The 54,124-nt window shown below is 68.6% G+C and carries 59 protein-coding genes and 6 pseudogenes; 15 read left to right on the top strand and 50 right to left on the bottom strand.

Annotated elements, in window-relative coordinates; genetic code table 11:
• Nucleotides 1-42: 42 nt before the first annotated feature.
• The 4 genes from ACFYO0_RS45210 to ACFYO0_RS45195 all read right to left on the bottom strand — a co-directional run bounded on the left by ACFYO0_RS45210 (nt 43) and on the right by ACFYO0_RS45195 (nt 3,081).
• Nucleotides 43-1,062, bottom strand: a complete 1,020-nt coding sequence (locus ACFYO0_RS45210; RefSeq protein WP_388687935.1) for a Gfo/Idh/MocA family protein — start codon at nt 1,060-1,062, stop codon at nt 43-45.
• Between the two features lie 94 nt (nt 1,063-1,156).
• On the bottom strand, nt 1,157-2,176 hold the full coding sequence (locus ACFYO0_RS45205; protein WP_388687933.1) for a sugar ABC transporter substrate-binding protein: 1,020 nt from the start codon (nt 2,174-2,176) through the stop codon (nt 1,157-1,159).
• Nucleotides 2,177-2,296: 120 nt separating this feature from the next.
• Nucleotides 2,297-2,665 carry a TIM barrel protein gene (locus ACFYO0_RS45200; protein WP_388687972.1) on the bottom strand — a complete coding sequence of 123 codons (369 nt, stop codon included), beginning with the start codon at nt 2,663-2,665 and terminating at the stop codon, nt 2,297-2,299.
• Complete coding sequence (locus ACFYO0_RS45195; protein ID WP_388687978.1) at nt 2,560-3,081, bottom strand: hypothetical protein; 522 nt, start codon at nt 3,079-3,081, stop codon at nt 2,560-2,562. The genes ACFYO0_RS45200 and ACFYO0_RS45195 overlap by 106 nt, the downstream gene beginning before the upstream one ends.
• Nucleotides 3,082-3,262: 181 nt before the next feature.
• On the opposite strand from ACFYO0_RS45195, the gene ACFYO0_RS45190 reads away from it, so the two are divergent.
• Both ACFYO0_RS45190 and ACFYO0_RS45185 read left to right on the top strand, forming a co-directional pair.
• A complete protein-coding gene (locus ACFYO0_RS45190) occupies nt 3,263-4,297 on the top strand; it encodes a LacI family DNA-binding transcriptional regulator (protein WP_388687930.1) in 1,035 nt (344 codons plus the stop codon).
• Between the two features lie 403 nt (nt 4,298-4,700).
• Nucleotides 4,701-5,078, top strand: a complete 378-nt coding sequence (locus ACFYO0_RS45185; RefSeq protein ID WP_388687928.1) for a hypothetical protein — start codon at nt 4,701-4,703, stop codon at nt 5,076-5,078.
• Nucleotides 5,079-5,414: 336 nt separating this feature from the next.
• Here the strand turns inward: ACFYO0_RS45185 and ACFYO0_RS45180 are convergent, their stop codons facing one another.
• The 13 genes from ACFYO0_RS45180 to ACFYO0_RS45120 form a co-directional block, all read right to left on the bottom strand.
• The gene (locus tag ACFYO0_RS45180) at nt 5,415-5,567 is read right to left on the bottom strand and encodes a hypothetical protein (RefSeq protein ID WP_388687925.1); all 153 of its coding nucleotides are present in this window, start codon (nt 5,565-5,567) and stop codon (nt 5,415-5,417) included.
• Complete coding sequence (locus tag ACFYO0_RS45175; protein ID WP_388687923.1) at nt 5,564-5,890, bottom strand: helix-turn-helix domain-containing protein; 327 nt, start codon at nt 5,888-5,890, stop codon at nt 5,564-5,566. Before ACFYO0_RS45175 ends, ACFYO0_RS45180 begins: the two co-directional genes overlap by 4 nt.
• Nucleotides 5,887-6,345, bottom strand: a complete 459-nt coding sequence (locus ACFYO0_RS45170; RefSeq protein ID WP_388687919.1) for a tyrosine-type recombinase/integrase — start codon at nt 6,343-6,345, stop codon at nt 5,887-5,889. The genes ACFYO0_RS45175 and ACFYO0_RS45170 overlap by 4 nt, the downstream gene beginning before the upstream one ends.
• A gap of 113 nt (nt 6,346-6,458) precedes the next feature.
• The gene (locus tag ACFYO0_RS45165; RefSeq protein WP_388687917.1) at nt 6,459-7,424 is read right to left on the bottom strand and encodes a hypothetical protein; all 966 of its coding nucleotides are present in this window, start codon (nt 7,422-7,424) and stop codon (nt 6,459-6,461) included.
• Nucleotides 7,421-7,834, bottom strand: a complete 414-nt coding sequence (locus ACFYO0_RS45160) for a hypothetical protein (protein ID WP_388687914.1) — start codon at nt 7,832-7,834, stop codon at nt 7,421-7,423. The genes ACFYO0_RS45165 and ACFYO0_RS45160 overlap by 4 nt, the downstream gene beginning before the upstream one ends.
• 2 nt (nt 7,835-7,836) lie before the next feature.
• The gene (locus tag ACFYO0_RS45155; RefSeq protein WP_388687911.1) at nt 7,837-11,082 is read right to left on the bottom strand and encodes a CHAT domain-containing protein; all 3,246 of its coding nucleotides are present in this window, start codon (nt 11,080-11,082) and stop codon (nt 7,837-7,839) included.
• Nucleotides 11,079-12,611 carry a tetratricopeptide repeat protein gene (locus tag ACFYO0_RS45150; protein WP_388687908.1) on the bottom strand — a complete coding sequence of 511 codons (1,533 nt, stop codon included), beginning with the start codon at nt 12,609-12,611 and terminating at the stop codon, nt 11,079-11,081. Before ACFYO0_RS45150 ends, ACFYO0_RS45155 begins: the two co-directional genes overlap by 4 nt.
• Nucleotides 12,604-12,873, bottom strand: a complete 270-nt coding sequence (locus tag ACFYO0_RS45145; RefSeq protein WP_388687906.1) for a hypothetical protein — start codon at nt 12,871-12,873, stop codon at nt 12,604-12,606. The genes ACFYO0_RS45150 and ACFYO0_RS45145 overlap by 8 nt, the downstream gene beginning before the upstream one ends.
• 483 nt (nt 12,874-13,356) lie before the next feature.
• Nucleotides 13,357-15,435 (bottom strand): NAD-dependent DNA ligase LigA, encoded by a 2,079-nt coding sequence (gene ligA / locus ACFYO0_RS45140; protein WP_388687904.1) that lies wholly within the window; start codon nt 15,433-15,435, stop codon nt 13,357-13,359.
• Between the two features lie 530 nt (nt 15,436-15,965).
• Nucleotides 15,966-16,907: a hypothetical protein gene (locus ACFYO0_RS45135; RefSeq protein WP_388687902.1), complete on the bottom strand. Its 942-nt coding sequence runs from the start codon at nt 16,905-16,907 to the stop codon at nt 15,966-15,968.
• Between the two features lie 285 nt (nt 16,908-17,192).
• Nucleotides 17,193-17,435 carry a hypothetical protein gene (locus ACFYO0_RS45130; protein ID WP_388687899.1) on the bottom strand — a complete coding sequence of 81 codons (243 nt, stop codon included), beginning with the start codon at nt 17,433-17,435 and terminating at the stop codon, nt 17,193-17,195.
• A gap of 69 nt (nt 17,436-17,504) precedes the next feature.
• Nucleotides 17,505-18,014: a hypothetical protein gene (locus ACFYO0_RS45125; RefSeq protein ID WP_388687896.1), complete on the bottom strand. Its 510-nt coding sequence runs from the start codon at nt 18,012-18,014 to the stop codon at nt 17,505-17,507.
• A gap of 28 nt (nt 18,015-18,042) precedes the next feature.
• Nucleotides 18,043-18,495 (bottom strand): hypothetical protein, encoded by a 453-nt coding sequence (locus tag ACFYO0_RS45120; protein WP_388687893.1) that lies wholly within the window; start codon nt 18,493-18,495, stop codon nt 18,043-18,045.
• Nucleotides 18,496-19,120: 625 nt separating this feature from the next.
• Here ACFYO0_RS45120 and ACFYO0_RS45115 point away from each other — a divergent pair.
• Entirely contained in the window at nt 19,121-19,459 is a 339-nt protein-coding gene (locus tag ACFYO0_RS45115; RefSeq protein ID WP_388687890.1) for a hypothetical protein, read from the top strand.
• 149 nt (nt 19,460-19,608) lie between these two features.
• Here the strand turns inward: ACFYO0_RS45115 and ACFYO0_RS45110 are convergent, their stop codons facing one another.
• From ACFYO0_RS45110 to ACFYO0_RS45100, 3 genes are all read right to left on the bottom strand, one after another.
• Complete coding sequence (locus ACFYO0_RS45110) at nt 19,609-20,547, bottom strand: transposase family protein (protein ID WP_388687887.1); 939 nt, start codon at nt 20,545-20,547, stop codon at nt 19,609-19,611.
• 65 nt (nt 20,548-20,612) lie between these two features.
• Nucleotides 20,613-20,924 (bottom strand): hypothetical protein, encoded by a 312-nt coding sequence (locus ACFYO0_RS45105; protein ID WP_388687885.1) that lies wholly within the window; start codon nt 20,922-20,924, stop codon nt 20,613-20,615.
• A gap of 38 nt (nt 20,925-20,962) precedes the next feature.
• Nucleotides 20,963-21,403 (bottom strand): MarR family winged helix-turn-helix transcriptional regulator, encoded by a 441-nt coding sequence (locus tag ACFYO0_RS45100; protein ID WP_388687883.1) that lies wholly within the window; start codon nt 21,401-21,403, stop codon nt 20,963-20,965.
• Nucleotides 21,404-21,500: 97 nt separating this feature from the next.
• On the opposite strand from ACFYO0_RS45100, the gene ACFYO0_RS45095 reads away from it, so the two are divergent.
• Nucleotides 21,501-22,142 (top strand): maleylpyruvate isomerase family mycothiol-dependent enzyme, encoded by a 642-nt coding sequence (locus ACFYO0_RS45095; protein ID WP_388687880.1) that lies wholly within the window; start codon nt 21,501-21,503, stop codon nt 22,140-22,142.
• Nucleotides 22,143-22,370: 228 nt separating this feature from the next.
• Here ACFYO0_RS45095 and ACFYO0_RS45090 read toward each other — a convergent pair whose 3' ends face one another.
• From ACFYO0_RS45090 to ACFYO0_RS45080, 3 genes are all read right to left on the bottom strand, one after another.
• Complete coding sequence (locus tag ACFYO0_RS45090; RefSeq protein WP_388687878.1) at nt 22,371-22,853, bottom strand: SRPBCC domain-containing protein; 483 nt, start codon at nt 22,851-22,853, stop codon at nt 22,371-22,373.
• Between the two features lie 249 nt (nt 22,854-23,102).
• A complete protein-coding gene (locus ACFYO0_RS45085) occupies nt 23,103-23,441 on the bottom strand; it encodes an ArsR/SmtB family transcription factor (protein WP_388687876.1) in 339 nt (112 codons plus the stop codon).
• A complete protein-coding gene (locus tag ACFYO0_RS45080) occupies nt 23,438-23,902 on the bottom strand; it encodes an SRPBCC family protein (RefSeq protein ID WP_388687874.1) in 465 nt (154 codons plus the stop codon). Before ACFYO0_RS45080 ends, ACFYO0_RS45085 begins: the two co-directional genes overlap by 4 nt.
• Here ACFYO0_RS45080 and ACFYO0_RS45075 point away from each other — a divergent pair, their 5' ends adjacent.
• Nucleotides 23,903-24,397, top strand: coding sequence for a helicase associated domain-containing protein (locus ACFYO0_RS45075; protein WP_388687871.1), 495 nt, complete (start codon nt 23,903-23,905; stop codon nt 24,395-24,397).
• Between the two features lie 49 nt (nt 24,398-24,446).
• Here ACFYO0_RS45075 and ACFYO0_RS45070 read toward each other — a convergent pair.
• Both ACFYO0_RS45070 and ACFYO0_RS45065 read right to left on the bottom strand, forming a co-directional pair.
• A pseudogene (locus ACFYO0_RS45070) lies at nt 24,447-24,584 on the bottom strand (short-chain dehydrogenase/reductase); the annotation flags it as partial.
• Between the two features lie 160 nt (nt 24,585-24,744).
• Entirely contained in the window at nt 24,745-25,650 is a 906-nt protein-coding gene (locus tag ACFYO0_RS45065) for an AraC family transcriptional regulator N-terminal domain-containing protein (RefSeq protein ID WP_388687869.1), read from the bottom strand.
• A 144-nt stretch (nt 25,651-25,794) separates the two neighbouring features.
• Between ACFYO0_RS45065 and ACFYO0_RS45060 the strand changes: the two genes are divergently transcribed.
• The 3 genes from ACFYO0_RS45060 (at nt 25,795) to ACFYO0_RS45050 (ending at nt 28,137) form a co-directional block, all read left to right on the top strand.
• Nucleotides 25,795-26,112, top strand: a complete 318-nt coding sequence (locus tag ACFYO0_RS45060; protein ID WP_388687866.1) for a putative quinol monooxygenase — start codon at nt 25,795-25,797, stop codon at nt 26,110-26,112.
• Between the two features lie 96 nt (nt 26,113-26,208).
• Nucleotides 26,209-27,177, top strand: a complete 969-nt coding sequence (locus ACFYO0_RS45055; RefSeq protein ID WP_388687864.1) for an alpha/beta hydrolase — start codon at nt 26,209-26,211, stop codon at nt 27,175-27,177.
• A gap of 249 nt (nt 27,178-27,426) precedes the next feature.
• Nucleotides 27,427-28,137, top strand: coding sequence for an AAA family ATPase (locus ACFYO0_RS45050; RefSeq protein ID WP_388687862.1), 711 nt, complete (start codon nt 27,427-27,429; stop codon nt 28,135-28,137).
• Here ACFYO0_RS45050 and ACFYO0_RS45045 read toward each other — a convergent pair.
• The 8 genes and pseudogenes from ACFYO0_RS45045 to ACFYO0_RS45010 all read right to left on the bottom strand — a co-directional run.
• Nucleotides 28,110-28,433, bottom strand: a complete 324-nt coding sequence (locus ACFYO0_RS45045) for a hypothetical protein (protein WP_388687860.1) — start codon at nt 28,431-28,433, stop codon at nt 28,110-28,112. The two genes, ACFYO0_RS45050 and ACFYO0_RS45045, sit on opposite strands and share 28 nt — an antisense overlap.
• 46 nt (nt 28,434-28,479) lie before the next feature.
• Nucleotides 28,480-29,128: pseudogene (locus ACFYO0_RS45040) on the bottom strand (transposase); the annotation flags it as partial.
• Nucleotides 29,117-29,992 (bottom strand): annotated as a pseudogene (locus tag ACFYO0_RS45035) (IS256 family transposase); the annotation flags it as partial. The pseudogenes ACFYO0_RS45040 and ACFYO0_RS45035, both read right to left, overlap by 12 nt.
• Before the next feature lie 417 nt (nt 29,993-30,409).
• Complete coding sequence (locus tag ACFYO0_RS45030) at nt 30,410-30,676, bottom strand: hypothetical protein (protein WP_388687857.1); 267 nt, start codon at nt 30,674-30,676, stop codon at nt 30,410-30,412.
• A 155-nt stretch (nt 30,677-30,831) separates the two neighbouring features.
• Nucleotides 30,832-31,737, bottom strand: coding sequence for a MerR family transcriptional regulator (locus ACFYO0_RS45025; RefSeq protein WP_388687855.1), 906 nt, complete (start codon nt 31,735-31,737; stop codon nt 30,832-30,834).
• 102 nt (nt 31,738-31,839) lie between these two features.
• Complete coding sequence (locus tag ACFYO0_RS45020; RefSeq protein WP_388687852.1) at nt 31,840-32,013, bottom strand: protein-arginine deiminase family protein; 174 nt, start codon at nt 32,011-32,013, stop codon at nt 31,840-31,842.
• A gap of 88 nt (nt 32,014-32,101) precedes the next feature.
• On the bottom strand, nt 32,102-32,308 hold the full coding sequence (locus tag ACFYO0_RS45015) for a protein-arginine deiminase family protein (RefSeq protein ID WP_388687849.1): 207 nt from the start codon (nt 32,306-32,308) through the stop codon (nt 32,102-32,104).
• A pseudogene (locus tag ACFYO0_RS45010) lies at nt 32,248-32,466 on the bottom strand (transposase); the annotation flags it as partial. The gene ACFYO0_RS45015 and the pseudogene ACFYO0_RS45010, both read right to left, overlap by 61 nt.
• 98 nt (nt 32,467-32,564) lie before the next feature.
• Here ACFYO0_RS45010 and ACFYO0_RS45005 point away from each other — a divergent pair.
• Complete coding sequence (locus ACFYO0_RS45005; RefSeq protein WP_388687846.1) at nt 32,565-33,173, top strand: hypothetical protein; 609 nt, start codon at nt 32,565-32,567, stop codon at nt 33,171-33,173.
• A gap of 242 nt (nt 33,174-33,415) precedes the next feature.
• Entirely contained in the window at nt 33,416-34,684 is a 1,269-nt protein-coding gene (locus ACFYO0_RS45000) for an IS110 family transposase (protein WP_388687843.1), read from the top strand.
• Here ACFYO0_RS45000 and ACFYO0_RS44995 read toward each other — a convergent pair.
• The 3 genes from ACFYO0_RS44995 to ACFYO0_RS44985 form a co-directional block, all read right to left on the bottom strand.
• Entirely contained in the window at nt 34,662-34,937 is a 276-nt protein-coding gene (locus tag ACFYO0_RS44995; RefSeq protein WP_388687841.1) for a hypothetical protein, read from the bottom strand. The two genes, ACFYO0_RS45000 and ACFYO0_RS44995, sit on opposite strands and share 23 nt — an antisense overlap.
• A gap of 312 nt (nt 34,938-35,249) precedes the next feature.
• Nucleotides 35,250-35,489 (bottom strand): IS3 family transposase, encoded by a 240-nt coding sequence (locus ACFYO0_RS44990; RefSeq protein WP_388687838.1) that lies wholly within the window; start codon nt 35,487-35,489, stop codon nt 35,250-35,252.
• Nucleotides 35,486-35,794 carry a transposase gene (locus tag ACFYO0_RS44985; protein WP_388687835.1) on the bottom strand — a complete coding sequence of 103 codons (309 nt, stop codon included), beginning with the start codon at nt 35,792-35,794 and terminating at the stop codon, nt 35,486-35,488. Before ACFYO0_RS44985 ends, ACFYO0_RS44990 begins: the two co-directional genes overlap by 4 nt.
• Before the next feature lie 252 nt (nt 35,795-36,046).
• Here ACFYO0_RS44985 and ACFYO0_RS44980 point away from each other — a divergent pair, with 252 nt between their 5' ends.
• Complete coding sequence (locus tag ACFYO0_RS44980) at nt 36,047-36,622, top strand: hypothetical protein (protein WP_388687833.1); 576 nt, start codon at nt 36,047-36,049, stop codon at nt 36,620-36,622.
• A gap of 213 nt (nt 36,623-36,835) precedes the next feature.
• On the opposite strand, the gene ACFYO0_RS44975 is transcribed toward ACFYO0_RS44980, so the two are convergent.
• The 9 genes and pseudogenes from ACFYO0_RS44975 to ACFYO0_RS44935 form a co-directional block, all read right to left on the bottom strand.
• Complete coding sequence (locus ACFYO0_RS44975; RefSeq protein ID WP_388687830.1) at nt 36,836-37,522, bottom strand: DUF402 domain-containing protein; 687 nt, start codon at nt 37,520-37,522, stop codon at nt 36,836-36,838.
• Nucleotides 37,523-37,633: 111 nt separating this feature from the next.
• Nucleotides 37,634-37,819: a hypothetical protein gene (locus ACFYO0_RS44970; protein ID WP_388687976.1), complete on the bottom strand. Its 186-nt coding sequence runs from the start codon at nt 37,817-37,819 to the stop codon at nt 37,634-37,636.
• The gene (locus tag ACFYO0_RS44965) at nt 37,816-38,598 is read right to left on the bottom strand and encodes a hypothetical protein (protein WP_388687827.1); all 783 of its coding nucleotides are present in this window, start codon (nt 38,596-38,598) and stop codon (nt 37,816-37,818) included. The genes ACFYO0_RS44970 and ACFYO0_RS44965 overlap by 4 nt, the downstream gene beginning before the upstream one ends.
• 88 nt (nt 38,599-38,686) lie before the next feature.
• A pseudogene (locus ACFYO0_RS44960) lies at nt 38,687-38,962 on the bottom strand (hypothetical protein); the annotation flags it as partial.
• Between the two features lie 26 nt (nt 38,963-38,988).
• Nucleotides 38,989-39,291, bottom strand: a complete 303-nt coding sequence (locus tag ACFYO0_RS44955; RefSeq protein ID WP_388687969.1) for a hypothetical protein — start codon at nt 39,289-39,291, stop codon at nt 38,989-38,991.
• A gap of 121 nt (nt 39,292-39,412) precedes the next feature.
• Nucleotides 39,413-39,832 carry a hypothetical protein gene (locus ACFYO0_RS44950; RefSeq protein WP_388687974.1) on the bottom strand — a complete coding sequence of 140 codons (420 nt, stop codon included), beginning with the start codon at nt 39,830-39,832 and terminating at the stop codon, nt 39,413-39,415.
• Between the two features lie 6 nt (nt 39,833-39,838).
• Nucleotides 39,839-40,273: pseudogene (locus ACFYO0_RS44945) on the bottom strand (DUF6817 domain-containing protein); the annotation flags it as partial.
• Between the two features lie 58 nt (nt 40,274-40,331).
• Nucleotides 40,332-41,624 carry an NAD(P)/FAD-dependent oxidoreductase gene (locus ACFYO0_RS44940; protein WP_388687825.1) on the bottom strand — a complete coding sequence of 431 codons (1,293 nt, stop codon included), beginning with the start codon at nt 41,622-41,624 and terminating at the stop codon, nt 40,332-40,334.
• A gap of 57 nt (nt 41,625-41,681) precedes the next feature.
• Nucleotides 41,682-42,350 carry a haloacid dehalogenase type II gene (locus ACFYO0_RS44935; protein ID WP_388687823.1) on the bottom strand — a complete coding sequence of 223 codons (669 nt, stop codon included), beginning with the start codon at nt 42,348-42,350 and terminating at the stop codon, nt 41,682-41,684.
• Here ACFYO0_RS44935 and ACFYO0_RS44930 point away from each other — a divergent pair.
• Nucleotides 42,349-42,486 carry a hypothetical protein gene (locus ACFYO0_RS44930; RefSeq protein ID WP_388687821.1) on the top strand — a complete coding sequence of 46 codons (138 nt, stop codon included), beginning with the start codon at nt 42,349-42,351 and terminating at the stop codon, nt 42,484-42,486. The two genes, ACFYO0_RS44935 and ACFYO0_RS44930, sit on opposite strands and share 2 nt — an antisense overlap.
• Nucleotides 42,487-42,942: 456 nt before the next feature.
• Here the strand turns inward: ACFYO0_RS44930 and ACFYO0_RS44925 are convergent, their stop codons facing one another.
• Nucleotides 42,943-44,160 carry a PucR family transcriptional regulator gene (locus tag ACFYO0_RS44925; protein WP_388687819.1) on the bottom strand — a complete coding sequence of 406 codons (1,218 nt, stop codon included), beginning with the start codon at nt 44,158-44,160 and terminating at the stop codon, nt 42,943-42,945.
• 881 nt (nt 44,161-45,041) lie between these two features.
• Between ACFYO0_RS44925 and ACFYO0_RS44920 the strand changes: the two genes are divergently transcribed.
• The 3 genes from ACFYO0_RS44920 to ACFYO0_RS44910 all read left to right on the top strand — a co-directional run bounded on the left by ACFYO0_RS44920 (nt 45,042) and on the right by ACFYO0_RS44910 (nt 49,252).
• Entirely contained in the window at nt 45,042-48,068 is a 3,027-nt protein-coding gene (locus ACFYO0_RS44920; protein WP_388687817.1) for an aminotransferase class III-fold pyridoxal phosphate-dependent enzyme, read from the top strand.
• A 62-nt stretch (nt 48,069-48,130) separates the two neighbouring features.
• Nucleotides 48,131-48,262, top strand: a complete 132-nt coding sequence (locus tag ACFYO0_RS44915) for a hypothetical protein (protein ID WP_388687815.1) — start codon at nt 48,131-48,133, stop codon at nt 48,260-48,262.
• 18 nt (nt 48,263-48,280) lie between these two features.
• On the top strand, nt 48,281-49,252 hold the full coding sequence (locus tag ACFYO0_RS44910; RefSeq protein ID WP_388687813.1) for a succinylglutamate desuccinylase/aspartoacylase family protein: 972 nt from the start codon (nt 48,281-48,283) through the stop codon (nt 49,250-49,252).
• Between the two features lie 789 nt (nt 49,253-50,041).
• Here ACFYO0_RS44910 and ACFYO0_RS44905 read toward each other — a convergent pair.
• The 4 genes from ACFYO0_RS44905 to ACFYO0_RS44890 all read right to left on the bottom strand — a co-directional run bounded on the left by ACFYO0_RS44905 (nt 50,042) and on the right by ACFYO0_RS44890 (nt 53,569).
• Entirely contained in the window at nt 50,042-50,665 is a 624-nt protein-coding gene (locus ACFYO0_RS44905) for a DUF6461 domain-containing protein (protein ID WP_388687811.1), read from the bottom strand.
• A 284-nt stretch (nt 50,666-50,949) separates the two neighbouring features.
• Nucleotides 50,950-51,699, bottom strand: a complete 750-nt coding sequence (locus ACFYO0_RS44900; protein ID WP_388687810.1) for an ATP-binding cassette domain-containing protein — start codon at nt 51,697-51,699, stop codon at nt 50,950-50,952.
• Nucleotides 51,696-52,283, bottom strand: a complete 588-nt coding sequence (locus ACFYO0_RS44895; RefSeq protein WP_388687808.1) for a hypothetical protein — start codon at nt 52,281-52,283, stop codon at nt 51,696-51,698. Before ACFYO0_RS44895 ends, ACFYO0_RS44900 begins: the two co-directional genes overlap by 4 nt.
• A gap of 2 nt (nt 52,284-52,285) precedes the next feature.
• Nucleotides 52,286-53,569, bottom strand: a complete 1,284-nt coding sequence (locus tag ACFYO0_RS44890) for a magnesium transporter (RefSeq protein ID WP_388687806.1) — start codon at nt 53,567-53,569, stop codon at nt 52,286-52,288.
• Nucleotides 53,570-54,124: the final 555 nt, after the last annotated feature.

The following is a 54,124-nucleotide window of genomic DNA, read 5'->3' as shown; positions in this document are numbered from 1 at the left end:
GAGTGGTCGTTCCCCGCTGGTTCGGTGTGCCGGTGGTAGGGGTCAGATGTAGAGGGCTGGGCGGTCGGCGAGTTCCACCTCGACGCGGCGGCCCTCGGTCTGGGCGCGGATGCCCGCCTCGCAGACCGCGGCCACGGCGTAGCCGTCCCAGGCGCTGGGGCCGGTGACCTCGCCGCGCCGGGTGGCGTCGACCCATGCCTGGACCTCGCGGTCGTACGCTTCCTCGAACCGCTCGACGAAGCCGGGGGTGACCGTGCCGCCCCAGCGTCCGCCGGTGCTGACGAGCATGTCGTGCCGGTCGCCGATGCGGGCGGTGCCGTGCTCGCACACCGCCTCGGCCTGGACCTGGTAGCCGTAGCGGGCGTTGACGTAGATCTCGACGTCGACCAGGGCGCCGCCGTCGGTTTCGAAGACGACGAACTGGGGATCGGCCAGTCCTTCGGGCGCGTTGCCGGAGGGCCGCGGCCGCATGACGGTGACGGAGGTGATCTCCTGGCCGAGCAGCCAGCGGGTGATGTCCATCTCGTGGGTCACGGAGTCGTTGATGAGCATGGCGCTGGTGAAGTCCGGCGGACAGGACGGGTTGCGGTGCCGGTTGTGCAGCATCAGCGGTCGGCCCAGTTCCCCGCTGTCCAGCAGCGCTTTGAGCTTGATGTACTCGTGGTCGTAGCGGCGCATGAAGCCCACCTGCACCCGGCGGTGCCCGAGCCGCTGCTCGGCCTCCAGCACGCGCAGGGCGGAGGCGGCGTCGGGGGTGAGGGGCTTCTCGCACAGGACGGGCAGGTCGTACTCGAACGCGGTGAGCAGGGCCGCCTCGTGGGCGACGCCCGGGGAGGCGAGCACTACGGCGTCGACGTCGGGTGAGGCCATCGCTTCGGCGACGTCGCCATAGGCCGCGCATCCGTCGATGTCGGCGGCAAGCGCCTTGGCGCGATCGATGTCGACGTCGACGACGGCGGCCACATGGGCGCCGCTGGTCACCTCGCTGATACGGCGTACGTGGTCGGCTCCCATGCGGCCGGCGCCGATCACGGCGACTCCTACAGAGGCGTGGTGGGTCATGCGATTCCTTGCCTGGGGGTGGGGGGCGGCGGTGACGGTCAGCCGTGGGCCGGCCGAACCCACACGGGTCCGGCCGTGACCCGGGTCGCAGGCGTCACCGTGTTCCCTTGGCCGCGAACGTGGCGACGGCGGCGACATTGGACTTGTCGACGAAGGCCGGGCCGGTCAGCACAGGCGCCACGCCACCGCCGCTGTAGTTGCCGTTGTTCTTGTAGAGCCAGAGGGAGTCGACCGCCAGGTAGCCCTGCAGGTAGGGCTGCTGGTCGACGGCGAACTCGATGCTGCCGCCCTGGATCGCCTTCACGAGTTCCTTGTTGAGGTCGAAGGTGGCGACCTTGGCCTTGCTGCCGCCGTCGGACACCGCCTGTGTGGTGGTCAGCGCGACCGGGGCGGCGAGGGTGACGACGTAGTCGATGGAAGGGTCCTGCTTGAGCTTGGCGGTGATGGTCGACTGCACGGACGGCATGTCGGCGCCGTTGACGAACAGGTTTTGCGTCGTGCCCGAGAAGCCCTTCTTGACGCCCGCGCAGCGTGCCTCGAGGGCGACCTGGCCCTGTTCCTGAATGACACAGGCGATCTTCTTGGCACCGAGGGAACTCAGCTTCTTCCCGACCGCCTCGCCCGCGACGGTCTCGTCCTGGCCGAAGTACTCGAGCAGGCCCTGCTTGTTCCAGTCGTCCACACCGGAGTTGAAGCCGACCACGGGTATACCGGCCTGCACCGCCTTGGCCACGGTGCCCTTCATGGCATCGGGCTTGGCGAGGGTGACGGCGATGCCGTCGACCTTCTGGTCGATCGCGTTCTGCACCAGGTTGGCCTGGTTGCCCCCGTTCGGGTCGGAGGAGTAGACCAGCTTGATGTTGTCCTTCGCAGCCGCGGCCTGGGCGCCCTTGCGGATGGTGTCCCAGAACGTGTCGCCGGGGACCGCGTGGGTGATCATCGCGATCGTCATGCGGGGCGTGGTGGCCTCGCCTGCGGAGACGCCACCGGCGCTCTCCTCCGACTTCTTGCCGCCCGAGCTGCTGGTGCAGCCGGCGACCGTAAGGACTGCGCTGGCAGCCATGGCCACGAAGATGGTGAATCTGCGAGAGCGGGAGGGAAGCGAGCGGTTCATTTCGGCACCTCACTGTGCTGACTTGCGGGAAGGGGTGATCCACCGGCGGGACACAACACATCCCGTTGTGGATCGGGCGGGGAGTTCTTGGGTGGCCGGCGCTGCGGCTCGGGATGGGGATCAGACGGTGAACGCGGCGCGGAACCGCTCCATGGCGGTGTGACTGTCGCCGGAGGGCCATGCCTCCAGGGCGACCGTGCCGTCGTAACCGAGGTCGGCAAGGGCGCGTGCGACGGCCGGATAATTGATCTCTCCGGTGCCGGGTTCACGGCGGCCGGGCACGTCGGCGACCTGGATCTCTCCGATCAGCCCGTCGCCATGCGCGCGGCGGACAAGCTCGATGAGGTTTCCCTCGCCGATCTGGGCGTGGTACAGGTCCAGATTCATCCGCAGACCGGGCCGATCAACTGCCGCGACCAGGGAGAAGACGTCGGCGGCCGTGGCGAACGGGACACCGGGGTGGTCGACGGCGGTGTTGAGGTTCTCCAGAGTGAAGGTGACGCCCGCGCTTTCGCCCAGTTCGGCCAGGCGGGGGTGAGCGTGCGGTGGGCGTTGATCCACATCTCGCCGGTGGCCTCGCCGGTCACCGGCACCATGGGCAGGCCCTCGCGGTCCAGGCCGGTGCCGTGCAGGTTGAGTCGGGGGCAGCCGAGATGCTCGGCGGCCTTGATCGACTCCTCGGCTGTGCGCAGGAGTTCGGCTGCGCCGTCCGGGTCGGTCAGGGTGCCGCGGATGTAGCCGGTCATCGAGGAGAACTCGGCGGGGGTCTGGGCCAGTGCGCTCAGGTCGTGCCGGGTCCAGTCCCAGATCTCGGCCTGGAAGCCAGCCTCGTGGATGCGCCGGGCCCGCTCCTCGATCGGCAGGTCCCGGAAGACCATCTCGGCACAGACCGCCAACGTGTACATCGCAGCTCCAGACTTATAACGTTCTAAGAGAACAGGAGCAGTACGCCAGGCACCGGGAAGCCTGTCAAGGGTTTGTGCAGACATTTGATTTATAACGTTGTAGCAACGTTGACCAGTGCGTGTCCTGCTTGGCTCGGTCTACGATCACCTCCGAGAAGACCCTCGACCAGGAAGGCCGACGGTGCCATCGCGATCTGCCGTCCCGGACGGAAAGCGGCCGACGCTCAGCGACCTCGCGGCGCGGGCAGGTGTCTCCGTGCCGCTTGCTTCCATGGTCATGCGCGGTGCCAAGGGGCCCAGCGCGGCAAGTCGCGAGCGGGTGCTGCGGGCCGCGCAGGAGATCGGCTACCGGCCGGACAGCAGGGCACGCCTCCTGCGCAGCAGCCGCTCGCACCTGGTGGGAGTGCAGTTCGACCTGCAACAGCCCTTCCACGCCGACATGGTTGAGGCGCTCTACGCCGCGGCGGGGGCGGCCGGCTATCAGATCGCGCTCAGCGCCGTCGCCGCGAGCCGCAGCGAACAGGAGGCGGTGGAGACGCTGCTTGCCGACCGCTGCGAGGCGTTGATCCTGCTCAGCCCCCATGTCCCGGTGGCCCGGCTGGCGGAACTCGGGGCTCAGCTGCCGGTCGTCTCCGTGGCCCGGCGGCTGCGTCCGCTCGCGGACGGCGTGGACGTCGTCCGCGCGGCCGACGACGAGGGCGCCCGCCAGGCGGTCGACCACCTCGTGGCACTCGGCCATCGCGACATCGTCCACATCGACGGGGGCAGGGCGCCGGGCGCGGCCGACCGGCGCCGCGGCTACAAGTCGGCCATGAAGCACCACGGCCTCACCGACCGCATCCGCCTCGTGCCGGGCGGGCTGACCGAGGACCACGGCGCCGCAGCCGCACGAACACTCCTCGCCGAGGCCACCCGCCCCACCGCCGTCCTCGCCTTCAACGACCACTGCGCCATCGGCGTCCTCGACACCTTCCTGCGCGCCCGTATCCCTGTGCCCGACGAGATCTCGGTCGTCGGCTTCGACGACAGCCACCTCGCCCGCCTCGCCCACGTCCAACTCACCACGGTCGGGCAAGAAGCCCGCCAGCTGGCGCGCCGGGCCGTGAGCCGGGCCGTCGCCCGGCTGGAGGGTGGGGCGACGGACGACGAACGAGAAGTCGTCGTCACACCACACCTCGTCATACGAAGCACCACCAGGGCACCTTGCCGCTCCTGACCCGCGCTGCTCCACGTCCCGGCTCGATCTGGTCGAAGTTCCACCGCGACCCCACGGGACCACCCGCAGCTTGTCCCGACAGCGCCTGTGGGCTGCGAGGGTGGCTAGCGGGATGGCCAGGTAGCAGGAGTTCGGGATGCCCGCCGGTGGCAAGCGGCCCCAGGCGGCACGCAACCGGCCTGTGGCGATCTGCTGCTCGATGAGACGAGCCGGCGTCGGCGGCAGGAGCACAGGGTTCTTGTCGAAGGTGAAGTAGGCTCGCGCTCGTCTTGGTGGAAGCCGTCGGTCGTCCATGTGGACGATGCGGATGAGGGGCAGGCCGTAGAGCCGGATCAAGACGCCGACGATCCGGAAATTCCACAGGCAGTGAGGCATCCGTCAGGCCGCGACGGAGTTGGCCCTCGTGTTCCTCGTCGTCGAGGAAGAGCACCGGCATCGTCGTCGGGCGTCCGGGATACTCGAGGTCCTGGGTCAGGCCGCGCTTGTTCGTCCACCTGATGAAGGCGGCGTTCGCGCGCCGTTGGGAGGTCTTGGCCTGGGCGAGCCGGACGTCGAGGTGGGACTGTGTGAGGTCGGTGAGCTGGATCTGCTGGCTGTCGATCCACTGCATGAACTCGATCGCAGCGCGGATCTCGTTGCGATCGGCACTGGAGGCGTTGAGCGAGCAGCGGCCGCGGTCTGCGCGTCGGCGCGCGTCGCGGATGACGAACCACTCGGCGAAGGGCCGAATGATCTCTATGTGTGTGGCGGGCAGGTCTTTGGTCGGCGCACGGGCCGGTGAATCGGCGTTCATGCTCGTAGCAGGAGCGGCAGATCGCCCCATTCTCTTCCGAGCGCATGACGATGTGTCCGTTTTCTCCGCAGCGTGAGCACGGCCGGAGCGCGGTCCGGCTGACCCACCAGTCACATGCCCGGCCTTGCGGCGTGGGGCGCGGGAGTTTACGTCCGGCGCGGCCGCAGATCGCGCAGGCGAGCTGGGGTGACGGCATCGCCGTGGCCGGCCGCCTCCAGCGTCTGCAGGAGCCTGGGCAGGGGTCCCTGCAGTACGGGGACGAGGCGGGCAGTGCGTCGGGGGCCCGGCTATGTGAGCGTCGAGTTCGCGTGTCATCTGCTGGCTCTATGCCTTGGCCTTCGCCAGGATCGCTTGGGCCGCCTTGGTCGTCAGCCTGGGGCCGACGATGCGCCGCAGGAGAGCGACGAGCCGGCCGCGCACTACAGCAAGTTCGTGCCGGGCGGCCGCCTCGGAGGGCCTGACCCGTCGAGTGTTCACAAGCGCCCGGGACGGCGGATGACGGTCCGCCGCGGAGCACTCGGCGCCGGTCCCGTCTCACCGTCGGCGGTCCTGCGGACCTGGACGTTGACCACCTCGGGCTTGATCAGGTCGTTCGGGGTGCATTCCAGGATGTCGCAGAGCGCGACGAGGGTGTCCATGCTCATCCGCTGCGGGACCTGAGTCACCAGCCGGTAGACCTGCTCACGGGAGAGCGTGATGCCGCGTTCGGCTAGCAGCGGCACCAGATCGGAGGTCTGGAACATCTGCCGCTCGGCCATAAGCTGCCGCAGCTGCCACTGGTACCCCATCTTCTTGATCACGGTGTCACGTCCCAGTAGTCGCCCAGTCGGTTCTTCAAGGAAGCCTCCAGCACGGTGTTGCGGTACTCGTTGGAGACCCACATGTAAATCGCCGTGGTGGATGCGTGGGAATGGCCGACATTTTCCTGTACGAACCGGGCCGGATAGCCGAATTCGGTCGCGTGTGTGATCCAACTGTGCCGCAGGCAGTGCAGGTCGAGGTCCTCATCGAGGTCGGCGTCCCGGCGGGCGGCGACGCATGCCTCGTTGATCGACCGCGGGGACAGCCGGCCGACCCGCTCGGTGACCCACAGAGCGGGGTGCCGCCCGGCTTGACCATCGCGCGCAGCAGATCGGGACTCGCCGCGGCGAGGTTGTCCTCGGCGAGGGTGTGCAGGGGCAGACTGAATGGTGCGGTCATCGTGCTGATCTCCTTCGAGCTTCGACATCTCGAAGATCAGCCGGTGGCCGTTCATTTATGCGGGCACCATCCATGCCGGAGCAAAACCCCCGTATCAGGTCGAACCCGTACACCACTTCCCAGGACGCAACCCCAGTTCATCTGGCTCTACATCGTGTGCCTGGTCTGTCAGCTCGGTCTGGCGGGGTGACCGCCGTCTGTGGGTGGGGGCGGTGCGAGCGCCGGTCCGCGCAGGAGGGCAGCCGTCAGCTCACGGCCTGCGATGATCTCGTCCTGCGGCGCTGCCGGACGGGGCCTTCCCAGTGCCTGATAGAGCAGGTCTCGGTGTATGTCGAAGACGGCTCCCACGAGATCCGCGTACCGCACTGCGCTCGCGATCAGTGCGGTACGGGCGAGCAGGCTGCCGACAGCGGCCAGGAGAAGGGCCCACGGGGTGAGCGCCGTCCAGACGGCCAGCAGGACTGTCCATGTCCACCAGAGCGCTATCAGGTCGAGTTCGGTCTTGGCCCCGGCGACCTCCGTGCGGGTCTCCTCGGGAAGCAGCAGCCACAGTGGGGGCCAGCAGCGCACTGCGTCGAGGCCGTATTTGTCGTGGACACGGGTTCCGCCGGCTCGTAGGACGTTGCCGAGCCGCGTGGGCATCACCTGGCTCCGGTGCCCGGGAATCTGCGTCAACCGCTGTTCATAGACGAGGAGTTGGTCGAGCAGGGAGGGGTCCACCGCTGTCGCCCCGTCCTCTTCGTCTTGGGCCGCCTCGGCGATCTGTGTGTACAGCGCGGCCCATTGCTCGTCCCACGTCTCTTTACGTCTCCACTGGCGCGCGACGAGCCGTTTCCTGAGCGGTGACAGGGTGCGCGGCCAGTAGCCCTGGAGTACGAGCAGGGCTCCGCGGGCCAGTTGCTCAGCCAGCACGCCAGATGCCGCGATCAGCAACAGTACGACGACGAGTACAGCGAGTTGACCGACCGGGGTGAGCTGGGCGGCACGGTCCCACCAGACGGTGGCGGCCGTACGGTCCGTGAGCAGCCAGGCGCAGACACCGACGGCCCAGAATCCGCAGGCGGGGCTGAGCAGCAGGCCGATGGCGTGTTCCGAGACTCGGGCGGTGAGACCGGCCCAGAAGCTGGTGATCACCGTGGGGTCCGGGGCGCGGGCTGCACTCGGACGTCGTGGGTGGGGCAGCGCGGTGGTAAGACGCCGACGCTGCGCCGGTACCAGACGTAGTCGTCGTCTACGGGGCAGGCGTAACGCGGCGCGATGACCAGCTCGCCCAGGCCGCCGGGGCCGTGTCCTCGGCGGGCGGCATCCTCGGGGACGCCGTGTGCTGCGAACTTCGCGGTCCAGTGCGCGGTTTCCGGGTGGGTACGCAGCAGCGCGCTCACCTCCGAAGCAGCGGCTTGCTCGTCACGGGTCGTCAGGGCGAGTGCTGCGGCGAGACAGACGTCCAGTTCCCGGTGTGTGTCCGGCCGCTCAGGGAAGAGGTCGACCAGGTAGGGGCGGATCGCCCGGCCTGCCTCCAGTATCTGCTCGCCTGCCGGTTCCATGGTCACCATCCCGTGTAGGTGAACGCAGCCCAGTAGTCGGGCGCGGCGTGCGAGCGGGCCGCCCGCCAGCCCGCTTCCAAGCTCGTGTCGGACGGCGGTTGCAGGGCCGTCAGGCCCGGATAGGCGTCGCGCTTCTCGCCGTTGGTCGTGTCGCGCAGCCAGCGTTGCGCGACACGCAGTGCCTGGGCGGGTTCCTCCCCGGTCCGCCACAGGTCGAAGAAGCGGCGTACCAGCAGCGAGCTGGCCACGTCCTGGATTTCCCACAGGGTTCCGACGACCCCGGCCGTGCCCGCCTGGATCATCGCGGCGGGTAGGCCGATGGCCTCTTCCGGCAGCTGTGTCCCGATCACGGCGGTCTGGCATGCCGACAGCACCGCGAGCCGGGCCTGCAGGCCACGGGTGTCCAGCAGGTCCCGGACGGTGACCGTGTCGGTGCCGGTGAGGTACAGGGTCCCGGAGAGCGGGGCGAAGACGTCCGACCGGCCATGGCAAGCGAAGTGGAGGACGTGGTGTTCCGGGAGCGCAGCCCGTACCCGCGCGGCCGTCGCCGCCTCGCCGGAGAGGCGCTGGCCACGTCCCCACAGGGCGAGTACGTCGCGAGCCTCGTCTGTGGCATGAGGCAGTGGGGGCATGTCCTTGCGCTCGCCGACGTCGACGGTGAGCAGCGTGTCGGATTCGACGCGTCGTGCAGCGAGCGCCGAGCACGCGGCGAGGACCCGAGCGCTGGGGGCCACCGTCAGGGCGCAGACGTCAACGACGAAGTGCGGCCGCGAAACGCCTTGGGGGTCCGGGGGCACGACGTCCGGGAGCCTGGCGGCGTGCAGGGGCAGCAGTGCCAGCAGCCCGTACGGGACGATGGCCAGCACACCGTCGCGGGGCAGTAGATCGAGGATAGGCACGAAGAGTGCCTCGCCGAGCCAGCGGGTGACCCGGTCCAGTACGCGCCGCCAGCGTTCGGGATCTATCGAGCGCGTGTACTGGGCGGAGGCCAACTCCGCCGCGTGGAGCGACACTTGGTCGGCGTCGACGCCGACCAGCGGTCGTGCCGTGATCCGGCCTGCCTGGTCCACCGCGAGGGCGATGGCGCCGTGTGCGCCCGCTGCGAGATACAGCAGCGGGCGGTTCCGGGCCGCCGCACGTACATCCTCGACGTCGGGCGCGGCAAGGAACTGGGTGAATCCGGGGACCTGCCGGATCCGTCGGACGATGTCGTGCTGGGCGTCCTGCGCCGCTCGCTGTCGCTTGAGGGCATCGGGGTCGGTGGCCGCGCGTCCTTGCGTGGTGAACAGCTTCTCCAGGTCCGCCAGCCGTACCCCCGAGGCGTGGAAGGCGTCCGCCAGGTCCGGGTGTCCGGCATCCCGCAGCCGGTCGAGCGCGGACCGGTCGCAGGCCAGGGCGTCGGCCAGAAGCCGGGCACGGCCGTGTTCGAGCGCGCGGAGAGCTCCTTCCGTGTCGTTGGTGCCGACCAGCGACACCGCCGCGTCCGCGTGGAGAGCAGGCGCCTGTCCCAGGGACATCTCGCGGTGGGGGCGGGCGGTCTGGATCCGGTAGAGCCGGTCGGCGGCATCGAGCGCCTGAGTCAGCGCCTGGGCCGATTCCGGCCAGGCCGCGCGCTCGGCGGCCCACAACCCCCAAGTCCGGCAGACCCGCAGTCGTACGGACGGCTGGAGCTCGGCAGCCTCGGCTGCGTCCCGGAAGGTCCGGCTCGCGGTGTCCGTGGCGTCGGCTGCGCTGTCCGGGCGGGCCGCTCGCAGGCTCAGCACGGACGCCAGGCCGAGCAGCCATTCGGCCCGCTCGGCCGGAGGTGCGGTGGCGACAGCCTCTCGGGCGGCCGATTCAGCCTCGGTGAGGTCGGCTGCCCGGCCGAGCAGGCAGTAGCGCAGGGTGAGAGCCCGCCCGAGAGCGCCGTACACATGGGCTCGGTCGGCCGACTGTTCGGGAGCGGCAGTGACGCCCTGCTGGGCGGTCTCGACGGCCTCGGCCAGGACTTTCAGATCGAGTGTCTGTTCGGCCTGCTTGCATAGGCTGTGGGCCAAGCTGCCGAGGCGGGCCGGGCGGGAGCGCGCCTCGGCCGGGGTGATGGCGAGCAGCCGACGGGCGGCCTCCACGCCGCTGTCGGTGCCGGAGTCCGGTTCGGCCGGCCCTTTCGGGGCGATGGCAGGGCGGGGCTTTCTCAGGACCTCCTGCATGCCCATCGCGTTCTGCTGCAGCCGGGCGAGGTCGGGGGCCGATGACGGGATGTCGGCCATGGCCGATTCCGTCAGAGCCAGTGACCTTTCGGCATCCTGGACCACCCCATGCAGCCGGTACCGCCCGGCGAGCGCGACAGCGAGGTTGCCCCGCACCCACGGCGACCCCGGCGTCTGGCGCACGGCCTCCTCCAGGACCTCCACCGCCTCGGCTGCGTCCTGCTGGTGCCCGGGCAGTTCCGCGCGGGCGATCAGACAGCAGCCGAGCGCGTCCAGAGCAGCAGCTGACCGGTCGTGCGCCACGGCGCGGCGTGCCACGTCGACCATGGCTACGGCGTCGGCCGGGTCTCCGTAGTGCTTGAACCGCAACAGGAGCGCCGCGGTCAGCCGGACGCAGCTCGTGCTGCGGTCGGGGGGGCCTTGCGCCGCGGCCGCGGAAGAGCTTTCCGCCTCGGTGAGCACGGTGACGGCCTCGTCGATCACGGCGTGCTCGGCGCCGTGATCGAAGGCGACCGTCAGCTGACCGCCTAGGGCGTGCAGCGCGGTGGGCAGGACCGAGGCGAGGATGCGCCGCTCGTCACGCATCGCCGCGATGAGTTCGTCCGGGGGCTCGGCGGCGGGAGTCGTCGCGTGCCGTTGCACCAATGTGCCAAAGGCCGCCCGGGCATCGTCCTCACTCCCCATCAGCGACACGCAGCGACGCCCCGCGTCGACCGCCTGATGCGCGAGCTCTCCCGCCCTGCGCAGCTCCCTCTCGTCGCCCGTGAGCTGAAAGCTCTCCAGTGTCATCTCGCTGACCTTCGCCAGCAGCAGGGCACGGCCGTAGGCCCACTCATCGGCCCAGGCCGGATGTCCGAGCAGCTTCTCGAAGATCCAGCGCGCTTCCTTCAGCCTGCTGGGATCCCCGTCCTCGTCGTATTGCTTCTCCACCTGGCCGATGTGCTGGGCGGCCCGCGCGACAACAGGGTGAGCCGACACCGCCCGCGTCGCGGCGCCGGGATCGAGCAGCGGCTGTGCGGTCGCCAGGTGCAGCAGTGCTTCGAGGGTCACTTCGGTCATGGGTCCTGCCTCTTTGGCTCCCCGGTCGAGCCGCCGGGAACGCCGCGGGGGACGGAGACGGCACCCGGAGGGGAGGTGCTGAGCGTCTTCGCCAGCGACGACCAGCGTTCTGCTTCCGCCGGTTGTCCCCGCATGGCCTCGATCTCGGCGACCCGGGAGGCTGCCCGGGCGTGGCCGTGTGCCGCCGCGAGCACCAGCCAGCGGAACGCGGTCTCCGGATCACTCGAGCGGGTCAGGTGATGGAGGTTGTACATGGAGCTGGCCGCGCCCAGGCGGGCGCCTTCGTGGTACCAGCGCAGCTCGGCTCCCTTGTCGCCCGCCTCTCCGGCCAGGACACCGAGGTTGTGGGCGCCCCGGCCATCGCCCTGTGCGGCGGCCTGGTGATAGGCGCGGCGTGCCGCGTCCGTGCGGCCGAGCCGGGCTTCGGTGATGCCCAGCATCAGCGGCGCGTCCTGCAGTCCGGGTTCGGTGGTGACAGCCTTACGCAACCACAAGGCTGCCTCTTCGTCGGCGTTGCGCATCAGCAGGACCTGCCCCAGGTCCCGCATGCTCGCCGGGTGTCCCTGCTGTGCGCAGGCCCGCCAGACGGCCTCCGCCGCCTCGGTGTTGCTGCCGGCCAGATACGCCTCGCCATACGGGTAGACCTGGTCGATTTCGCCCTCGGCGACCGCTCGTTCCAGCCAGCGCACGGCGGTGTCCGGGTGCCCGTGTGAGGAGAGCAGCGCGGCGAGCAGGAGCTGGGAGGGGGTGTCGCCGGCTTCGGCGGCCTGTTCGAGCAGTTCCTCGGCCCGCTCGAGTAAGCCTCGCTCGACGAAGTGCGCCCCTAGAGCGGCTTTCGCCTCCAGGTCGCCCCCGGCCGCCACCTGCTCCAGCCAGTGCACCATCGTGGCCTCGTCGCCCCGCTCCTTGGCCAGGCGGGCTTGGAGCAGGGCGTTCTTCGGGTCGCCGAGCAGCCCGGCCCACTCGGCCCAGCGTTCAGCCTCTTGGTGGTCATCGCGGGCGGACGCGGCGAGCGCGAGGGCACCGGACGCATCGATGTCCCCGGCTTCCGCCGCATAGCGCTCCCACCGGTCGGCCTCGTCCTGGGCACCGACCAACCGCAGTTCATCCACCAGTCGCCCGGCCGCCTCGGGAGCGTTCTCGATGGCCCGCTCCAGCCAGGGCCGGGCCTCGTCCTGACGGCCCGAGAACAACAGCAGACGGCCCAGGTGGAAGACCGCGTCGGCATCCTCCTCGTCCGCCGCGCGGCGCAGCCAGCTCTCTGCCTCGGCCGGACGGCCCGCGTCGACCAGAGCGCACCCAAGGTCCCCCATGGCTACCGCATCGCCGTGGTCGGCGGCGGCGCGCAGCCACTTCTCCGCCGCGTCGAGCATCCGCTGCCGGGCCAGGGCGTCGCCGATCACCTGCGCCGCGCGGGGGAAGACACGGCTGTGCGGACCGTCGGCGGGCGCCCGGTCAAGCCATCGCCGGGCCGCGTGGAGCCGCTCCGGCGTCCCCGTGATCCACGCCCGCCGTGGCACGTCATTCATCCGGCAGTCTCATCCGTGCGGGATCCGTCCCGGCGCTGCGGAGGAAATCCACCCAGGCCGCACGCTGCCGGATCACCTCCAGCATCGTCGGGGCGCCGATCATCGCCGCGTACACTCCCACCAGCTTGAGACCGGCCTGCCCCCGGTCACCGAGCAGTTCGGGCTCATCCCGCACCACGGCCAGCACCTCGCGCGCGCTCCCGGCGCGCAGGAGTGCGGCCAGGGCAGGGAAGATCCGGTCATCCGGGCCAGCCCCCTCCATGGTTGCGAGATAGTCGAAGACCGCGCTCCGTTCCCACTCCCCCTGGGACGGGTGCGCTTCGTCCCGCGCCCTGCCTCGCCGTCGCCAACCGCCTCGTGGGCCCACATCCCAAGTTTCGTGCTCCACACAGGACTTGGACATACGCCAATGTGCACCACATCCGGTCCCGTCCGCCCGAGGCGGTCCTGATGTAGCCGTGTGACAGCGGACATGATGTCGAAGACTCAGGTGCAGGAACGTGACGGGTAGCCCGGCTTCGAGGAGTTGGGTGTGCTCTTGGGCCGACGCGACGGACTTGCCGCATCCCCGCTCCCCCAGTACCACGACGGCAGGCGTGTCCCGCATGTCGTCCAGATGGCGACCGAAGGGCCGAACGGCGCGACACGACGCGCCCACGCCATCTGCTGAGGGCCAGTGCAGCGGCAGCACCCCCGCCGCAGCCCCCGCGACGGCGCTGGCGGTGGTCCTCTCCCTGTGACGGGGTCAGGCGAGATGGTCGGCGACCAGGGTGGCGAACTCGTCCGGCGTGGCCAGGCGGATGCCGAGGTCTTCGGCCTTGGCCCGCTTGGATCCCGCGTTCTCTCCCGCGACCACCAGGGTGGTCTTCTTCGACACGCTGGAGGAGGAGCGCCCTCCGGCCCGTTCGATCAGCTCGTTCATCTGGTTGCGGCTGAGTTTCTCCAGCGGCCCGGTCATCGCGCCGGTGACCACCACGGTCATGCCCGCAAGCGGCCCGCCTGCAGCCTCCGCCTCGCTCCCCCCGTCGGTGCTGGCGGGGCTGGGTGCTGTGGCGCCGGGCTCCGTCATGTTCACCCCGGCGGCGACGAGTTTGTCGATGAGCGGGGCGAGTTCGGCCAGTTCGGCGACGATGGAGGGAGCCTTTTCGGTGCCGATGCCCTCGACCTGCTGCATGGCCGTGGCGTCGGCGGCGCGGATGTTGTCCATGGTGGCGAAGTACCGGGCGATGCGCCTGGACATGGACCGTCCGGTGCCGCGTACGCCGAGTGCGCACAGCACGCGGGACAGTGGCTGTGTCTTGGCGGTGCTGATCGCGGTGAGCAGGTTGTCGGTGCTGGTCTGGCCCATCCTCTCCAGGTCGAGCAGTTGTTCGCGGGTGAGGGTGAACAGGTCGGCGAGGTCGGCGGCCAGGCCCGCTTCGACGAGCTGGACGACGCGGGTGGCGCCGAGGCCTTCGATGTCGAGCTGGTCGCGGCCCGCGGCGTAGGAGAGGGAGGCGACCAGGTGGCAGTTGCGGCCCTGTTCGCAGCGCCAGCGCTCCTGGCTGGTGTCGATGTCAAAGCCGCAGCGCGGGCACACCTCGGGAAAGACGATGGGCTGCTCCTCGCCGGTCCGTAGGTGGGCGACGGGGGCTTCGATGCGGGGAATGACGTCGCCGGCCCGGTGGACCATGACGTGATCCCCCAGCCGCAGGTCGCGGCGGGTGATGTCGGCGGCGTTGTGCAGGGTGGCGTAGGTGATGGTGGACCCCTCGATCTCAACCGGCTCCAGTACGCCGCGCGGGGCGATGATGCCGGTGCGGCCCACGTTCCACTCCACCTGAAGCAGCCGAGTGATCTTTTCCACGGCCGGGAGCTTGTAGGCGATCGCCCACCGGGGCGCCCGCGTGCCGGACCCGGCGGCCTGTTGGTCGGCTGCCAGGTCGGCCTTGATGACGATGCCGTCGATCCCGAACGGCAGCTCCGCCCTCAGCGCGGCGATTTCCTTCACGCGTCCCAAAACCTGCTCACCGGTCTGGGCGACCACGCCGGGAACCCCGGTCGAGGCGGTGGTGTTCACCCCCAACTCGGCGGCCAGAGCCATCAGTTCGCTGTGGGCGAGTTCGCCCAGCCGCTCGGTGAGGGTGGCGTCGGTGTCGGGCAGGGGCAGCAGGCCGTAGCCGAAGAACGTCATGGGCACCGTGTAGGCGCGCTCTTTGGCGCGCAGCGTGCCCGCGGCCGCGCCGCGGGGGGTGGCGAAGGGCTGCCCGCCGTGCCCGGTGCGTACCTCGTTGGCGTGCTCGAACTGGGCGGTCGTCATGAGGACTTCGCCGCGCACCTCCACGCTGACCGGGTCGGACAGCGTCGCGGGCAGGCCCTCGATGGTGCCTATCGCGTGCGAGACGTCCTCCCCCGCCGTTCCGTCCCCGCGGGTGATGAGCCGCGTGAGGCGGCCGCGGGTGTAGCGGGCGGCGATCGCGAGACCGTCCAGCTTCGGCTCCACACTCCACTGCGCCACCTCGTGGCCGACGCGCCGGGCCAAAGACACCGTCCACGCGGTGAACTCCTCCGCGGAGAACACGTTGTCGAGGCTCAGCATCGCCACGGTGTGCGGCACATCGCCTTCGACCGCACCGCCGGCGACCTTCCCGGTCGGCGAGTCCGGGAGCACCTGGTCGGGATGATCGGCCTCCCACGCGGCGATACTCCGCACCAGCCGGTCGTAGGTGTCGTCGTCCAGCGGCGAGGTGCCACCAGCGTAGTAGGCGGCCGCGGCCTTCACCGCGTCCTCGACCGCCTGCGCGTAGGCGGCGGCATCCACGATCTGTGCAACAGGAGTCGTCATAACCGTCATCCTGCCTGCCACCACTGACAACGGGCTCAAGACGCCGGTGGCGTACGGCCTATGTGCGGTCCGTTGGTGTACGACGACCCACGTAGTTGGCTGCATACGTGAAGGTCGGCTCCAGGGCGGGGCCACGTGCCCGCTTCGAAGCACTGCGCAGCGAGGCGCATCGCGTGAGGTCAGCTGTGCCCAGGGACCCCGCCACGTGACGCCTCGTGAATTCGATGGCGGTACGCAAGCCGAGCGTCGGCCGACCGTGGTCCAGGCTCCGTCGAACAGTGCGTACTCCAGCAGGTCGGGGGGCGCGCTGGACGGCCATGCGCCTGTTCCGGCCAATTGAGCCTCCACCAACTTGAAGTCGCAGGTCAAAGGGCTGGTGTGACGATCTTTCGGGATGCTCGTGCTGGTCGCGGGCGGCAGTCTGCTGAGAAGATCGTCCGCCGGGCTGCGCCAGAACCATCCTTCTGTGACGCTCGGTGTCCAGTTACGGCTGACGCCGATAGACCTTTCTGAACGGAGGCCGTGACGCTTCAGCCGTGTTGGTGCCTGGCGGCCATCGCTTGGAATATCTTCTTCGGTTCCCAGCGGGCCTCGTCGAGCACCCGGACGACGCCGTACGAGCCGAGGTCGTGCTGCCTGGGCCTGCTGTAGCCGGCGAAGGTGAACCAGAGCGCGGTGTCCACGCCTTCCTCTTCGAAGATGTCCAGCAGCTCGGTGAAGTAGCGTGCCTGTTCGTCCTCGTCCGGCACCGCGCCGTGCGGCACTTGCCAGGCCATGCCGCCACGTTCGCCCGCGCCCTGGTAGGCGCAGGTTCCGTACTCGGTTACCGCGACGGGCTTTCCGTGGGCGAGGTGGCCGCGCAGTTCGTCCCGGAAGCTGTCGGCGTTGTAGGCAGCCCGGTAGGCATCGATGCCGACGAAGTCGAACGGATGCCAGTCGACGAACTCCCAGGGCGCCGAGGCGTAGGTGACCCGCCCGCCGAAGTGCGTGCGGGCGGTCGCGGCGGCTTCGGAGAGGAAGTCATTGAGGCGTTCTTGCACCGGTCCGAGGGAGGACCACCACTCCATGTCGGCGCCGGCCATGGCCTGCAGGCGTTCGCCGTAGGTGTCGCCCGGGATGAAGCCCCCGCAGAACGCGCTGATCTCGCAGCCGGCGACGAACACCACGTCGGCGCCGGCCTCCCGCACAGCTTCGGCGCGTTGGGCGCAGTCGGCGAAGAACGGGAGTAACTGGCCGTGAGGGAGGTCCACGGGAAAGGGGGCGAACCAGACTTCAAGGCCCGTGTCAGCGGCATGCCGGGCAGCGATGCTCAGCCGTTCGGGCTCTCGCCCGGAGATACGAACGGCCTCGCAGTGGAGCTCCCTGGAGATCACCGCCATGTCGTGGCGGACTGTCTCAGGGGCGAAACCCTTGCGGGAGAGTTCTTCCCCAGGCAGGAATCCGGTGTCGTAGTTGATGCCCCGTGCGCGCACGCCCTTGCCCCTTTTCGCTTGACCGGTGCCGTGTTCTGGCAAGTCAATGCCGTGCCCGCGGTCCTTGGCCAGAGGGGGAACGCTCCGGGCGAACGTCGCGCATTGCATGCGGCGTTGTCTCAGCGGCTGACTTCAAGGAACGTTCGCCATCTTGAATTCGCTGGTCAGGGGTCTGGCGTGACATTCGTCTGGGGTCCTCGTGCTGGTCGTGGGCGGCAGTCTGCGCAGTGGATCGTCTGGCAGGACGGTTTCGCCGGTTCCTGCTCGCCGTGACCGGTACGCCTTCTACGATCCGGTCCCATGGCGGACCCCGGGGTGCTGGAACGGATCGCCGCGCGGCGAGCGGCAGTGGACGTGCTCGAAGAACGGCTGGCCAAGCAGTTGGCCAAGGTACGGGCCGAGCGAGACGAACTCGCTGTCGCCGAGCGGGTCCTTGAGCGCATGAGTGAGCAGATCGCCGTCGAGCGCACGGTAGCCGCACCAGCGGCTGGGCAGGTGGGCGGCCGAGCGGTGCTGATGGTCCCGCACCGCGCGCCGGGCGTGGAGGAAGCGGCGCTGCCGCCGGAATACCAGCGCGTCCTCGCCAGCACCGGAGTATTAGGTGGGGTTGATCTGTCCGTCTTGGATCTGGAAGTTCTCGGTCGGCGAGCAGCCGATCGACGGTGTGATCAGCAGGCTGACGGCAACCGGTGCGGGCTCGAGGCTGGCGGTGGAGAACTCGCACACCGCATGGCGGCCGGTCAGTGTGAACCAGAACCAGCCGTCCACGTCACCGACCAGAGCTCGGTCCGATTCCTTCCATGCGCCGTCCTGGAAGGTGAAGACTTGGAGGCGCACGGATGCCGCGAGCGGATCGGCCTGCGACCTCAGAGCGGTGAGCGTGAACTTGAAGTCCCGGCCCAGGATCGAGGTGGCGATCCGTCGGCGCTCCTTCGCCCGCGGATCAGGCTGTGGATCCTTCAGCTCACTGGCCGTCGGGCGGGTCTGCGGGTCCTCCGCGAGCGGGTTCGGCGGGCCACCGGTGGTTGCGCCGATCGTGACGGTAGCGGCCGTGGCGGTGGCCAGGGCGATGCCCCAGCTTATGAGCATGCGGGAGCTCTTGGTCATGACGTCTCCATGTGTAGTGATTTATTCCCTACTTGCCAGGGCGGACGGGAGGCATGGGGATTGGATCCTCGGACGAACGGAGACTGCCCCGGGTTCGACTGGACTGCACGTCGAACACTTCAAAGACGAGTTCCCGAGTCGCCGACGTCAGCACCTTCTGCGTCATCTGGCCGCGCGCCTTACGGAATCCACCGGTGCCTCCGGTGATCGCGTTGACGACCGGACTGGGTACCGGAATTCCGACTTGCTCGCCCTGGATGGCGATCTGCCCTTCCGGCAGCACCGCAGTTGCCGAGCACTGTCCTGAGTTGCGCTCGAGGTCGTTGATGACGCAGAACCCGCCTATGCGGCCGACGCGATCTTCTGGCCTCTCGGCCGAAAACAGATTTCCGCTGAAGATGACCTGGTCGCCGACGCTGCGGCCGGGCGCACCCAGATCCAGCTCTTCGCCGACTTGTAGCCGGGCCTCCACGCGGATCATGCGCGGTGAGGAACGGTCTGGACGGGGGGTTGCCGAAGTCGCAGCCGTCTTCTGCGGGGCCTCTCCAGTTGACGCGGTTCCGATGAGAGCGAGCCCCGCGGAGCCGCCGAGAACCGCAACGGCGAGGAATGAAAAGGGCCGACGAGCTAATGTCACAGTCGCCTCCTTTTTATGGGAATGGCCAGATTTAAGGTCGTGCCGGACATCGATATCGCCGTCGACGCGTTGGTTCGGTTCACAGAAGGTGCCGAGAGAAGGAAAGGTGTCCGTAGCGGAGTTGGGCACCGCAGGAAACAAGCAAAAGAGTCCTGTGGCGTAACCGCGAGAGTTTCGTCATATTCACTCTGGTCGGACGAACTTCCTCCGAATCCATTCATGAGGGACTTTCCGTCTAGCGGCAACGTTAATGGCGGTGATGGTGACGCGCTCAACAGAGGGCCGCTATTGGGGCCATTGGGGTGCGTTACTCAGGTTGAACTCGTGGGATCCATGAGCCCGTGACGGTTCTTGATCGTTGCGGGGCGACGTCGCCACGGAGTACGCGCATGGGGGCGGACTGACGACCAGGGAGCAGGAGAAGCGGGAGCGGGTACGTCTTCAGGCGGCCGTCACGGCAAGAACGCCCGTGACTGCAATCATGGGCGAACGGGACTTCGGGACCACGACCGCTGAGGAACAGCGCCGTACCGCGTGGCGGCAGCCGCTACCGACGCGGCAGTCGGTCAGCAGCCCTCGCATCCCGTCAGGCCAGGTGACCCGTGCCAAGCTCGTAACCGGACAGGACGGGAGCGGGATCGTGAACACCAGCAGCGCGCCTTTGTACTACGTCCCTTGGTCCCCCGAGGAACCGGGCTGGTCGATCGAGCAGGCGGGCATCCGCGGCGCTGATTGGCTCATGGGGCAGCCCGGCCAGAAGCTGGTGCTGGTCAGCCAGAAGCAGAACTATGTGCGGTGTGCATCGTGAAGTTCCAGTTCATGGCTCTGATGTGCGCGCATCGTGCCGTGCTCGCGCTGGTCGGCGGCGGGTGTCCACGGTGAAGATCGTCTGCATGGGCGGCCGGGGCGGGTTCTTGGGTTCTGCTGCGCCTGTCGTGAGGGTCCGCCTACGCCCGCTCAATGAGGGTTGTTCATCTTGAAGTTGCTGGTCGCAGGGTTGGTGTGATGGCTTTCCCTGGTGCTCGAGCTGGTCGTGGCCGGTTGTCCGGGTTGTAGATCATTTGTCAGCGGGCGATCTCGAGGTTCGTGAGGGCGAGGAGGGCCCGCAGGAGGGTGGTGGCGTGCCGGGCATCCAGGCGGAGCTTGGCCAGGATGCGCCAGTTCTTCAGGTGGGCGAACGCGTGCTCGCAGGCGGCGCGCTCGGCGGCGATCAACGTTGACCTGCTTCTTCGCCGTGGTGAGAGGCTTGATGCGGGCGGCCTTGAAGCCGGTGATGATCACTGGGTTGTCGGGGTCGTCGTCCAGGCCGGTGAAGCCGAGGTCGGCGATGGCACCGAGTCCGGCCTCGCGGAGATGCCGGGTGATGCCGTTATGGCGAGCGGTGGTGATCTCGGAGGACCGCCCCGGGCGGGCGGCGGAGATCCAGATCAGCCGGCCGCGGGTGTCGGTGATGCCAAGGAACAGCAGACCGTGGGACTTGTGTTTCCCGCTGTAGTTGCGGCGGTTGTCGCTTCCGGTGCGGCGGCGGGTGCGCACCAGGGTGCCGTCGAGCAGGACGACGTGACCACCCTTTCGGATGATTCTCTTCAGGGCCCGGTCGAGGCGTTCTGCGCGGGCGGCCAGCAGACCGGTCACCTCCAGCACCCAGCGGCGGACGGTGCTGGCGGAGATGTTGTTGCCGCCGGCCATGTCGCAAAGCCGCTGGTCGTGTCGGAGGACGGCCAGGACGATGACCGCGATCCGGCCGGCGGGCGGCTTCCGCCACCGCGACTTGATCTTCTTGAGGTGGGCGCGGATCAGCCGGGTGACGGTGGAGATGGTGGCCGTGGACAGCGGAAAGCGGACTTGGTAGACAGGGGCCTCGGTGCCCTCGGCGGAGTTCAGATTCTTTCGCATACAACCCCAACTACCACCAGGGGCACGTCAGTTACGGCAGGAACACCAGGTTTCGCATCCCGTGCTCACAGCACGGTGATGAACCGCCCGGTTGGGGTCTTGTGCAGCCAGCTCCGCTCGGTCAGCCGGTTCAGCCTGCTCCGCATCGCCTCACGGATCCGCGGCTCGGTACTGCTCTCGAGCAGTCGGCACACGTACTGAGCCATGACCGGCTCGTCGGCCGAGCGGACGACGTCGAGGACCTTCCGGTACTCCTCGGGCAGGGCCTTCTCGTCCATGCCCTTCTCCCGGTGCGGCACCAGCAGCACCGCTCGGCCCGCGACCTGCCCGGCAGCCGGGGCGGACGCCTCGTCCGCCTCCGCTTCGGCCCACCCCACTCACACCAGCCCCGCGACCAATTCAGGGTGAAACACGCTCAGTGCTCCATGTAGGGGTCGGTGATCTCACGGAGCCGGGTGAGGGTGTCGCGGAGCTGGTCTATGCGACGCTTGCCGAGGTGGGCGGTCCACTCGGCCTCGATCTTGGCGATGGCCCCGTCGCCGATGGGGCGCAGGGCGCGTGCGCGTTCCGTCAGGCGCACCAGGCGGGCACGGGCGTCGGTGGGATCGGGGGTGCGTTCCACGTATCCGGCACTTTCGAGCTGGTCGACGAGGTAGCCGGCGGTCTGTTTGGTGACCTGGGCGGCTTCCGCCAGCTCGCTTAGTCGGGAGCCGTTGTCGTTGACGCGCTGCAGGAGCTTCGCTTGTGCAGTTGTGATGTCGTCGTGGCCCGCTGCGGCCAGTTCGGCGAAGACCCGGTTTTCCAAGGCCCGGTACGGGATGAAGAGCAGGAGCCCGATGTTGAGGTCTTCGGCCACGCTACTCCTTGACGATGGTCAGAGCTTCTGACTAATTTAGTCAGAGAGGCTGACTTAAGTGGTCAGGTCATTGTACCAAAAACGCTGGGGGGCGGGCATGGAGAAGGCGGCGATGTGGCAGGTCATCGATGACGAACGAGCCGGTCTGGCCGATTTGCTCGCCTCGCTGACCGAGGAGCAATGGACCTGCCCCTCGCTCTGCGAGGGGTGGACCGTGCGCGAAGTGGCGGCCCATCTGAGTATTGGCCCGCGAGCCCGGCTGATGCCGATACTGATCGAGACCGTCCGCGCGCGCGGCAATTTCAACCGCCTCGTCGACAACACCGCCCGGCGGGAAGCGGCGCGCGCCCCGGGCGAGCTCGTGACCGAACTGCGGGCGGTATCCGGATCCCGGCATCTCGCGCCGGGACAGAAGCTCGCCGATGCCATGATGGACGTCCTCGTTCACGGCCAGGACATCGCCATCCCGCTCGGCCTCGACCGTCCCATGCCGCTTGAGGCCGCCCGCTGCTCGGCCGAGCACACCTGGCGGATGGGCTTTCCGTTCCATGCCCGCAGGCGGCTGCGCGGCTACCGTCTCGTGGCCACCGACGTCTCATGGTCGGCCGGAAGCGGCGCCGTGATCAGCGGCCCGATTGCGACCCTCCTGCTTCTGGCCTCCGGCCGCCACGCCGCCCTGTCCCAGCTCGCCGGGCCGGGAGCCACCGCCCTTCGCACTCGTACTCCGGCCGACCGGTGAGAGTGTGCGGCGGAGCAGGGCCAAGGTGAGTGATCGTCGGCGCTCGCCGTCACGAGGGTGAGGCAGATGTCAACCCCGGTTGTCAGACGATCATCACGCTCGGCAACCATCCACGACCTGCGCGAGCACCGACCACCCCACTCACACCAGCCCTCCGACCAGCAACTTCAGGGTGAAACACGCTCAATGAGACACGCCCTTCGGTGGCGCCGCACGCCCGGCCGCCGGTCACCACGGATCGGGCAGGCCCTCTCCCGTGGTGATCAGGCTGCGCAGGCTGCCGTTGACGTAGTGCAGCCAGGCAGTGGAGCAAGCGCCGAAGCACTCGACGTCTGGCACCAGGCCGACGTGGGTGAACTGCAGCTCGGTGCCGCCGGCCGCGGGCACGATGTCGAACACGATCTCGCTTCCGGTCCACTCGCCCGGCTCCGAGATGAAGGTCAGGTGGCTGTCGGTGACCCGCCAGACCACGCGGCGGCCCGGCTCGAGCTCGACCACGCGCTGGAGGCTGTAGTGCTGGGGTGGATGCCGGTAGGTGAACTCGGCACCCAGCTCGTCGGCACGCCCCTCGATCTGACCCGTCCACCAGGCGCGGACGTCCAGGATGGCGGCGAAGACCTCCTCCGGTGACTGCTCGACCGGGTACGACGTCGAGTAGCCGCGCTCGGTGCGCGCCGTGCTTGCTGTGCCCATTTCGTGGCTGCCCGTCATGAGTGATCAGATCCTTGTCTCTTCGTGTCCAGTGATGAGCGGTTGCGGGATCCAGTGCCAGGTGCTGACCCGGACATCGCTCGGCACGGGCCGTCCCTTGCCGGTCTCGACCAGCCGGGGCGCAACCGGTGCGGGACGTCCACCAGCTCGTTTCCTCTTCCTCGGTTTCCGGGTGTGCGCGCCCGCTCAAGGCGCGGTCGTCCGGCGCCGCCACGGACGTGGCGGCGAGTTGCGGATGTACGGGTGCGGTCAGCCCGGCTTGCTGCTCTGGATCCGCTCGGCGATCCGCTTGATCCGCTGCAGCCGGGCGTCCCAGGTCGCGCCGACCGCGGACAGCTGGGCGACCGCACGGGCGAGCTGGGCCTCGTCCACCTCGTAGCGACGCGCGCGCCCCGCCGGCGTCACGTGCACCAGGCCGACGCGGTCCAGCACACCCAGGTGCTTGGCGACCGCCTGCCGGGTGACGGGCAGCCGCTCGCTGAGCGTGGTCGCCGTACCGCCTCCGTCGGCGAGGAGCAGGTCGAGGATCCGTCGCCGGGTCGGGTCGCCGACCGCGGACCAGAGATCGTCATCGATCGCAGTACTCACGGCCGCGTGACCAGCCTGTTGGCATATGTGACGAGGCGCGGGAGGAAGAGGTCCCAGCCGCGGACGTGGTCGAGGTATGCCTCCTCCAGCACGGCGGTCTCCCACCCGCGCTCACGGAAGCCGGTCTCCGCAAAGCGCAGCAGTGTGCCGTCACCGGACGGAACGAGGTCGAAGGTGACGAGGAGGGAGTTGCCTGGCGCCGCCGACTCGCCCTCGTCGTACACCCAGCGGAACGCGAATCGGCGGGGCGGGTCAGCCTCCAGGACAGTGAGTGGCTCAATCTTCGCGTCCGGCGAGGCCGGGTCGCCGAAGGTGACTGCGCCGGTGGCGCCGGGGACCGGGTCGAGCTCGGCGTCGTCGGGCCACCACTCGCGCAGGTGCTCTGGAGAGCTGATCACCTCGTAGACCACCTCGGGGGTGGCGTTAATGCGGAGCTCCCGCTCGATGCTTCCGTACTCCATGTGACCCTCCTGGCCTCAACGCAACTGACGGTTGCGCGTCAGCGTATCCGGCGCAGTTCATTAACGCAACGTTTGGTTGCACAAACGGTTTCGGGCGGCTCCCCGGTTCCGAAATTGGCAAGGCGCCCCGGTGCGATACCCGTTGCAGCATTGAGCGGTGTGCTGGGCGACCGCGCTGGTCAGGGCCCTGGTGGCCCTGACGAACCGGAGGGATACGGGCACGCCGCCGCTTACCGCGAGCACCACGGTCATCTCGACGTGACCTCCGGCCATGTCACCGACAGCGGACACCGCCTGGGCCAGTGGATCCTCAACGCCCGCCAGCACCGCCGCAAGGGCTGGATGCCCGCCGACCGGATCACCGCGCTGGACCGGATCGGCATGATCTGGACGCTCTGGGAATCCGATGGAGCGTGCCTCCGGCCTGATCCGGGGAACCGACGAAATGCGGCTCCCGAGGTGACGGAATGCGCCGAGCGCGTCCCGCCGCCTTGAGCGCTGCGGCGATGCTTGCGGGCTTGGTCACGTCGAGTTCGACGACGCGGAGCTGGTCCGACTCGGGCAGGACGCCCGCACAGGGGGTGCGCATCGTGGCGATGACGTTCCACCCCTGCGCGTGGGAGTGGAGGGCGGTCTCCCGGCCGTATCCGGACGACGTACCCGTGATCAGAACTGTCTGCATGCTGTGCCCCTCGGCGATGTGATGGGATCCGCGGAGCACAGGCATTTTCCTGCTCCGCAGAAGAACTCGTAATCCCATTGAATCGCCCTGACCTGCGGAAATAGAAGAACTGTCCTCGCTCCCCCTTGCGTAATCCTCCTCCGGTCAGTTGCATCCCCGCTCAGGGCAGGACACCGGTGGGGGCACGCGCGGCATCGCGCAGGCGGGCGGCGTCCCGGCTGGGCGGTGCGCCGAACTGGCGGCGGTACTCCCGGCTGAACTGGGAGGGGTTGTCGTAGCCGACGCGTTGGCCGACTCCGGTGACATCGCCCGGGTGGGTGGCGAGCAGCAGTCGGGCTTCCTGGAGCCGGATGTGCTTCTGGAACTGGATGGGACTCATCGCGGTCACGGCCTGGAAGTTGCGGTAGAAGGCGGAGGCGCTCATGCCGGACATCCGTGCCACGTCCTCGACCCGGAAGGGCTGCGCGTAGTGTTCGCGGATCCAGCGCACGGCCCGGGAGACATGGCTGAGGCTGCTGTCGGCGAGGCCGAGCTGGCGGACCGTCGCACCCTGCTCGCTGGTGATCAGGCGCCACAGGATCTCACGCTTGACCAGCGGGGCCAGTACGGCCCGGTCGCGGGGCTCGTCAAGCAGCCGCAGCAGCCGGACCACCGCGTCGAGCAGCGCGGGCGAGGCATCGCTGACGGCGATCCCCGAGGGCGTGCCGCCGCCGGCGCGGGGGGCGTCTCCGGGACCGGCCTGGAGGAGCAACTCGGCGACGGCGGAGGGTTCCAGCGTGAGCCCGAAGCCGAGCGCCGGCTGTTCGGGGTCGGCCTGGGTGAACTGTCCGGTGACGGGCAGGTCGACGGATGCGACCAGGTACTGCCCGGGGCCGTACTCGTAGACCCGGTCACCGAGAGCGAGTCGTTTGGCGCCCTGGGCGATGACCGCCAGCACCATGCCGGACATGGACGGGGCCGGCGGGTCCGGACGGTCGACCTTCGAGACGAGGACGCCGTCGATGGCGGTGGTCCAGTCGGGCCCGGCGTGCCGGGCCAGCAGGGTGCGGAGCTCTTCGAGGTGCATGCGTCCATTGCAGCACCGTTGCGGGCCATGGCTCCCGTACTCGCGAGGATCGTGCAAGTGCGGGCGAGCATCGTTCTAACGTTTCCACAGGTCAAGTGGGTTGAATGGAATCACCGCACTCCACCACCGACCGAGAAGGCAACCATGATCGCCAACTACGGCTTCAGCGCCACCCTGACCGCCAGGCCCGGCATGGGCGACCGGCTGGTCGACCTGCTGCTGACCGGCCTGAACGAGGGCAGCCCCGGCGCGAGCGAACACTGCGTCGTCTACCTGGTCTCCCGTTCCGCGTCCGATTCCGACGTCGTCCACGTCACCGAGGGCTGGACCAGCGAGGACGACCATCACCGGATCTTCGCCGGTGAGGCCGCCCAGGCCATCGTGGCGCAGATCGACCCGCTGCTGGCCAACGAGCCCGAGTACACCGACTACGTCCCGGTCCGCGGCAAGGCCGCCTTCTAAAGCCTCGATCACTCCCCCGGCCTGCCGCCTCCGCGCCCGCCGAGGCGGCATCTTCCTCGCCCGGCCGTCCGGCACCACCCACGAAAGGCAACGACCATGACCACGGCACGACCCGCCCTGGACCCCGAACTGCGTGAGCTCCTGGCCGACATGCCCCTCATGTCCCGGCTCACCCCGGAAGTCCTCGCGCAACTGCGCCAACTCCCCTCGACACCCATCGAATCCCTCCTCGAACACCGACAGGTCGACCGGCGCGAGATCACCGTGCCCGCCAAGGACGGTGCCCCGATCCCTCTGTCGGTCCTCAGCCCTGCGAACACCGATCGCACCACCGCCGTACCCTGCATCTACTGGATCCACGGCGGCGGGATGGTCATGGGCGACCGCTTTTCCCAGATCGACATCCCGCTGGAGTGGCTCGACCGGTTCGGCGCGGTCGTGGTCTCCGTGGACTACCGGCTCGCGCCGGAGGCCACCGGCACCGTCCTGGTCGACGACTGCTACCGGGGATTGCTCTGGGTCGCTGAACACACCGCCGAACTGGGCATCGACCCCGCCCGGATCGTCGTCGCGGGCGCCAGCGCGGGAGGCGGCCTCGCCGCCGGCGTCACCCTGCTGGCCCGCGACCTCGGCAGCCCGGCGATCGCCGCGCAGATGCTGATCTGCCCCATGCTCGACCACCGCAACACCACCACCTCCAGCCGCCAGTACTCCGGCGTGCCCGGCGTCTGGACCGGTGAGATGAACGCGTTCGGATGGGGCTCGGTCCTCGGCGACCTCACCGACACCGAGGTGTCCCAATACGTCTCGCCGACGTTGGCCGAGGATCTCTCGGGCCTGCCGACCACCTACATCGACACCGGCTCCGCCGAGGTCTTCCGTGACGAGGACACCGACTACGCCACCCGCATCTGGGCGGTGGGCGGCCAGGCCGAACTCCACGTCTGGGCGGGCGGCTTCCACGGCTTCGACGCCCTGTATCCGCAGGCACACATCTCGACCACAGCCCGCCGAACCCGCACCGACTGGCTCGCCCGACTTCTGCCCTCGAACTGCGCCACATAGCGCCGCTGACTCCAGCCGACGGTGCATAGACCGTAGCTTTCACGGATACGCGGTCAGCCCCCCCACAGTTGGCGAGTTTCGCCGACTCGAACGCTCAGAGTTCAGCTTGGGGACGTTGAGGGCGCCGCCCCGGCACGCACGGGAACGGCTGCGCGACCGACCGGAACCCCGGCAACAACGAGCACGAGGTGCCGGCGTCGGCTACCTCGGAGGACGTAGGTCTTCCGGGTCCTGGGCGACACTGGTCAAGTGATCATCGAACGCGCGTATGCCCATCTCTCCTCGTACGACGAGGACACCTGGCCCTGGTCGCTGCCCTGCGTCCGGCAGCTGCTCGACGAAGGGCTGCGCTTCACCGCACCGGTGACCTTTCTGGTCGGTGAGAACGGCTCGGGGAAGTCGACCCTGGTCGAGGCGCTGGCGGAGGGGTTTGGTCTGGACTCCTACGGCGGCTCCCACGACTGGCGCTACGCCTCCCCGCGTGGCAAGTCGGCGCTCGGCGAGCGGATGAGGTTCGACGCGGCCTCGCGCGGGCGCCGCATGGTCACCAGCTGGTCGGCCCGCAAGGGCTTCTTCCTGCGGGCCGAGACTGCGCTGGACGCCCTGAGCAGGGAGGGGTTCTCGCCGGACTCGGTCAGCCACGGCGAGGGCTTTCTCGCGGCGTTCCGCGGGAAGTTCCTGCACGCCGGGCTCTATGTTCTCGACGAGCCGGAGGCGGCGCTCTCCTTCTCTTCGTGCCTCGAACTGATCGGGCACATCGACCGGTTGGCCAAGGAGGGCGGTCAGGTCATCTGTGCCACGCACTCCCCGTTGCTGACAGCCCTGCCTGGCGCGGACATCGTCGAGGTCGGCGAGCACGGCATACGCAGGGTCGCCTGGCGGGAGCTCGGCGTCGTGGATCACTGGCGCCGCTATCTCGCCGACCCGCACGTCTATCTGCGGCACATCGTCGAACCGTAGGCGGCGTCCTGCTCAACTGTCGTCACCAGGGCGATGTACCAGTCGGGGGGACCCGGTCCGTTCCCGTCGACTTCGGGATCCCCTGGCGCACGGTCTACGGCTTTTTCCAGCGATGGCGGGCAAGTGGCGACCTGGCCCACATCCATGCCGAGCTGCACCAGATGGTCCGTGTTCACGTCCCAGATCGCCGTGAACAGATCGCGAGCGGCTTCAGGCTGGCCTCGGTGGTGGTGCAATTCCACCCCGTGGCCGATCCGGGTGATCGTTGGGTCGGTGATCATCGGCTGTTCCTTCACAGGAGGCTCATCTCGTGACAGTCACACGATCGTAGGAGCGCGGACGACTCCGATCGCCCCGGCGGACTCGGGCCGGGGTGAGCCGGTCGGGTGCGGCGGGTTTCTCCCAGGGCCGGCGGAGGTCCTCGGCGAGCGGCCGGGCGAGCCGGAGTTGGGTGTGGGCGACGATCAGAATCCAGGTCCACCGGTCCGCGGCCTCGGGAGTACGGAGTTTCGGGGTGGTCCAGCCGAGAGTCTGCTTCGCGAAGCGGAAGGTGTGCTCCAGATCGAAGCGGCGGAGAAATGCCTGCCAGTAACGGTCCACGTCGTCCCGGGGTAGTGCCGGTCTTCGAGGACCATAACCACACCGGCGGAGCGTCCCGGTCCTTCGAAAGGTGCTCGACCTTCAGCCGGATCAACGTGCCCTCAACCACGGGTAGTTCACCGTCGTGGTCGAGCCAGGAGGAGCGGTGGGTGAGCCTTGGGCGGACCCGGTCCCAGGCCTGGGTTTCGGCTTTGCCGTAGTTGGTGGTGTCGGTGACGGTAGTGATCGCGGGCTCGGGCCATGTCTCCGGCTTGGTGAAGCGGAATTCCGGGCCGTGCTTGGGCGGCCGGCCGTTGACACCGTGCATCCTCGGTGGTTTCGGCAGACGCATGACGCGGTCGGAGCGGACCCGGCCGACCAGCTCGACCGGCAGGTCACGCAGGGCGAAGGCTGCCACCGCCTTTGCCGCGTGGTCCTTGTCCTCGGCGCTGCAGATCTCCTGGATCGCGCGCTTGGCCGCAGGCTGCGCGGCCTTCGGCAGGGCGTCCAGGCAATTGGCGGTCTTGTGAACCCAACACCGCTGGTGGCGGGTGGTGGGGAAGACCTCGTTCAACGCGTTCCAGAAGCCGAGTGCGCCGTCGCCGACGGCCAGGACCGGGGCGCGCATGCCGCGCCGCGCGCAGTCCCGCAGCAGCCCGGCCCATGCCTCGGATGATTCGCGGTAGCCATCGGTCATCGCGATGAGTTCCTTCGTGCCGTCCGCCCACACGCCCATCAGCACCAGCACGGCTGCCTTCGCTTCCTCCAGGCGGATCCGCAGGTGGACGCCGTCGGCCCAGACGTAGACGTAGTCGGTGCCCGACACGTCACGGTCCTGGAAGGCAGCGTGATCAGCCTGCCACTGGGTGGTCAGCCGGGTCACCGTCGCCGGCGAGAGGCCGGCGGCTGAGCCGAGGAACTGCTCCAGCGCAGGCACGAAGTCGCCGGTGGACAGGCCGTGCAGATAGAGCAGCGGCGACACTTCTGCGATCTTCGGGGACTTGCGGCACCAGGGCGGCAGGATCGCCGAGGAGAACCGCCGACGTTCGCCCGTGGCCTCGTCGATGCGCTTGTCGTTGACGCGCGGTACCCTCACCTCGACCGTCCCGGCAGCGATGGCCACCTTCCGCGGCTGGTGGTAGCCGTTGCGAACCACCATGCGGCGGCCCGACTCGTCCCGCTGCTCGGTCAACTCAGCTATGTAGGTGTTGACTTCCGCTTCCAGGGCGGCGGTCAGCACCCTCCTCGCGCCCTCCCGGACGATCTCGTCGATCAGGGAGCCGTTCGGGGTGGAGCCATCGGCATTGACACGCTCAGCACGGGCGTGCCTTCCCGACCGACGTTCGCAGCGTCGGCCTATTCGGTGACCTTCAATCGATCACTCGGGAAGGTACGCCCTTCGCGTGCTCCCCGAGGCCCGATCCACAGGTCATGAGCATTGCTCCGCTCAGTGACCTGCACGTTTATGAGGGACTGAAAGGGTCCGAAGAGTTGGCCGGGCCTCCTCGTCCCTTCAGCGACGTATGGCGTCCAGGATCCGAGCCTTCACCGACCCGGGCCCCGCCGTCCTGGGGTTTCGTTTTCTGCCGGGTCCCGCTCGAAGCGGACGAGGAGCAGCCCGTCAGGGACCAGTGACTCACGTCACGAGCAGAGCGTCCTGATCAGCGCCTCGTTGATCTCCTTGGCCTGGGCGTCAGTGACTGCGTGGTCGCTGGTGGAGAACCGGTCCTTGGCTTTCGTGTCGGACTCGCCGAACTTCGTTGAGGGTGGCGCACTGGTCGCGTGCGGCGTCGATCGCCTTGTCCTCGTCGGTGACGATGGCGGGGTTGACGTCCTTGAGGGCGGCGATGAGCGCGCTGCGCTCGGAACCGGTGGGCACCGCCGGGATGTCGTCGCTGCTGCAGGCAGTGAGGGTGATGGTGAGTACGGCCGTGACGGTGGCTGCGTAACGGATGCGCACGGTACTCCCTGGTACGTGGTGACAGGAGTGCTCAGGGTGTCAGCGCTGAGCGACAGGCACGGGGCTTGTAGATGTTCCCTGACACACGATGCCGACCCCGGGCCGGGCGCGGCTGCGGCTGGACAGCCGGTTGGTGAAGGCGCTGTGGGATTCGTTCACACCGCCTGCTGGAGGTCGGCTCGCAGTGCCTGGCCGAGCCAGGTGTAGTCGTCGGCGTGGGAGGGGCGCGGCTGGTGTCCCCTGACGACGGCGATGAGCTGCCGGTACCGCTCGGCCCCTGCGGCCAGGCCCGCCTCCAGGCACTGCAGGAGATTGCGCCGGTCAGCGTCACCGAACAGCTCGGTCAGCACGGCGGAAGCCTCCGGCGTGTCGGGGGCCACCCCCTTTTCACGGATTGCGCCGACGACCTGCACCACCTGTCCGGCGAACCAGATGGAGCCGCCCGAGCCCCGTCCGGGTGCACTCAGCTCCAGCATGGTTCGCATCCGGGAGCGGAAGCCCTGATCCTGGATCAGTTCGGCCAACTCCAGCCACGCGTCCACCTGCTCCGCTGTTGGGCTGTCGGGGAGTTCGAGCGGAGAGCGCGCCAGCCGCTCGCCGATGCCTGGAGCGACCGCCAGTCCGTCGGCCACCTCCGTCTGGAAGTCTTCGATGATTTTCCTGCGCTCGTCGACCGAGAGTCGTGCCAGCTTGTTCATCATCGCTGTCTCCTGGGCGGTGGAACCGCGTTTCGTAACGGTGGCCAGCACGGCCCGGTTGATTTTCAGGGCGTGGATCCGGGCGTCGAGAGCGTCGACGTGCGCCGCAGCGACGTCCGCGATCGTTGCCTCGCTTCTCAGGACCTGGCTGATCGCGTCAAGGCCGAGCCCCAGCTCCCGCAGGGTGCGGACGAGCTCAAGACGGGCGATGGCCTCCGCTCCATAGAGCCGGTAGCCACCTTCGGAGCGTTGTTCGGGCGGCAGCACGCCGATATCCGACCAGTAGCGGATGGTGTGGACGGCGACATCAGTACGTTCGGCGAGCTGCCCGATGGTGAGCCGGCCGAGGAATTCGTCCTTCATGTGACGAGTCTGAAGCCTCAAGCCACTTGAGACTCAAGGACCACTTCAAGTTCTTGCCGCACTCCCCCGGAATCCGGCGGTCGGCCGGAACGCGTCTGGGCGCTACTTGGGCGAGTTCCACCAGGCGGAGCCGGCGGCGCGGATCGTGTTGGTGCCGCAGTGCACCTCGCCGCCGAAGACGTGGTGGGTGCGCCAGTCGTTCAGGTAGCGCACCCGCATGCCGACCGTGGCGTACGCCTTGGTCACCGCCTCGGCGAGGATGTCCTTGCCGGCCACGACCGGGCCCCACTGCTTGGGGGCGAGGTACTTGTGGGGGGGGCGAGTACGACCCCGTTGATGGCTCCGGGGTAGTAGGCGGCGAGCTTTAGGGCCCGGCCGACGGCTCACCCTGTCCGGGGAAGCCTGCGAAGCGCTCGAACATCGCCGGGGTCTTCACGATCTCGGCGTCCGTGACGCCGGTCTCGCGCTTCAGCAGCCCCAGGTTCTCCTTGATCTTCCGGGCGGCGTAGGCGTTGTCCTTGAGCAACTTCTTGTTGGACAGGCCCCGAACATGGGTGGGAGCTGCCGCCATGTGCAACCAGATGTGGCAACGAACAGAATCGCGGCCAGGACTCCGCGATCGTCAACCCTCGGACGTCCACCGCCCTGCGGACGCACCGGCGCCTCGGGCATCACTCGAAGGAAGAGCTCCCATAACCTGTCTGGCACCAGCTGCCGCACCAAATCCATGCCATGACAACGAGGACCCCGGCCAACCGTCGCCAGAAGGAGTGCTCGATGCTGGCACGAACGATTCCCGGCGAGCATCTTCAAGGGGCATGACCGTCATGACTGACTACCTACAGGCCCTCTTCGCCATGCTCGGCCCTGGAGAGGATCGCTACGCCGACCCCGCGGCCTGGCTCAGCCTGGAGGAGGAACTCGGCAGGACGTTTCCGGCGGACTACAAACAGATCGTCGACGCCTATGCGCCAGTGCAGATCAACGGACACCTCACCCTGTCCCACCCTGCGTCAAGCTGGTGGAACCTGGGCGAGGAGATCCGCTCGACGTCGGAAGTCTGGGCCGACAGCAAATGGGAGTCCTACATCACTGAGCCGGACGACGATCCTCGCGTCTTCTGCCAGCTTCCCCAGCTCAGCTTCGGAACCGCCGAAGGCCTCATACCCATCGCCGCTACTGATCAAGGAGCTGCGGTCTTCGTAGCCTCGTCGGTCCACGGGTTCTCCGACGGTGTGGTGGTTCAAGGGGCAGAGGGCGACTGGGTCGGACACCCCATGACATTCGCCGAGTGGCTGTACCGCTACCTCATCGGTGAGGAGATGGCCGGCTGGGACAGCACAGTCTTCTACCCCGGCCCCGTGTGGCTGGAGTACCCACCTGCAGGACCAGGTCAACCCACACGCGAGGCGTACGGCCCTGACCGCGGAATGTGACTCACGCACCAACTGAGCCCATCGGATCCCCTGCGGCGACGCCCGTTCCGAGCGGAAAATGGGTGTGGTTGCTGCCTGTTGACGCCGTCTTGTCTGTGACCTTCGAGGTCGTAACTGAGCCGGGCGCGGGGAGCCAGTCATCGGGCGCCTTCAGTGTCGCTTCGAGCACGCGGATGAGATTCCTCCACCAGCCCTTTGGCTCCCACAGGTGGCAGCCGTCCGGGAGTTGAGGGAGGGCCGTGGTGCTGGAAGAGACGCAGGACACCGAGGAGATCATCGAGCGGGTTGCCGCGCTGGACATCGGCAAGGCCGAGGTCGTGTGCTGCACCCGGGTGCCCCGTGAAGGGTCCCCGGGGAGGCGCATGCAGGAGGTCGTGACCTACCCGACCATGACCCGATCCCTGCTGGGCATGTGCGACCACCTGCGCTGCCTGGGGGTGACCCGGGTGGTCATGGAGGCCACGTCCGACTACTGGCGGTCGGCGTTCTACCTCCTGGAGGCGGCCGGCTTCGAGGTGTGGCTGGTCAACGCCCGCGACGTCAAGCACCTGCCGGACCGGCCCAAGACCGACAAGCTCGACGCGGTCTGGCTCGCCAAGATCGCTGAACGGCAGATGATCCGCCCCAGCTTCGTCCCGCCGCGCGAGATCCGCGCGCTGCGGGACCTGACCCGCTACCGCACCGACCTGGTGGCAGCACGCACCAGCGAGAAGCAGCGCGTGGAGAAGCTTCTGGAGGACGCCCAGATCAAGGTCACCGCGGTGGCCACCGACGTCTTCGGCCCCTCCGGACGGGACATGCTCGCCGCGCTGATCGCCGGCGAGCGTGACCCCAAGGTGCTGGCCCAGTATGCCCGCCGCCGCCTGCGCGCCAAACTCGCCGAGCTGGAGGAGGCGTTCACCGGCCACTTCACCGACCACCACGCATTCCTGCTCACCAAGATGCTCGGCCGCATCGACGCCATCAACACCGACATCGCCGCGATCGACGCCCGGATCGGCGCGGAGGTCACCCCCTACGCCGACGCGATCGCCCGGCTCAGCAAGATCCCCAGTATCAGTCCGATCGCCGCCCACGTGATCATCGCCGAGATCGGCCTGGACATGACCCGCTTCCCCACCGCCGCCCACCTCGCCTCATGGGCGAAGTTCGCCCCCGGCGTCAAGGAATCCGCGGGGAAGAAGAAGGGCCGGGGCACCACCGGCCACGGCAACTCCTACCTGGCCCGCGTGCTGGGCAACTGCGCCACCGCCGCCGGAAAGACCGACACCTTCCTCGGCGAGCGTTACCGGCGCATCGGCCGCCGTCGCGGCAAGAAGAAGGCCCTGGTCGCGGTCGGCCGCTCGCTCCTGGTGGTCATCTGGCACCTGCTCTCGACCCCGGACACCCGCTTCCAGGACCTGGGCTCCGACTACTACGACACCCGCATCGACCCCGACCGCCGCAAGCGCAACCACATCCGCCAGCTCGAAGCCCTCGGCTTCACCGTCACCCTCGCACCCGCCGCATGACAGAGACCCAGTCCACCCGTCGGCACTTCGCCACGGGCTGATGACGCGCGCCTTCCGGTCCCTCCAGTTTCGGATGAGACGACGTCTTAAACCGGTACGTCGGCTTGGTGATACCGGCCTTGCGCACCTCCTTGGCGAACTCTCGCGTGAACTTCCGCTGGTTGGGGCCCTGGCGGCTTCCGTCCACGACCACCAGCGCCTGCTCCGGTCGCTGCAGGTGGTGCTGGGTCAGGAGCGGGGCGGCGCGCAGCATCACCTCGTCCGCCCGTCCAGGCCGAGCCGGAGCCCGGCGCGCAGTTCGGCGGCGGTGACGCGGGTGCCGGTGGTGACGTAGGTCCAGGTGTCGCCGCGCTTGAGGAACAGCCGCAGCCCTCCTCGGTCGGGACATAGGTGATGTCGCCGCGCCAGCGGCTGTCGACGCCGGCTGGGTCGGGACCGAACTGCCGCAAGATGAGGTCGGGCCGGGTGGCTGCGCGAGGGTCGGGGGTGGTGGTCAGGTGCCGTCGTCTGCGGTAGCGGCCCTCCAGGCCGCCGCCCGCATCAGTCTGGCGATGCGGCAGCGTCCTCAGACAGCACCCTTGCTTTTCAGCACGGCGTGGATGCGTGGAGCGCCGTAGGTGCCGCGCGACTTGGCGTGGGCCTCGGTGATCTGCCCGGTCAGCTCGGCGTCACGAACCGCCCGCGGACCGGGCTTGCCGGTGCGGCGTGCAGAGAAGGCGGTTCTGGAGACCTTGAGCAGTTCACACGCGCGCTTGACGTTGTGACCGTCTCGCTTCTCCGCCTCGATGAACGGGTGCACCGTCACCGGGTCTCCTCCGCGAAGAAAGCCGTGGCCCGCTTGAGGATGTCGACGTCCTCGCGCAGTCGGCGGTTCTCCCGCCGCAGCGCGGCCAGCTCCTCGCGTTCACTGCTCGTCAGGCCGTCGCGTTCGCCCGCGGCGACCTCGGCCTGGCTGACCCACAGCCGCACCGCGGTCTCGGTCAGGTCAAAGCCCTTCGCGATCTGGCCGACCGAGCGGTCACCACGCCGGCACAGCTCGACGATCTCGGCCTTGAACTCCGGCGTGAACGAACGGCGAGGCCGAGGCTTCTTCTTCCCCATGCTCTCCATGATGGACATCCTTCCGGGGCGGAGCCCCTGATCTCGGATGTCCGTCTAAGCGGATCAAGCCCACCTGATCTGCAACCGGGCGTGAACGCTTTCACCGGTTCTGTGGCGCGGGGGCGTTGTCCGGCAGTGCGGGGTTGGAGCGCTGACACCGCCTCACCCCCCTGTCCGGGCGGGTGACGGCGGCTGGCGGGGGCGCGGCGACCGTGGCAAGGTCAGCGTAATCGTGAATATGCCGTGGGTGAGAGGGAGTTCGTGGACACGCAAGTGTGGGACGCACTGGTCGCATCGATGAAGAACGCGTACGCCGCGGGCCTGGGCGAGGGTGCGGTGCCCCGCCCGGTCATCATGCCGTTGGTGCGCGGCGAACTGGTCGGCCTGATCTGGGTACGCCCCCTCAAGGCCGGCAAGGACGCACTCACCGGCATTGCCGCGCTCTCGAACATCGCCGCGGCGGCCGGCGCCGACGAAATCGTCCTTGCCTGGGAGACCCACGACGTCGCCACCGCCTGCCGGCTGCCCCTCGTCGACCCGGCGCCGTGCCTGAACATGGTGCACGCGACGAAGGACGGCCACGTCCTGCACCAACTCCCCTACACCGAGCAGTCATCCCTGGCCCAAGCCCCCGAAGGCCCGGCCGTGGTGGGACCCCGGTGGCTTCCTGCCCTCGAGCCCCAGCCAGGCGGCGAGTTGGTCCCGCCGATCCAGGCCGCCGTCAACTACTCCTTCACACCGCTCGAGCTGGACCACCCCTCCCCCTTTGGTGTCACGGTCGTCCTGATGGAAGAGGACGGCTACAGCGTGCGTCTGACCGAGACGTTCGCCCGCTGACCCGGCGCAGGCGTCGGACACCAGGTGCCCGCCAGGCCCTGAGGATGAGACGCGGAACCGGATCCGGGCGGCAGAGGAGCCGTCAACCGGCACGTAGTTGTAATGGTGTTGCGGGAGACCCCGAGGAGCTTCGCGATCGAGGTGACGGTGGTCTCCGGTCGTGCGAGCAGGTCGCGGGCGTGACGTACCTGTCGCAACCGTCGAGCCAACGGTTCAGCCTTCTGTCGGTGCAACCCTCTCCGTGGCCGGGGTGGGTTGCGGCAGGCGCGGCGCGGGCCAGGCCGGGTCCCACCGCCAGCTGGCCCATGCGTCGGCGTCCGCGAAGGGGCCGGAGCGTTCCTCGAGCATCGCGAGGACCTTGGCGCGGGCGGTGTCCACGGCCTGGTGCTCGGTGTCGGTGACGATGCCGAGACGTCGCACGTGCGCGTACTCGTCCAGGTCTTTCCACTGCCATCGGCTGAGGTCTGGATCGATGAGGAGGTCCACGGTGAGGTCGAAGGTGTCGAACCCGTCCTGCGTACGTCGGGTGGGGTGCTCGAAGTTCACGTACCAGTTCCGCAGCCGGCGCCCGCTGTCGGTGGGGACGAAGAAGGCGTTGACGCTGAACCACATGCCGGGCGGCTTCCACAGCAGCAGCTCGGTCTCCTGCCACACGCCGGGCGCGAGCTCCCACTGGCCCGTCGCCATCGCGTCGAACGCCTCGGTGCGCACCGAGCGGTCGCCGTCGGCGCGGGCCTTGGCGTACAGGGCGGGCCAGCGGGCCTCCGCTCCGGGCGCGCAGGCGGTCACCAGCGCCGCTTCGGTGTCGGCGACGACCCGCAGGGCCTGCTCGCTCCACACCCGCCCGGCGCGTTGCACGTCGCGCCGTACGACCGTCTGCCCTGCCTCGAATCTGCGCACCGGCTTCTCTTCCGTCCCGGCCGGGATGCCCGATACCGGACAGCAGCTCAGCGCCGACCCGGGCGCCTGGGCAAGCCCCCGCGCGGGAGAGCTTGCCCAGGCCGCCTTCGCTCACCGGCCGAAGCGGCGACGGCGAGCTGTTGGTGCAGGCATGGTCATGGCTTCCGCCTTGTGCACGATGAGGTTGATCGCGCCGTGCGAGCGCTCGACATGCCCGTCGAGCAGCACAGCGGGGGCCTCGATCACGGTGCGTCCGTAGTGGTCCCAGACGGGGGGTGCGAAGACCAGGTTGATCATGCCGGTTTCGTCTTCGAGTGCGCCGAAGGCGACGCCGCGCGCGGTGGGCGGGCGCTGCAGGTATTTGGCGAGTCCGCCGAGCCGGACCCGGGTCTGGTCGGCGGACAGGTGGCTGCGCGGGGAAGGCGCCGGCCACCCACTGGGGCGGTGCGTCGGTGCTCGCCAAAGCCGTCGAACGCCCCGGCTGCGGCGAGGTGTTCCATCAGCCGCGCGGGCAGTCGGGTGCGGCGGGCGACGTCCTCCAGATCCTGGAAGGGCCGCTCGGCGCTGGCGGTAACGATCGTCCGGGCGGCGTCCTCGCTGAGACCGGTGACGCTGGTCAGGCCGCGCCGGATGGCGGGCTGCCCGGAGGGGTTGGCCGGATCGGGGACGAGGGTGGCGTGTACGTCGGAGGCCTGGATGTCGACGCCGTGCACGGTGATGCCACGGCGTTTCGCGTCCTGGATGAGGGTCTGGGAGTCGTAGAAGCCCATGGGCAGATTTGCCATGATCCCGGCGAGCAGTGCGGCCGGGTAGTGGTGTTTGATCCAGGCGCTGGCGTAGATGATGCCGGCCATCGACTGGGCGTGGGACTGCGGGAAACCGTAGTCGCTGAAGGCCTCGATCATGTGGGTGATGCGCTCGGCGGCCGCGGTGGGAATGCCCTTGCGGGCCATGCCGTCCAGGAGGCGGCCGCGCAGTTCGGCGACCTTTTCGGGGGCGTGTTTGGCTGCCATCGCCTTGCGCAGCCGGTCCGCCTCCCCCGGAGAGAACCCGGCGCAGTCGATCGCCAGCATCATGGCCTGTTCCTGCCACAGGGCAACCCCCCATGGTCGCTTCCAGGGCGCGCTGGGCGAGCGGGTGCGGGTAGGTCACCGGCTCTTCGCCGCGGCGGCAGCGCAGCAGCGGGTGTTTGGAGCCGGCCTGGATGGGGCCCGGCCGGATGATGGAGGCGGCGATGGCGAGGTCGTCGAAGGTCTCGGGCCGCAGCTGGGGCAGGGTCGAGACCTGGGCCCTGGACTCGACTTGGAAGACGCCGATCGTGTCGCCGCGCGCGATGATGCGATAGACGTCCGGATTATCCTGCGGGATCGAGGCGAGATCGAGGTGCACACCGTGGTGTTCGGCGATCAGGTCGCACGCGGTGTGCAGGGCGGACAGCATTCCGAGGCCGAGCAGATCGATCTTGATCAGGCCTGCTGCGGCCACATCGTCCTTGTCGCCCTGCAGGACCGAGCGGCCTTCGGCGGTGGCCCACTCCACGGCATGATCTCGCCGATGGGCTGCCGGGTGAGGACCATGCCCCCGGAGTGCACGCCCAAGTGCCGTGGCAGTTTGTGGAGTTGGGCGGCGAGTTCGCGTACGTCGGCGGGCACGTCGGCGTCCGGTGCCGGGGGCTCGTGGTGGTGGATGTGCCGGGTCATCTCGCGGATACGGCCGATGGGATAGCCCAGCGCCCGCCCAGCCTCCTGTACGGCCAGCCGCGGCCGCATCGTGATCACGTTGGCGACCTGGGCGGCATGCCGGCGGCCGTAGCGCTGGTTGACGTCGCCTTTACCGACTCTCCGAGTGTTCCGGTCGGCCCTGACCTGTGATGATGCGTCACGTAGGTGTTCATGACGAGCAAAGTCCGTCCCCTCTCACGCCAGCTGCTCTAATGTCGCCGACGCTGGATGGGGTGTGGTCTTCATGAGACTGCCTGTTGTCCTCAAGCTCTGCGGATGGCTGCGAGGTAAGAACGGCATCGCAGGACGACCAGGCAGGCTGGCTGAGCAGGGGGTGAAAGCGGGTGAACAAGGCGAGGAGTTCGCCTCCTCGCTGTTCCCGGAAGGACGGGTCGATGCAGGCGAGGTCGAGTTCGTTGGCGGCCGTGAGCTCGGCGATGTCGTGACGCCGTTGAGGTTCGGGGAGGCCGGCGTGATCGGTGAACCGGTCATGGACGTAGCCATCGGCATCCGTCAGTGCTGAATAGGTGGCTTTCCGGTCGCACGAGCCGTAGAGATCCACGATGGCTTCGGCCTCGGCTCCGATCACCGCCGCGAGTTCGGCACGGCGGTCCAGGGACAGCAGCGCGGTGGGGAAGCCGTCGGTTCCGTAGTACGCGTGGCACAGGCCCGCGAGCCGGAGGGCGGGGCGGGCGCCCCACGCCGCGAGCTGTTCCTGGACGCGCTGGAGGTGCGCGAGGAGGCTCCGGGATGGACGAGCTCCGCCGCACCGAGATCGCGCAGGAAAGCAACGGCCTGAGCGGATGCGGAGGGTAAGACAGACACGGGCGGGCCCCTTCCGTCGCTCGGATCGGCACCTGTCCGTGCCTTCGCCTGGAGCCCGGACCGCGCGAAGACGCCGGACGGGTTGCCGTTGCCTCGATGTGCGCCCTTGGCCTCGCGCTTTCACACCCCGCCTCGGTCTGGACGGCAGCCGTCGAGCTCGGTGACGAGATCCGCGACTGCGCTTTTCGAGTGCCGGAAACGACATGGCAAGGGCCAGTGGCGGGCGGACACCGCCACTGGCCCTTCCGGTGAATCGCTGTTGGTCAGCGCAGGCGGTCCTTGGCCTTGTAGTAGGCGCCGCCGAATGGCAGGAACCAGGCGGTGCCGTTGTAGAAGGGGACGGGAACCTTGGGGAAGCCAAGGTCACGCAGGGGGTTGGCCTCCGGCTTGCCGTCCATCATCTCGGCGACCGCCCGGCCCATGTAGGTGGCCATCTGGACTCCATGGCCGCAGTACCCCATGGAGTAGTACAGGCCCTTGGCCCCCTGTGCCTCACCCGCGTGCGGGAGGCGGTCCCAGGAGAAGCCGACCATGCCGCCCCAGACGTAGTCGACCCGGACGCCCGCCAGTTGCGGGAAGATCTCCGTCATCTCCCGCTTCAGGACGTCCCCGCTCTTCGCGTCGGAGGCCGGGTTGGAGGGCGCGAAGCGGGCCCGGCCACCGAAGGCGAGGCGGTTGTCGGGGGTGAGGCGGATGTAGTGGCCGACGTTCTTGGAGTCGACCACCAGGCGCCCGTTGGGAATGATGTCGCGAGCGCGCGCCTCGCCGAGCGGTTCGGTGACGATGATGAAGCTGCCGACGTTGATCAACCGCTTCCGGAACCAGGGCAGCGCCTTGTCGGTGTAGGCGTCGGTGGCCGCCATGACCTGCTTGGCGCGGATGGTGCCGTGCATGGTCTCGACGAGGAAGCCGCCGCCGGGGGTCCTCGTCAGGCCCGTGGCGGCGTTCCGTTCGTGGATCTCCGCACCGGCGTGTTCCGCGGCCTCGGCCAGGCCATGGACGAACTTGCCCACATGCAGGGCCGCGCCGAGCGGGTCGAGCAGCGCGCCGTGGTAGTAGTCGGAGCCGAGTTCGGCGCGCAGTTCACTCTTGGTCAGCAATACCGTGTCGTGGCCGAAGTTCTCGGCCAGATCGCGCTGCTTGGCCCGCATGGCGTCGAAGTGCTGGGGTTTGAAGGCGACGCCGAGGCGCCCGGCACGGTGGAAGTCGCAGTCGATCTTCTCCCTGACCGCGAGCTCCTCGACGAGGTCCACCGCATCGCGGAACGCATCGTAGATCTCGCGGGCGCGCTCCATCCCGTAGCGCTTGCGGGCCTCGACCGGGCTGATGGTGATGCCGGGGTTGCAGTGGCTGCCGTTGCGTCCGGAGGCTCCCGAGCCGACCTTGTCCTTCTCGACGAGGACGACCCGGGCGCCCTTGCGGGCGGCGTGGTAAGCGGTGGACAGTCCGGTGAGGCCGCCGCCGATGACCACCACGTCGGCCTCGTCCGGCAGGTCCTTTCCGGACCGGTCGGGCAGTGCGGGAGCAGTGTCGAGCCAGTAGGGGATCTGCTTCATGGCGTGCGTCCTTTGCGTTCTCTATCCTGTGTCGCCGTGTCGCCGGTCGCCGTGGGGTCAGCAGCCGAGCAGGGCCGGCAAGCCGGACAGGTCGGGCAGCTCGTCGTAGGGCTGGTAGTCGGCGCTGCCGCTGTGGAATTCGTAGCGGTTGATCCACACGCGGCGAGCGAGGCCGAGGTCGCGGGTGGGGATGAGGTCGTACTCCCAGCCCTGGGCGACGTGGATGACCTGCGACGGCTCGACGCCCATGGTCTGGAAGGCGTACTCGAAGGCCTGGCGGTCCGGCTTGTAGGCGCCGGCCTGCTGGGCGGTGATGACATGGTCGAACTCGACGCCGATGTTGGCCAGGTTCTGGGCGATGAGGTCGTCGTCCGTGTTGGAGATGATGGCGATCTCGTACCGGGACTTCAGCGCCCGCAGGGCGGCCGGGACCTCGGGGTGGGGGCCGAAGGTGGGCACGGCCGCGACCAGGGCCTCGCCGTCGGACTTCCGGTACTCCAGGCCGTGCAGACGCATGGCTGCCTCCAAGCTGGAGGGCAGCACCTCGCGGAAGGGGCGGTAGGCCTCCAGGACGGCCTGGAACCGCATGACGCGGAAGTCGTCGAGGAACTCGTCGACGTTCAGGCCGTCCAGGTCCAGCCGGTCGGCCAGGACCTTCAGGGTAGTGGGGCCGAGCTGGAAGTCGACCAGGGTGCCGTAGGCATCGAAGGTGACGATCTGACGCATGGCGTTCAACCTCTTTTCGGGCGTATCGGACACCCCGTTCACTGGGAGTCACGATCTCGTCGAGTGCGGCCAGGTCCGCCGCATCGGGGTTCAGGAGGCTGCCGCGGCGTTGGCGGCGACCTTGGGCATGGGGTGAGGTGGTGCCCGAGGGGCCGCCGCTGGAGGACGAGCCCCCGGACAGGGCCGGGGACGGTGAAAGCTGATCAGGTAGTCGGCGGCAGCACCATTACTGCTCCGAGTGCGATGAGCCTTTCTCCAACCCGAGGTGATGCGTCAGTGAAGCACCGTGGACAATCCGGCAACAAGGGACGTGAGGCCGCGAGATCGACCGCGTATTTTGTGCCTGTGCACAATTTCCTGTCAGGAACCTGGTGCGGTTCCCGCCCGAACCGGCTGAGTCTCTGAGCGGCACCGCGAGCGGCTCCAGCACGAACTGCCGCCGCTTCGCGCTGCCGCCCGGCGGCGTGACCGGGCTGTCTGGCCGCCAAGACTGCCGTCCTCATGAAGGGCATGTGGCCTCTGACCGCGGCACTGCGGCTCCGGCTCTCGCGGTCCCCGGCCGGTTGCCGCAACCCGTCCAGCGATCGGTGGATCAGGACACCGTCGCCCGGAAGCGGGCGCCCGCGTCCGTCTCCAGCCAAGCCAGGGCCAGGACCAGCCGGGCGGCGTCGTTCGGTCTGGACAGCTTCAGCCCGGTCGCCTCTTCCGCGGCCTGCAGGCGATTGCCCACCGTGTTCCGGTGACGGTAGGTGCGTGCGGCCACCTCAGCGACCGAGCCCAGGTCGAGGTACCAGCGCAGGGTCTCGACGATGTTGTCGCGGTCGCGCAGCTCGAGGAGTGGGCGCAGCACGCCGGTGGCCATCGCACCGGTGAGCTCCTCCTGCGCCGACATGATCGCCCCGACCCAGTGGCCCTCCACGTGCCGCACTCCGGGCTGCGCGGAGCTGCGGATCGCGGCCCGTGCGAACCGGATGCCCCGTGCCGTCAGCGCCAGCCCGGGGACTTCCGCTACGCCGCAGCGCCACGGAGCGAACGGCCGGAGCATGGCAAGCGTGGTCTCTTGATCGCACCGTCCGTGACGGATGATGCCGAGGAGCTCGTCGCCCATCCATCCGAAGTGACGCAGCAGGTCGCCCCGACGCAGCGCATCGTCGACCTGGGACAGAGCCGGGTCCCCGGTAGGAACGGATTCGACCACGACCACGGTCAGGGCGACGTGCTCGGAGAAGCCCAGCAACGTCGAGGCCTCGGCGACCGTGGAGGGATCCTGCTCCCCTTCCAGGACAAGGCGGCTGAAGGCGCGGTTGCGCACCTCCGTACGACGGCTCGCCAGGTCGCGCTCGGTGCGGCGGTAGGCGTCGACGACCTCGACGCTGTTGGCGTCCGTCGCCTCCCAGACGCGGATCAACCCGTCGAGGAAGTCGGGATCGGCGCTGATGCCACGTGCTCGCCCCTCCGCGAGCACGGCCTCCCACAGGGTCCTGAGGTCCAGCTGGAAGGAGTGCATCAGAGCGGTCAGGGGAAACGCCTGTTCCGCTCGCTCGCGTCCCACGTCCTCGGTGGCGCGCGAGACCGTCCGGGGCACGGGACCGCCGGCCAGCCGGGTCAGGGCGAGTTCGAGGGTTCGCCGCATCCCCTCCCGTTTCTGCACCGGGTCCCAGTCCGCCGAGGCGTAGGCGGCCTCCTCGGCTTCCAGCTGTTCGAGAGCACGAGAGGTCAGTTCGTCGAGTCGTTCCTCGAGGAGCTGGCGCGCGATCGCCTGCACGGCGTCGTGGCGGGCCCCACCCTGGCGGCGTCCCGGGCCGCTCACGAGGACCGCCCCTCGCGACGACAGCCGTCACCGGACGGATACGGGGCCGTCTCCGGGAAATGCCGCTGACATGCCGGTGGGGCTCCCTGACAGAAATTGTGCACAGGCACAAAATACAGGGCCGATGTCGCGGCCTCGCGTCCCTTGTTGCCGGATTCTCCGCGGTGTTTCACTGACGCATCACCTCAGGCTGGAGAGGGCTCGTGAATGACCACCCACTTGGAGCAGACATGGCGCTTCCGTAAGCACCTGATCCCCAGTCCGTCACCTTGAGTAGGCGCTGCTGAGAGGCACCGCGTCCCTCGAGTCAGTCTCAGCCTTCCGCTACAGGGCCCACCAGGACCGCGATGACCAAGGCGGCCGAGCCAACCGGTTCGCCAGGCAGAGCGGGATCGAGATCACCCAGGACTCCCCCAGAGACTACGCCGGGCTCAAGGCGAGGGTCGACGACCAGAACGTCACCTGGGAGGTCATGACGGCCGCCGCGTGAGCTGATGACCGGTCTCGATGAACGCTCCGTCCTTGACGGACGGCCCACCTCGGACCTGATCGCCGACCAGGTGTTGAAGCGCGTCCTGGCCCGGGCCCAGCAGCCGTGGTGATGGGGCATCGAAGTACCGAACGGGGGAGTTCGCCTGGACCTGCCGGTCGCCGACGTGGTCGAGATCTCTGCAGCCCGTGAAGTGATCGAGACCACAGCCGCGGCCGCCGGCCCGCCTCCGCCCAGGAACCGCATCAATCGGACCGTCCGGGAGCCGACTGACACCGTCGGGCAAAGGTCCGGCACGGGTGGTGGCGGGGGACCGGCCACGAACCGAGCGTCGTGACACAGGCCCACGGTGAGTGATGAGCGACCTGACGACGAGAGAGAGAACGCACCGATGACCTCAGCGACCACCACCGGCCAGGACGGAACGGCCATCCCCGGTCACACCGGCCAACTGCCGGGCTCGCTCCTCGATCACGTGCTGCGGCAGTCCTTCGGACTCCAGGGATATGTCCAGCACCCACTGGGAGGGGAGGTCGACCAGAACGTCCGGATCACCGGCGACGACGGCATGCGCTACTTCGTACGGGTCACCCGCGCGAAGCCGGACTCAGCCGACGTCCTCTGGCAGAACTCACTCCTCCAGCATCTGGCCTCCACCGTTCCCGACCTTCCGGTGCCACGACTGGTCCCGACACGCGATGGGAAGTACCTTGCCAGCGTCGTCCACGAGGGCCGAACGCACGTGGTCCGCGTGATGAGCTGGCTTGAGGGCCGAGTCCTGGTGGATCTCGACGACCACCCCGCGGCGCTTCTGCGTCAGCTGGGAGAAGCCGCTGGGCGGCTGAGCCTCGGACTCTCCAGCATGGAGCCACCGGTGGGCTTGGAACCGCACGACTGGGACATGCGCCGGGCCGCTGAGATCGTCGAGGCGTCGCTGCACGCTGTACAGGACGCGGACCGGCGGGAATCGGTGCGCACGATCATGGGCTGGTACGACGATCTCCTGCCGGCATTGGACCGACTGCCGCGGAGCGTCCTACACCAGGATCTCAACGACGCCAACGTTCTGGCCGACGCCGACGAGGACGGGGTGCTGCGGATCTCGGGCATCGTCGACCTGGGCGACTCGCTCTACAGCGTGCGCGCGGCAGAGGTGGCGATCGCGGCGGGCTACGCCATGGTCCGCAAGGCCGACCCGCTCACCGCGGCGGCCGAAGTCGTGGCCGGCTTCCACTCGGTGCTCCCCCTCACGGCGGAGGAACTGGCGGCTGTCTATCCGTTGGCGACCGCCCGGCTGTGCATGAACGCCGTGACGTGGACGCGCCGGGTCGCCGAGAGCGACACTCCGTACGGGCGGACCCGCGTGCAACACACCTGGCCGGCGATCGCGCAGGTGGCCGAGGTCTGCCCTGACGTCGCCGAGGCGACGTTCCGGGTCGCCTGTGGACTCCCCCGGACGCCGGAGCAGGGGGGCTTGGAAGAGGTCTTGGCAGAGGCGGCCCGAGACGGTGCCCCGCACACACCGGCCCCGCAGCTGCTCGACCTGCGACCGGCAAGTGATCTCTACGACGAAGTCGACTGGCACGAAGCGAGGGCGGTGCGCGCGAGCATCGACGACGCCCTCGACGGACGGCGGCAGCGAGGCTACGTGCCCCACCTCAGCGCCTCCCTGCTCCTGGGGGGCCGGCGCCGCCCAGGAGCCGACGAGCTCGCGACCGTTCAGGTCGGCGGCATGCTGATCGTGGCAGACGCCGAAGAGGTTGCCAGCCCGCTGTCCGGCGTCGTCGAGGCCCACGGTGGCCCCGGAATGCCGTTGGTGCTGCGACATGCGGTCGAGGGGCTGGAGTTCTGGACCTGCTGGTGGGGACTCGACGACACGCCGCCCGTTGCGGCGAGAGTCCCGGCCGGGGCGCCGTTGGGACGCGCCAACGCGAGCGATGAGACGGACTCGCTCGGGCCCCGCGTCCAGGTACAGGTCCACCGCACCGCACGGATGGCCACGTGGCCGCCGCCTCGTGTCGTGCCGCCCTCCGCACGGCAGGTGTGGAGCCACCTGTCACCCGACCCCGCCCGGCTCTTCGGGTTCACCGAATCCCCCGCCGCGGTCCCCACCATTGACGACGTCGTCTCAGTGCGCCGTCGCCACATCGCTCGCTCCCAGCGCAACTACTACCGCACCCCGATGAACCTCGTGCGTGGGCGGGACGTGTGGTTCCACGACGAGGACGGCCTGGCCTATCTGGACTCGCTGAACAACGTCACCCACGTCGGCCATGCCGAGCCACGGGTGACGGCCGCCGCCACCCGGCAGCTGCGCAAGCTCAACACCAACAGCCGTTTCGTCTACCCGCAGATCGCCAGTTACGTGCAGAAGCTGGTAGCGACGCTGCCCGACCCGCTCGAGGTCGTCTTCCTCGTGTGCACGGGCAGCGAGGCAAACGACCTGGCGCTGCGGATCGCCCGCCAGGTGACAGGCCGTCAGCACATCGTCAACATCGACGGCGCATACCACGGCAACACCGGCGTGGTGACCGGGATCAGCCCGAACCGTTACAAGGGCCCCGGCGGCGCCGGTGCACCCGCCACCACCCACGAGGTCGTCATCCCGGACCGCTACCGCAGCACCTACGGGTACGACGACGCGGACGCCGGAGTCAAGTACGCGCGCGACGCCGCGGCTGTCATCGAGCGGATCTCGGCCGACGGCCGACTCCCAGCGGCCTTCATCGCCGAGTCCCTGATGGGATCGGGCGGGAACATCGTGTTCCCCGACGGCTACCTCGATGGCGTGTTCACTGCTGCCAGGCGGGCGGGCGCCCTGTGCATCTCCGACGAGGTCCAGGTCGGCGTCGGACGACTCGGGCCCTGGTGGGGTTTCGAGCTCCAGGGGGTGGTCCCAGACATCGTCACGATGGGCAAGCCGCTCGGGAACGGGCATCCCCTCGCGGCGCTGGTCACGACTCGGGAGATCGCCGACGCGTTCGACACGGGCATGAAGTACTTCAACACCTTCGGCGGCAACCCGGTCTCCTGCGCGATCGGCGAGGCCGTGCTCGACATCGTCGAGCAGGACGGGCTGAGGGTGAACGCCGTGAGCGTGGGCGGGTACTTCGCCCAGTCGCTGCGCGAGCTCCAGCAGCACCAACCGCTCATCGGTGACGTGCGGGCAGAAGGGCTCTACCTCGGCGTCGAACTGGTCCGCGACCGCACGACCAAAGTGCCGGCCACGGAGCAGGCCTTCATGGTCACCGAGCTCATGAAGGAGCGAGGCGTCATCGTCTTCCCCAATGGCGTGCACGACAACGTATTGAAGATCAAACCGCCCATGACCTTCCGTCGTGAGCATGTGGATGTCTACGTCGACGCGCTGGACGAGGTCCTGTCCCTGCCCGAGCTGCGGTCGGCCGTTCAGTCCTGAGACGGGCAACCGTCCACTGAGGCAATGAACGAGACCGGCCCGCGAAACGCGAGAAGTGCCCTGTGGCCGGCTTCTCCGGCCAGGGCTTCAAGCTCTCGCCCGCCCTGGGCGACATCGCCGCCGACCTCGCCCTTCAGGGCCGCACCGCCCAGCCGACCGACTTCACCACCACAAACGGCCGCACCGCGGCCTGAGCTAGAAAGAGGAACGACATGACCCTGACCATCGGCCCGCTGAAGGCTGAGCCCGGCCAGAAGACCCGCGGGGTTCTGCCCGCCGACCTCGGCTCGACGACGGCGGAGGTTCCCCTGATCCTCGTCAACGGCTCCCGTCCCGGTCCCAGGGTGGTGATCACCGGTGGCGTCCACGGCGGCGAGTTCATCGGCGTCGACGCCGCCACCCGCCTGGCCGGGCTGCTGGAACCGGACGATGTCGCCGGCCAGCTGGTGATCTGCCCCGTGGCCAACCCGCCGGCCGTTTACGGGGGCAGGCTCAACATCTCCCCGCTGGACGGCGTCAACATCAACCGCGTCTTCCCCGGCGACAAGGACGGCGGCCCCACCGACCGGATGGCGGCCTGGCTGTTCGAGAACCTGATCGACGACGCCGACGCCTACGTGGACCTGCACAGCGGCGGCATCGACCAGCATCTGCTCGACTTCGTCGGTTACCGCCTGACCGGCGACGACGAGCTGGACGCGAAGAACAGGGGAATGGCCCACGCGGTCGGATACGAGCGGGTCATCTTCGGCACCAGCCCGGACGGCGGGAACAGCCATGCCGCGGCGAACCGGCAGGGTGTCCCCGCGATCCTCGTCGAGACCGGAAAGCTCGGCGACCGCGACCCCGCCACCGTGCGCAGGCTGGTCGACGCCCTGTACCGGATCCTGCACCACCTCGGTGTCATCGAGGCGTCGGAGCACGTCAAGCCGGCGACCGTGCAGCCGCGCGACTGGATCTGGACGGGCGAGGTCGCGTCCCAGGTCACCGGCCTGTGGTACCCGGACGCGGTCACCGGTGACGAGGTGACCGAGGGACAGACCATCGGCCGCATCATCGACCCGATCGACGGCGCCGAGCACAAGGTCGCCGCCACTGCCACCGGAACGATCATCTACGGCATGAACGGGCTCTCCGTCCGCCCCGGCACGGAGCTCGCCGCCATCGCCACCCCCCATGACTGACGGGCCTCATGCCCGCCCACTGATTCACTCCCCTACCCCACCGAGCTGGCCCCATTGCGCTACTTCCAGGAGATGTGTCATGACGCGCCGCCGGCCAGGTGCACGTTACGGGGCTTCGACGCCGAGACCGGCGACGAACTACCGAGCGGTCTGATCGCTGCCCGCTCTCGCCTACGGAACCAGCCGAGCGAGCGAGGCGGCCTGGTCGTAGGCGAGGAGGTCGGGGCTGGTCCGGAGTGTTCGTCATGACTGGCCCCCTTCGAGGAGTTGGGCTTCGAGGTCGGCGATGCGCTTCTCGGCGAACCGCAGGTTGGAGCAGGCGCCTTCGAGTCGTTCCTGGAGTGAGCGGTGCTCTCGCGTCATCTGGTCCAGGCGGCGCTTGAGTGACGCGTTCTCGGTGCGGAGGGCTGGGGGAGTCTGCGGGGGCGCGCTGTTCGACGTCTCGGAGCTGGCCCATCCGCGAGTTGGCCCACGACATCCAGGACGTCGTCGGGGAGGTCCAGGCCCGCCGCGGCGTGGGTGAGCATCCGGTAGGCCGGGTTCCAGACTCCGAGGACGGTCGACGTCTCGCAGCACAGCCAGCCCTTGCGGGCGTAGCGGTGGGAGTAGGGCGTGTACGGGACGTCGGGGTATTCCAGGCAGACTGCGATGAGGTCCGGGCCGTGGTCGTCGCCGGGCCGGGGGTGGGAGCGCTCGATGAACGGGCCGACCCTCAGCGCGACATTCCTGGTTGCAGCGCGGCGTCCATGGCTGCGGAGCCTCGCGGGCGGCGAGCAGGGCGGGAAGAACTCATCGGTCTGTCGTCGACAGGCCCGCCGCCGGCAGCCGACGTTCCTCCGAGTCCTTTGGCACCCACAGCCCGAACCGGCTCTCCAACTGCTCCAGAACCTGCGTCGGGTTCATGCGCTCATCCGACGGCCAGCCGAGCGCCAACGGCTCGGCCCCGTCGTCGTACGCCGGAAGAAGGGGGTCGAAGGACGGCAGGACACGCCCGTCCACCGCGTACCCCAGCCGCTGTACGGCGTTCACGTCCCGGCTGGCGGCGATGACGCGGGTGCCCCGGGAGAGCGTGGGCAGGTAGGTCACGGCGGAGACGTACGATACGGAGGCCTGGATCGCGAAGGACCAGCCCTCGATTGAGCCGGCCCGGATCACGGCGTTCGTCGAAGGGCGCAGGAAGCCCAGTTCCTCCACGGCCTCCACATCCAGATCCTCCAGGTGGTCGAGATCGAACGGCTCGTCCGCCGCGTTGCGGGTCTCGATCTCCTCGGCCTCGAGCCGGGTGAGCGGGCAGACGGACTCGCGCCGGGCGCCGAGGCGTTCGAGAACCTCCCCCGGTGTGAGGTCCTCGCAGAAGACGAGGCTGTAGCCGTCAGGGTATGCCTCGTTCACCCAGCGGAGTCCGTCCGTCATTCCGTCACCTCGTCAGCACAGTCCTCCACATCCTGGACGCCTTCGTCGCCACGATGGAAGCCAGCTGCCCGGTTGACAGGCAGCGCCTGCTGAATGGGCAGCTTCGCCGCTAGCTTCTCCAAGCCCGTCCCACGCATCCGTGAGCCGCCCCGGCCGCCGCTCACTGGCCGGGTGGCTCCCCAAGCAGCGAATGCCGTCGCACCATCGACGGCCGCAACCACCAGCCCGGCTCCGCCGCATCTGCGTCCTTGACAGGGGGCAGGGAACAAGGGTGCTGCGCGAAGTCAGTGCGAGCCGTCCAGTCGCATGAGGACGGAGTACGCGGACTCGGCCCGGCGAGCCGGTGTGGCTTCTGGGTGTGCGTGGTCGAGGAAGCTCTGGGTCCCGCCGTGGTGGAGAACTCGGCCGCTGTCCATGAGCGTGATGGTCTCGGCTTCGTCGGCCAGGTCGGTGATGTCGTGCGTCGACATGAGCACGGGGGTCTTCGCCGCGATCTCCCGCAGCACGTCACGGAAGACCGTGCGCTGGTGAGGGTCGAGCCCGGCCGTCGGTTCGTCCAGCAGGATGACGCGTGCGTCGTGGGCAAGCGCGCAGGCGATGCCGACACGGCGGAGTTGTCCCCCGGAGAGCCTGGCCGTCTTTCGCCCGGTCTGCTCGGCGAGGCCGACCTGGTCGAGGGCGGCTTGGGCGCGCTCCCAGGCACGGGAGCGGCTCTCACCCTTCAGCCAGGCGACGTATGCCACGTACTCGCGGGCGGTCAACTGCCGTGAGCTGGGCACCCGTTGAGGTAGCCAGGCCACGTGGCGGCGGTATTCACGGCTGGCGGAGGTGAGGTCCGAGTCGCTGAACCGGACATTGCCCGCCTTCGGCTCGATCGTGCCGGCGAGAAGAGCCATCATGGTGGACTTGCCCGCACCGTTGGGGCCGAGCAGGATCGTCAGGCCCTGCCCGGGGACCTCGTAGGTGAGGCGGGAGAGGACAGGGCGAATCCAGCGGTGATAGCTGAAGGTGACGCGGTCGAGCAGCAGAGTCATCGGTCGGTCCTTGGTGCGAAGCAGGTGAGGGAGAGAATCCCGGCCAGAAAGACAACGGCAGCGCCTACGGCGGCATGTGCGACTCGGGCTTCCTCCGTGACGATCACCCAGGGGTAGGGGTCATTGCGGCTCCGACCCCCGAGGAACATGGAGTGAATCATCCAGAAGACGGGGAGCAGGGTCGCGCGGTGTCCGAGCAGCGGCCAGACGCCCAGGGCGAGTCCGCAGAAGAGCAGGTTGTTGCGCGCCGCTGTCCACATCACATCCGGGCCCAGCGGAGACATCGCCATGGCCACCGCCGTCACCAGGAGTGCGAAGCCGGACACCAGCGCGATATCCCTGGCGTCGAGTCGACGGACGGCAGACCGCTCCACGGAGGGCAGCCGCCTTTCGAGGCAGACGATCAGGGCGACGCAGGGAATGAGGCTAAGGAAGTTGCTGAGCTCCGTCGGTATCGCGTAATTCCCGAGGAGCGCGGGGAAAACGAGGACCACATCCAGGGTGAGCCCGACGCCCAGGACGAAAGCCAACAGGGCACCGGGCAGCAGTCCCAGGGCTCCCCGCTGGCGCAGCCACCAGGTCATGTTCAGCGACCTGCCCGGCAGGCATACCGAAGCCGCTCGGCGTACCAGGTCTTCTGCTCCTGCGTTGGAAGCCTGTTCACTCTGGTCATCTCGGCGAGGAGCTGTCCCCTGCTCTGCCCTTGGCTGAACTCCTGGGTCTCGCGGGACAGCCAGGCGAGGTACTCACTCTCCACACCCGTGGTCCGGGCGGCCCAGAGGGTGTTGAAGTGCAGAGTGTTCCAGTCCGGTTTCTCGCAGGGCATTCCGACGACGGCAATGGCGATGTTCTCCCGGAGGGCCTTGTCCGCGTTGCCGGGTACGAGGCCGAGTGTCCAGTGCTCTCCCTTGGTGTCGGGTTGCTGGACATCGGCCACGGTGAGGTCGGTGATACGGGTGGGCTTCTCATCGATGATGCCCTTGGCCCGCAATCGGCCTGTCATCCGGTCGAGTTCGGCCTGAATCTCCTTGATGTGTTCGGAGCCGGCTGACGGTAGACAAACCTCAGGTGTGTCCCCCTCACAGGTGACCGGGGCCAGGCCTTTGGCGGCTGGCGCGATCGAATGCCAGTCCTTGGTGATGCTGTATGCACCGAGCAGGCCACTGACCGCGATCGCAAGGGCCGCGGCGACAGAGGCGCCGCGGATGCGCCGGGGCCCCGCGAGTACCACGCAGGCAAGTGCCAGACAAACCGTCGGCAGGACTGCGGCTGCCGTCATGGACAGCGAGTACGCCTCACCGAACCCCACCCAGGCGATGGACCCGCTGACATGGTGCGCCCAGTTGCTGTCTGTCCCCAGCGGGGAGCTGATCCCGACGAAGATCGTCACGGATACGAGCGGCGCGGCGTACAGCGCATGGAGTCGGCGCCCGATGGCAAATCCGATGACAGCGTGCGCGGTGAGCAGGACGACGACGATCGCCATGAGTTGCAGCACATACAGGTCGGGAAGGACTCCGACCACCCACAGCCCACCCGCCGTGACACCGGCGGTGAGGACGGACAGGGACAGTACGGCGATGAGGATGGGCTGGACCGCGATTCGCCAAGTGGCGCGTGCGGCACCCAACTCCCAGGTGCCCAGGGCTCGAAGTCGTGTCGCCTCCACCGCGGCCAGGCCTGCCACAGCCGCGGCGGCCATCGGGACCGGGGCATGCACGGCATACGACGCGGCCTGTGCGGGCCAAGGCACGGCAATGAGCCGCTCGATGTTCCGGGTACTCGTAAGGAAGACGAAAGAGAAGAAAAGGCCAATCACCGGGAAGGCCAGGACGGCTGGATGCGTGCGAAGAGCAGAGGAGAAGCGCATGAACCCTCGTAGGGAGAACAAATCCGGGCCACCGCACCGCTGTGCGGCGGCAAGGCAGGATTAGTCAGCCAGGGTCGTGTCTACACTGACTTTGTCGGCGGCACCTGTGCAAGCCCCGCACCCCGAACCGAGCTTGGTGACCTCAAGGTAGTGTCGTAAGGCAGATTGGACTGGGTGGCTGTGCTGGTGTACCCAGCCCCCTTGAAGCAGTTGGTGAGCGTCGACGTGTCATGCTTCTTGTCGTAGCCCCAGTCGATCTGCTGCCACAGTGCCACATCGACACTGTTCGTAGTTCCCGCCTGGCCACAGCCGGTGAAGTGGAACTCGTTGTACTCCTGATCGACCCACTGCTGTGAAGTGGTCCCCTGGACCAAGCTGAAAGGAGACTTGCTCCAGTTGGCCCAAGCTCCCGTAGCGGTGGCGATCGTGAATGCGGCGGCAGTCCCGCGACAACACAGAACTTAGAAGCCGTATCTCAACCGAACCTGATCCCTTGATTTCTGCTGGTCAGGCATGGCTTCGCTCGGGTTGAGGGAGGCATGGCGACGTCTTGTG

Origin of the sequence: Streptomyces sp. NPDC006365, from assembly GCF_042870755.1 — a bacterium.
In the GTDB taxonomy this organism is placed as follows: Bacteria; Actinomycetota; Actinomycetes; order Streptomycetales; family Streptomycetaceae; genus Streptomyces; species Streptomyces xiangluensis.
This window is presented reverse-complemented; position numbering and strand designations above follow the sequence as displayed.

Bases quoted from the DNA above. Each gene is read 5' to 3' on its own strand.
- ACFYO0_RS45210 (WP_388687935.1), bottom strand. From the start codon at position 1,062: ATGACCCACCACGCCTCTGTAGGAGTCGCCGTGATCGGCGCCGGCCGC.
- ACFYO0_RS45205 (WP_388687933.1), bottom strand. From the start codon at position 2,176: ATGAACCGCTCGCTTCCCTCCCGCTCTCGCAGATTCACCATCTTCGTG.
- ACFYO0_RS45195 (WP_388687978.1), bottom strand. From the start codon at position 3,081: ATGTACACGTTGGCGGTCTGTGCCGAGATGGTCTTCCGGGACCTGCCG.
- ACFYO0_RS45170 (WP_388687919.1), bottom strand. From the start codon at position 6,345: ATGAACGGCCACCGGCTGATCTTCGAGATGTCGAAGCTCGAAGGAGAT.
- ACFYO0_RS45160 (WP_388687914.1), bottom strand. From the start codon at position 7,834: ATGGAACCGGCAGGCGAGCAGATACTGGAGGCAGGCCGGGCGATCCGC.
- ACFYO0_RS45155 (WP_388687911.1), bottom strand. From the start codon at position 11,082: ATGACCGAAGTGACCCTCGAAGCACTGCTGCACCTGGCGACCGCACAG.
- ACFYO0_RS45150 (WP_388687908.1), bottom strand. From the start codon at position 12,611: ATGAATGACGTGCCACGGCGGGCGTGGATCACGGGGACGCCGGAGCGG.
- ACFYO0_RS45145 (WP_388687906.1), bottom strand. From the start codon at position 12,873: ATGGAGGGGGCTGGCCCGGATGACCGGATCTTCCCTGCCCTGGCCGCA.
- ligA (WP_388687904.1), bottom strand. From the start codon at position 15,435: ATGACGACTCCTGTTGCACAGATCGTGGATGCCGCCGCCTACGCGCAG.
- ACFYO0_RS45125 (WP_388687896.1), bottom strand. From the start codon at position 18,014: ATGACCAAGAGCTCCCGCATGCTCATAAGCTGGGGCATCGCCCTGGCC.
- ACFYO0_RS45120 (WP_388687893.1), bottom strand. From the start codon at position 18,495: ATGATCCGCGTGGAGGCCCGGCTACAAGTCGGCGAAGAGCTGGATCTG.
- ACFYO0_RS45110 (WP_388687887.1), bottom strand. From the start codon at position 20,547: ATGCGAAAGAATCTGAACTCCGCCGAGGGCACCGAGGCCCCTGTCTAC.
- ACFYO0_RS45095 (WP_388687880.1), top strand. From the start codon at position 21,501: ATGGAGAAGGCGGCGATGTGGCAGGTCATCGATGACGAACGAGCCGGT.
- ACFYO0_RS45090 (WP_388687878.1), bottom strand. From the start codon at position 22,853: ATGACGGGCAGCCACGAAATGGGCACAGCAAGCACGGCGCGCACCGAG.
- ACFYO0_RS45080 (WP_388687874.1), bottom strand. From the start codon at position 23,902: ATGGAGTACGGAAGCATCGAGCGGGAGCTCCGCATTAACGCCACCCCC.
- ACFYO0_RS45065 (WP_388687869.1), bottom strand. From the start codon at position 25,650: ATGCACCTCGAAGAGCTCCGCACCCTGCTGGCCCGGCACGCCGGGCCC.
- ACFYO0_RS45060 (WP_388687866.1), top strand. From the start codon at position 25,795: ATGATCGCCAACTACGGCTTCAGCGCCACCCTGACCGCCAGGCCCGGC.
- ACFYO0_RS45055 (WP_388687864.1), top strand. From the start codon at position 26,209: ATGACCACGGCACGACCCGCCCTGGACCCCGAACTGCGTGAGCTCCTG.
- ACFYO0_RS45025 (WP_388687855.1), bottom strand. From the start codon at position 31,737: ATGAAGGACGAATTCCTCGGCCGGCTCACCATCGGGCAGCTCGCCGAA.
- ACFYO0_RS45015 (WP_388687849.1), bottom strand. From the start codon at position 32,308: ATGGCGGCAGCTCCCACCCATGTTCGGGGCCTGTCCAACAAGAAGTTG.
- ACFYO0_RS45005 (WP_388687846.1), top strand. From the start codon at position 32,565: ATGACTGACTACCTACAGGCCCTCTTCGCCATGCTCGGCCCTGGAGAG.
- ACFYO0_RS44995 (WP_388687841.1), bottom strand. From the start codon at position 34,937: ATGCTGCGCGCCGCCCCGCTCCTGACCCAGCACCACCTGCAGCGACCG.
- ACFYO0_RS44985 (WP_388687835.1), bottom strand. From the start codon at position 35,794: ATGGAGAGCATGGGGAAGAAGAAGCCTCGGCCTCGCCGTTCGTTCACG.
- ACFYO0_RS44970 (WP_388687976.1), bottom strand. From the start codon at position 37,819: ATGATCAACCTGGTCTTCGCACCCCCCGTCTGGGACCACTACGGACGC.
- ACFYO0_RS44965 (WP_388687827.1), bottom strand. From the start codon at position 38,598: ATGATGCTGGCGATCGACTGCGCCGGGTTCTCTCCGGGGGAGGCGGAC.
- ACFYO0_RS44955 (WP_388687969.1), bottom strand. From the start codon at position 39,291: ATGCGGCCGCGGCTGGCCGTACAGGAGGCTGGGCGGGCGCTGGGCTAT.
- ACFYO0_RS44940 (WP_388687825.1), bottom strand. From the start codon at position 41,624: ATGAAGCAGATCCCCTACTGGCTCGACACTGCTCCCGCACTGCCCGAC.
- ACFYO0_RS44930 (WP_388687821.1), top strand. From the start codon at position 42,349: ATGGCGTTCAACCTCTTTTCGGGCGTATCGGACACCCCGTTCACTGGG.
- ACFYO0_RS44935 (WP_388687823.1), bottom strand. From the start codon at position 42,350: ATGCGTCAGATCGTCACCTTCGATGCCTACGGCACCCTGGTCGACTTC.
- ACFYO0_RS44920 (WP_388687817.1), top strand. From the start codon at position 45,042: ATGACCTCAGCGACCACCACCGGCCAGGACGGAACGGCCATCCCCGGT.
- ACFYO0_RS44910 (WP_388687813.1), top strand. From the start codon at position 48,281: ATGACCCTGACCATCGGCCCGCTGAAGGCTGAGCCCGGCCAGAAGACC.
- ACFYO0_RS44905 (WP_388687811.1), bottom strand. From the start codon at position 50,665: ATGACGGACGGACTCCGCTGGGTGAACGAGGCATACCCTGACGGCTAC.
- ACFYO0_RS44900 (WP_388687810.1), bottom strand. From the start codon at position 51,699: ATGACTCTGCTGCTCGACCGCGTCACCTTCAGCTATCACCGCTGGATT.
- ACFYO0_RS44895 (WP_388687808.1), bottom strand. From the start codon at position 52,283: ATGACCTGGTGGCTGCGCCAGCGGGGAGCCCTGGGACTGCTGCCCGGT.
- ACFYO0_RS44890 (WP_388687806.1), bottom strand. From the start codon at position 53,569: ATGCGCTTCTCCTCTGCTCTTCGCACGCATCCAGCCGTCCTGGCCTTC.